The following is a 57,671-nucleotide window of genomic DNA, read 5'->3' as shown; positions in this document are numbered from 1 at the left end:
GGCGATCTCTCCGGGCGTGACGGCCAGGATGTCGTCGCCGATGGGCATGCAGAGCGAGTCGATCCACGCCTGGGAGACGCCACGCTTCGCCAGGACGCCCTTGGCGAAGGCGGACTTGCGGGCGCTGCCCAGGCAGCCGGTGTAGACGGGCTCCGCCGGGGCGATGCGCTCCAGGACGTCTATGTCCGCAGCGTGGCCATGGGTCGCTACCACCACGTAGTCGCGCCGGCTCACCTGGACCTGCTCGCCCAGGGAGCGGAAGTCACCGCAGAGCACGCGCTCCGCCGCGGGGAAGCGCTCCGCCACTGCGAGCTCGGGACGGTCGTCATACACCACGACCCTGAAGCCCACGCTCGCGAGCACGGGCACCAGCGCGTGCGAGACGTGGCCCGCACCAAAGACGTAGGCGACGGGGTCGGAGCCCAGGGGCTCGGCGTAGCTCTTGCTCGCCTCGTCCCAGAGGGGCGCCTCGAGGGTCGCTCGGGAGTCGTCGGAGGCGAGCTCGTCGAGGGAGAGGACCTCCGTGTGATGCGCGCCGCCCTCCCAGCTCTCGCAGTACACGCCAGGCTGGCTCTGGGCATTGAGCCTCTGGGCGTCTCTCAGGGCGTCCAGGTCGACCCTTCCCAGCAGGTCGCAGGCAATGAGCGCGTCCCCGCCGCAGGCCATGCCCGTGGTCTCCATGGTGAGCCACTCGAGGAAGGGTTCGCCCGTGCCTGCCGCCAGGGCGAGGGCACGGTCCAGCGCCATCTGCTCGACCCTGCCTCCGCCCACGGTGCCCATGAAGTCCCCGTCAGCGAAGGCCGCCATGCGAGCGCCCGCACCGCGTGGCATGGATCCGCGCGTGGCGAGCACGGTGCAGAGCGCGACGGGACGCCCCGCCTCGAGCTCCTCGATGAGCCTGAGGACGAAGTCATGGTCGCGCATGGAGTCGCGGGAGTCGTTCATGGGGTTCCTTTCTCGTGCGGAGCCCGCTCGTAGCGGGCGGCGAGGTCGGTCGAACGGGCGGAGGGGTGGCTGCTCTCCCCCGGCCGTCAGGCAAGTGCCTGGGAGCTGAAGTGGAGAATCGCCTCGAGGACGCCGCCGCCGATGGCGCGCGCCTTGTCGGAGACGGTCAGGCAGTGCTCTGGGTTGCCGCGCGGGTCGATGTCACCGGACTTCATGCCACGGGTGACGGGCACGCCCTCCTGCAGGAGGCCACGCAGCACGCCGTCGATGGTACAGGGCATGGGCTCGCCCGCGACGTATGCCGCGACCTCGCCGGCCTTGACCACGTCACCGATCTTGAGCACGGGCTCGAAGGCGCCGTCAGCAGGTGCGCGCAGCACGCGGTCCGCGCCGTGGCCCGCGATGATGCCGGGAATGCCGGTGTTGGCGATGGGGGTGCCCTCGTAGTAGACGCGCCCGAGCTCGTGGCCGCGCTTGGTCTCGACCGCGGCATGGCAGTCGATGGGGGCCGTGAAGCCGGGACCCACGCCTATGACCACGGGTGCCATGCCCTTGTTCGTGCCCAGGTTGCGCTTGGCCAGGATGGCGTCCACCACCACGTCGTGATGGAGCTCCTCGATAACCCTGCCCTCGGGGTCGACCAGAACCGCCACCTCGCCCGAGCGTGCGATGCGCAGGGCCTCCGCGGCGTCCGCGGCCCGCCGAGCGGGCTGGTCCTCGACCCTTGCCTGCCCCAGGCGGATGGCCTCAGAGAAGGCGACGGTGCGCCGCACGGCCGTGGGGACGGCGATGTCGCACATGACGACCTCCATGCCCGCGCGACGCAGGCGCAGGGCGATGCCCGAGGCGAGGTCCCCGGCGCCCCTCATCACGACCAGCATGCGACCACTCCCCACTCGCCCTGCGGCAGGCCCCCTCGCCCGGCATCACAGGAGCTGTTCCGTCGTCCCGCCGCAGCGGCCCCTCCGCCAGGCGTCGCTGTTTCTGGGCGCCTATAACGACGCGCAGAAAAAAGGCCCCCGAGGGCGAGAAGACCGGCTGCTACGATGTTGCCAGCAGGCCACGGAAGGCCCGCCGGTCCGTGTTCGCCCCAGTATATTACTAAGGATTAGGTAGTCTAATGCTTATTGGCGATTTTCTGCGAGTGGCACCCGGAATCACCTGCGTGGTGGGTAGCGGCGGCAAGACAACCCTGCTCAGGACCCTCTCGGAGGAACTTTCGGGCAGCGAGGAAGGCCTTGTGACCGCGGCCACCGGTGGCATGTCATCGGCCCCCTCTGGGGACAAGTGCTTAGGACTTGCGGTGATCCTGACGACCACCACGCACTTCCTCCCCTTCGAGGGAATCGAGACCCTCGTGGACCCCAGCCGCGAGGACCTCGCACGGGCGGGCGCCACACGAGGGGTGGTGTGCGTGGGCGGCCTGGGCAAGGGCGGCAAGCTCGGCGCTCCCGCGACCCTCTCGCCCGCGGAGCTCGCACAGACCTCGCCCTACGTGCTGGTCGAGGCGGATGGCTCCCGGCAGCTGCCGCTCAAGGCGCACGAGACCTGGGAGCCCGTGATTCCCGAGGGAAGCGCCAGGACCATATTGGTGATGGGGGCGTCGGGCTTCGGGCGCCCCGTCCGCGAGGTGGTGCATCGCCCCGAGCTCTACTGCGAGCGCACGGGAGCCTCGATGGACGACCCAGTGCGCCCCGAGGACCTGGCGCGCCTCCTGGACGCGGAGTTCGGGCTGGGACTGCTCGACTTCGACGTCGTCCTCGTCAACCAGGCGGAGGACGAGTCGACGCTCGAGGACGCGCGCAGGCTCGCCTCCCACCTGAGGCTGGAGGCCCCCGTACTTGCCGGGAGCCTCCAGAAGAAGGAGCTCGTTCAGCTGCGCTAGCGGCGTGCCGGTACCGGAAGCCCTGGTCCGAGCGGGACCCCTACTCCTCCGCCTCGGAGTCGTCCTCGGGAACGATGACGTTCAGCAGGAACGAGACGACGAAGCCGGTGATGATGGGCGAGCCGGTGATGACGCTGGCGACCTCGGCGGGCAGGAAGCCCAGGACGGCAGGCACGTTGGTGAGGCCCACGGCCACTGCCAGCGAGACGCCCACGATCATGCGGTTGCGGTAGTTGAGGGGCTGCTCGGTGATGAGCTGGATGCCCGACATGGTGATCGCCGCGAAGACCGAGAGCGTGGCGCCGCCCAGCACGGAGTTGGGGATGGAGGTCATGAGGCCTCCAAACTTCGGGATGAGGCCGGCCACGATGAGCATGGTGCCCACGATGACGAAGACGCGCTTGGCGACGACCTTCGTGGTGACGATGATGCCCACGTTCTGGCTGAAGGGATCGGAGGGGAAGCCTCCGAGCAGCGCGCCCAGCATGCCACAGACGCCCGTGCCCTTGACGGCACCACCCAGCTCCTTGTCGGTCGCCTGGCGGTTGAAGCCGCCGGCCGTGGTGGACGAGACGTCGCCGATGGTCTGGACGGCCTGTACCACGTACATGAGGATCATGGCGACGATCGCGCTGGGCTCGAAGGTCAGGCCGAAGTGCAGGGGCTGCGGAAGCGCGACCCAGGCGGCGCTGGCGATGCCCGAGGTGTCGACGCCGATGAAGATGGCCCAGACCACGTAGCCCACGAGCAGCCCGAAGAGAATGCCCAGGGTCTTGAGGATGCCCCTGCCGAAGAAGTTGAACGCCAGGGTGACCACCAGGACGAGGGCCGCGACGCCCACGTAGGCCGGTGCCCCGAAGTTGGGGTTGGACGCGCCACCGCCGATGTAGTTCATGGCCGTGCCATAGAGCGAGAGGCCGATGCAGAGCACCACGGTGCCGCTGACGACGGGCGGGAAGAGCGGGCGGATCTTCTCCATGGCCATGCCGATGAAGATGGAGAGGAACGCCGCGACCAGCTGGGCGCCAAGGATGCCCGAGACGCCATAGGCCTTGCCGATGGTGAGCAGGATGGGCAGGTACGCGAAGGCGACGCCCATGGCGTTGGGAAGGCCCATGCCCACGCCGAAGGGAGAGAGCAGCTGCACGAGCGTGGTGATGCCCGCGATGAGCATGCATGCCTGGATCAGGATGACCTTGTCCGAGTCGGGAAGCCCCAGGGTCGAGGCGATGATGATGGGCGGCGTGATGTTGCCCACGATCATGGCCAGCACGTGCTGCAGCGCGTGCGGGACACTGGCCCCCCAGCTGGGCTTTCCGTCGAACTTCCTCAACTCTTTCAGATCGTCTGCTGCCATGAGTACGTCCCCCCTAAAGACTTTTTGTATGACAACAAGACGAAAAGTCTAATGGCCAATCCCTCACAAAAGCTTCAAAAGTGAGAGATTGGCCATTGCGTGCCGCTTAGGTTAGAAAACGTACCGCTCACAACGTGAAGAGTATCTGGCGGGGACGTCAGATCCTTCCGAGCTCCCTCAGGACCTTCTCCGGCGTCATGGGCCAGCTGCGCATCCAGACGCCGCAGGCGTCGTGGATGGCGTTGCCGATGGCAGGGGCCGCGCCGTTGCAGGCGATCTCGGAGATGGACTTCGCACCGAAGGGGCCGTCGGCGTCGTTGACATCCACCATGACCGCCTTGAAGTCGTCTGGCTGCTCGAAGATCATGGGCACGCCGTAGTCCGTGAGCGTGGTGCGCAGGGGACGGCCCTTCTCGTCGATGGTCATGTCCTCGTAGAGGGTGTGGCCGATGGACTTGAGCGCGGCGCCGTACATCTGGCACTGTGCGAGCTCGGGATTGATGGGCGTGCCGGCGTCCTGGAGCGCGTAGTACTTCTGCACCTTGACCTGGCCCGTGCGGACGTTGACCGCCACCTGCGCGAAGTGGGCGCCATAGGGGATGGCGTTGGCCGTGGTGATGAAGCTGCCGTGCGCCACCACCTGGCCGCGGCCGTCGCCGGCGCAGCAGGCGTGTGAGAGGTCTCCGTAGCTCAGGGTCGCGTCGGTCCTGGTGGAGTGCACCTCTCCCGGATACCGAAGCTCCAGGTCCGCCTCGTCCTCCCCCATCTGCAGGGCGGCCTCGGCAATGATGCCGCGGGCGAGCTTGCGGGCGGCGTCCACGGAGGCGTTGCCGCTGAAGAAGGTACCCGACGAGGCGTAGGAACCCGTGTCGAAGGCGGCGGAGTCGGTGTCGCCAGAGATGACGCTGACCAGCTCGAGGGGAAGGTGGAGTATCTCCGCCGCCACCTTGGTCGAGATGGTGTCAAGGCCGGTGCCGATGTCCGCCCCGCCGCTGTTCAGGATCACGGTGCCGTCGGTCTCGAGCTTGCAGATCGCCTCCGCGTGGTCCAGGCCGGGCAGGCCGCTGCCCTGCATGATCATCGCGAAGCCCTTGCCGATCTTCCAGTCGGGGTCGTCGGACTCCTCGCGCTTGCCCCACTCGATCATCTCGCAGCCGCGCCTGATGCACTCGTCCAGGCCGCAGGAGCCGACGGGAACCACGTTGCCCTCGCGGCCCTCGCCGAGGCCCTTCAGGATCTCGAGGCGGTAGCCCGTCTCGACGTGGTTCTTGACCGCCATGTCCTTGAAGTCGATGCCGAGCCTCTCGGCCAGCTGGGCCATGGCCATCATGATGCCGTAACTGCCCTTGGGCGTGCCGTAGCCCTGGTAGGCACCGGGCTGGAGCTTGTTCGAGTAGTAGGTGATGAGGTCGTAGGCCATGTTGTCGACCTTGAAGAGCGGGAGCACCTTGGAGCAGGAGTTCATGGGAACCGTGAGGCAGTGGTTGCCGTAGGCGCCGGTGTTGGCGCGCACCTCCATGAAGATCGCCGTGATGCTGCCATCCTTCTTGGCGCCCATCTTCACGCGCACGCGCATGGGGTGGCGCGCGGAGGCGGCCACGAGCTCCTCGGCGCGGGTGTGGCGGTAGTAGACCGGACGATGCGTGGCGTAGGCCGCGTAGGCGCAGACGTCCTCGACGAGGATGTCCTGCTTGGAGCCATAGCCGCCGCCGACCCTGGTCTTGACCACGTGGATCTTGTTCTGGGGGAGCCCGCAGACCCACGAGACGATGCGGCGCACGTGGTAGGGAACCTGCGTGGAGGCATAGACCTGGAGGCGCCCGCCCTCCATCTTGGCGTAGCAGAGGTGCGGCTCGAGGGGGGCCTGCTGCACGTTGGTGGTGCGGTAGGTCTCGTCCACGATGGCGTCCGCCTCGGCGAAGCCACGCTCGACGTCGCCGATGCCGCCCTTGTTGGAGGCGGCGATGTTCCTGTGGATGTCGGCCCTCAGCGGGAAGGGATAGAAAACCTTGCCCTCGCGCTCATCGCCGGCGTCCTTGTTGTACTCGTCCAGGTCCTCGGGGGCGCCGACGCCGTACTCCACGATGCCGTCGTGCACGCGCGGCGCACCCTCGGCCATGGCCTCCTCGACGGAGAAGACCGGGTCCAGGACCTGGTAGTCGACGCTGATGAGACCGCAGGCCTCCCGGGCGATCTCCTTCGTCTCGGCTATGACGGCGGCGACGCGGTCGCCCACGAAGCGCACCTTGTGGTTGAAGAGCCTGGTGTCGTGCGGGGAGGGCTCGGGGTTGCCCTGCCCGGCCTGCATGTAGGTGATGTCGGGACAGTTGAAGCAGGTGATGACCGCCACGACTCCCGGCAGCGCCTCGGCGGCGCTCGCATCGATGGAGTTGATGTAGGCGGAGGCGTAGGGCGAACGGAGCATGACCAGGTGGCAGGCGTCGGGATCGACGAAGTCCTCCACGAAGGCGCGCTCGCCCCTCACGAGCTGGGGGCCGTCCACCTTGGAGCCGGGCTTGCCCACGTAGCTGAGCTCGGGACGGTAGTCGGGGGCGATCTTCGACTCGTAGCCGCCCTTGTCGCGGAGCTCGCAGGCGAGCTTGACCGCCAGGTAGTAGTTCTCGTAGCTTGCGTCACGGATGTAGATGCCGGACAGCGCGTCCTTCACCTGCTCGCGCGTGGGGTTGGGTTCGTTCTCGAGGAGCCAGGTCAGGAGGAGGGCGGTTGCGGGAGAGTTGTAGGCGCTCTGCACCACGCCGGCGTCGATGAGGGCCTGCTGGACGTAGCTCAGCTTGCCCGGCTCGCCCAGGCCGGCGGGGGTGCGCACCTCTCGCCCGTCGACCTCGCCCGCGAGCATGAGGTTTGCGTACACGGGGGTGCCGTCCACGAGCACGGTGTCAGAGCCGCAGAAGCCCTCGCCGTCGTCGCTGTCTCGCACGCAGAGGTTTCCGTTCCTTACCAGCAGCTCGCGCAGGGACAGCGTCGGATCAAGCTCGAAGCCGCGCTCGCGCCCGTCTATCTTGCACTCGATCCTCATCGCGCATCATCCCTTCCGGCGTCCTCGAGCATGCGAGCGAGGGTGACGCCCGCGAGGTAGCGCTTGTATCTCTCGCTTCCGTACATGTCGCTGGGAATCGTCGCGTCCAGCCCGTAGGCGAGCTCGACCAGCTCGTCCTCGCCGGCACCGCGCGACGCGGCGTCAGAGAGCTCGGGCGAGACGAACGCGCCCACGCCCTTGACCGTGAGCGCCACCCGTGCCGCCCCATCGTGCAGGCAGAGCGAGACGACGAGGTAGGAGAGGCTCTCCATGGTGTTGGCGTAACGCTTCGAGGTGACCCAGCCGGGGTCGGCGGGAACGATGACGCGGCGGACGAGCCTGTGCTCCGGCTGCGTCTGCGCCCACTCGGCGACGCTCAGCCTCCTCGTCGCGCCGGACTCGTTCATGAGCTCGATGCTCGCACCCACGGCGAGCAGCGTCGCGGCGAGATACGAGTCGTCGCGCCAGGCGGCGACGTTGCCTCCCACGGTGGCCATGTTGCGCTTGGTGCGCGAGCCCATGAAGAGCAGGGCCTCCTTGAGGTAGGCGGGGACCAGCTCGCTTTGCAGGGCCTCCTGGAAGCTCGTGGTAGCGCCGATCAGGACCTCTCCGTCCCCAGCCTCGACCCCCCTCAGCTCGGCGACGCGGCTGATGGATACCAGCCTCTGGTAGTGCAGGGGCGAGCCGAGCCTGTTGAGCTCGGTCCCTCCGGCGAGGTAGCCCGCCCCGGAAGCAGCCAGCTTGGCCGCCTCCTGCGCAGAGGCCGCAATGACAAGTCTCTCGTCCATGTGATGCTCCGATGAACAGGCGCGTGCGAACGTCGCGGCACGCGCTACCTCCCAGCAAACATCGGTTCGGCACGGTCAGGGAGGACTATTCCATGCACCCTCATCGTGCGCCTAAAGCAAGGCAAAAGATAGTCGAAACCAGGCGAACGACCCAAAGAACTAGGCCTGTGACCTGCGGATACGTAATATTTTTAGAAACATAACGCCTGCCTGCGAAACCGGCGGCACGTACGTCGGTCGGCGTCTGCCTGGCCACCGCGCTCGTCTCGTCCCTCGACACGAGGGAGCCCTGGGCGACTCTCCGCCCAGGGCTCCCAAGGCTGCCACACGAGGCGACTGCGCGCCTCTCCGCTAGACCCTGGCTACGGCCTTGATCTCGACCTTGGCGCCCTTGGGCAGGGCCACGACCTGGAAGGCGGCGCGCGCGGGGTACGGTGCCTCGAAGAACTCGGCGTAGACCTCGTTCATAGGGCCAAACTCGGCGATGTCGGTGAGGAGAACCGTAGTCTCGACGACGTCGGCCATGCTGGCGCCGGCGGCCTCGAGGATGTTCTTGATGTTGGTCAGGCTCTGGCGGGTCTGGCTCTGGATGTCGTCGCCGGCGAACTCCCCGGTGGCAGGGTCGACGGGCAGCTGGCCCGAGACGTTAATCGAGACGCCCTCGGCCTGGATCGCGGCAGAGTAGGGTCCGACTGCTGCGGGAGCCTTGTCGGTGACGATGGCCTTCTTGTTCATTCCAAACTTCCTTTCTTCTCTCGTCGCGCGCACCCGAGCGCACGGCGCTGGAACCGATCTTCCGGGCGAGAGGGACACGTCATCCCCCGCCCTGGCAGGCGCTACCTGCTGACGTAGCTGCCGGGCTTCTCGCCCGTGGGCTCCCCGTCGCGCGCGACGAGGACGCCGTTGACGAAGACGTACTTTGCGCGTCCCTGGGCCTCGAAGCCCTCGTAGGGCGTGTAGTCGACGTTCTGGTGCTGCGTCGCCGCCTGGATGGTCCAGCGGCAGCTGGGGTCCCAGACGCAGACGTCCGCGTCGGAGCCCTCGGCGAGCACGCCCTTGCGGGGATACATCCCAAAGACCCTGGCGGGGTTCTCGCTCATGAGGCGGCAGAAGTCCTGGGGGCCGAGGTCGTCGGCAAAGCTGGTCATGATCAGCGCGGGACGATGCTCCACGCCGGGACCGCCGTTGGGAATCCTGGTGAAGTCGCCGACGCCGCGGTCCTTCTGGCCCTTGAGGTTGAAGGCGCAGTGGTCGGTGGCGAGGGTGTCGATCTCTCCGTCGCAGACCGCCTGCCGCAGCACGGCCACGTCATGAGGCTTGCGCAGCGGGGGGCTCATGACGTACTTGGCGCCCTCGAAGCCGGGCTCGAGGTAGCGGGTGTCATCGAGCAGGAGGTACTGGGGGCAGCTCTCGACTGCGACGTCGACGCCGCGCGCCTTCGCGTCGCGGATGGCCTCGAGTCCCAGCGCGGTGGAGAGGTGCACGATGTTGATGCGAGCACCCGAGAGCTCCGCGAGGTAGCACAGGCGCGAGATGGCCTCCGCCTCGCAGACGTCCGGACGGCTCATGGGATGTCCCTCGGGACCAGTGATGCCGCGGGCGAGCATGCGGCGCTGGAGCTCGTTCACGAGGGTCCCGTTCTCGCAGTGGACGCAGAGGATGCCGTCGCGGTCCTTGATCGACTCCAGGACCTCGAGGGTCTGCGCGTCGTCCAGGCGCAGGTGGTCGTAGGCGAAGTAGGTCTTGAACGACACGATGCCCGCGTCGAACATGTCGTCGACCTCTGCCCTGGTGCGCTCGTTCCAGTCCGCCATGGCCATGTGGAAGGCGTAGTTGGAGGTGCAGGTGCCGTCCGCGCGGGAGTGCCACTCCTCGAGGGCCTCCGCCAGCGTCATCCCCTTGTCCTGGGTGGCGTAGTCCACGATGGTCGTGGTGCCGCCGCAGGCGGCGGCGCGGGTGCCCGTCTCGAAGCTGTCCGCCGTCCAGTCCATGCCCGTCCAGCACTGCATGTGCGTGTGGGCGTCGATGAAGCCCGGGAAGACCCAGCAGCCGCTGGCGTCCACGACCTCGTCGGCGTCCGTGGCCTCAATGCCGGCGGCGATGCGCGCGACCTTGGCGCCGTCCAGCGCCACGTCGCCACGTACCAAGCCGTCGGGCAGTACGAGCATGCCACCCTTGATCAGCTTCATGCGAACCATCTCCTTACTCGCTGCGGGCGCCCGCAGGCGTCCACGCCAATCCGCAAACGAAGGCGCTACTCCCCCCTGACCAGGCGCTCGAGACGGGCGAGCTCGTCGGGCGTGTCCACGTCCTCGAGCTCCTCCGGGCGCTCGGCCTCCACCAGGCGGATCCGTCGGGCCAGCTCGGAATCCTTCTTCAGGAGCCCCGTCCCGCCCACGTCGCCCTCGAGGCCCCTCAGTCCCTCGAAGCAGGATGCCGGGAAGAGGACGGGGCCGCCGGCCTTGCCCTGCCAGGCCAGGCGCACGACGCGCGTGGGGTCCTCGCGGAAGGCCCTCACCAGGGAGCGGACGCTCCTCTCGCCCAGGAGGGGCTGGTCGCCCGTGACGAACATGCAGCCGTCCCAGCCGGCGTCGAGCGAGAGTCCCATGCGGACCGTGTCGCTCTGGAGCGGCAGCTCGTGTCTGATCGAGCGCGCGCCGAGGCGGTCGCAGAGGTCCTGGACCTCCCGCCAGCGCGTGACGACCACGGGGTCGACCAGGTCGAGGGGCAGCGAGCGCAGCGTGCGCTCGAGGACGGGGGTGCCCGCCAGCGGGGCGACGAGCTTGTTCGAGCCGAAGCGGCTGGCCAGGCCCGAGGCCATGACCACGACGCCTATGCGGCCGCGGGAGGCGTCGTCCGAAACGTCCTTCGCGGCAGCGCCTGCCCCGAAGCCGTCGAAGCACTCGTCAAAGGAGCGCGTGCCGAAGCCGCGGCAGGCGGCGCTCCAGCGCTCGTAGCGCTCTAGCAGGTCGAGCGCCTCGGGGGTCAGACGAGAGCCGCCGCCTCCGGAGCCACCGATCGTGCGGCTCGTGAGCTTGACCCCCATCGACCTTTCCGCCACCTTGAGCATGCGGATCGCCTTGGTGTAGGCCATGCCCATGGATATGGCAGCGGAACGCAGGCTCCCCGTGGTCTGGACGGCCTGCAGCAGCCTGCAGGGCCCCGGGCCGAAGCACCGCGTTCCATTGTCATCCAGGACGAACATGGCCTGTGAGGGTCTCATAGCCGCTCCTCCCGAGCTTGGGGGCGGGGCGACGGCACCGCAGCGCGGACCGTCGCCCCAAACCGTCGGGACCGCGACCCGGCTGGCCGCGGTCCCCGTTATGCGGATTCTACGCCTCGTACCAGCGGGCCTCGCCGCGCTCCTCGAGCGCCCTCAGCGTGGCGACGGGATCCTTGGCCTTCTGGAGGAAGATCATGGACGCCACGGCGTAGGGCTTGTAGCTGGCCTCCTTGTACAGGCCGTCGCGGTGGTAGTCGAAGACCTCGTTGGCGACCTCGCCGTGCTCGCAGGACACGCCGTTGATGTCGGCCGGCAGCGGGTGCATGTAGATGGTGTCCTTGCCGTTGGCCGTCTTCTCCATGAGCTCGGGCGTGCAGCACCAGCCCATGTGGGTGGCGTTCTGGGCGAGGAGCTCCTGCTCGAGCTTGTCGATGCCCGCGGAGTCGCCTGCGGCGTAGAGCTTGGTGCGCTCCTCCATGGCGGCGTAGGGAGCCCAGCTCTTGGGGATGACGATGTCAGCGCCCTCGAAGGCCTCGGCCATGCTGTTGGTCTTCCTGAAGCTGCAGCCGCTCTCCTCGGCGTACTTGCCGGCCTGCTCGACCAGGTCGGGCATGAGGTCGTAGCCCTCGGGGTGGGCCAGGGTGACGTCCATGCCGAAGCGGGTCAGCAGCATGATGAGGGACTGGGGGCAGCTGAGGGGCTTGCCGTAGGAGGGCGAGTAGGCCCAGGTGACGGCGACCTTCTTGCCACGGAGCTTGTCGAGGCCGCCGAACTCGTTGATGAGGTACAGCATGTCGGCGGAGGACTGCGTGGGGTGGTCGGAGTCGGACTGCAGCGAGACCAGGGTCGGACGGTGGTCCAGGATGCCGTCACGCCAGGACTGCTCGACGGACTCGGAGACCTCCTTCATGTAGGCGTCGCCCTCGCCGATGAACTTGTCGTCGCGGATGCCGATGACATCGGCCATGAAGCTGATCATCGTGGCGGTCTCGCGCACCGTCTCGCCGTGCGCCACCTGCGACTTGCTCTCGTCCAGGTCCTGCTGCTGGAGTCCGAGCAGGTTGGTGCCGGAGGCGAAGGAGAAGCGGGTGCGGGTGGAGTTGTCGCGGAAGTTCGAGACGGCCAGACCGGACTCGAAGATGCGGGTCGAGATGTTGCGCTCGCGGAGGTTGCGCAGGGCGTCTGCCACGATGTACATGGCCTTCAGCTCGTCGGTGGTCTTGTCCCAGGTGTGCAGGAAGTCGTTGTTGTACATCTTGGAGTAGTCGAGCTTGCCGAGCTCCTCCAGGTAGGCGTTGAACTTGCTGTCCATCGGTGCCCCTTCCTTGTCAGGCGTTTCCTTGCTGCGTGCAAGGCGTCCGCCACCTCTCTCGGGGAATGGCGGACGCCGGCTTGCGCGTGTGCTACTTGATGTCGTTGTTGGTGAGGCCGGCGCGGAACTCAGTCACGTCACCGGTGGCGGCGGAGCCGTCGTAGAGGTTCAGCGCGGCGGTGTAGAGGGCGGCGCAGGTCACGAGGTCCTGCTTGTAGGTGATCTCGTTGGGGGCGTGGGCCTGGGACTCGGCGCCGGGGCCGAAGCCGACGCAGGGGATGCCGTAGCGCCCCTGGATGGAGACGCAGTTGGTCGAGAAGGTCCACTTGTCGACCAGGGGACGGTGACGCTTGTCCATCGAGGGCTCGCAGCCGATGCGCTCGTCGCCGAAGAGGGCCTTGTGGGCGTCGACGAGGGCCTTGACGTGGGGAGCGGACTCCTTGTTGATCCAGGTCGGGAAGTAGCACTCGGTCTCGTAGACCTCGCCGGTCCAGGAGGGACGGTCGTACATGTACATGGAGACCTTGACGTCGTCGCCGTACTTCTTGACGGCGGGCAGGTTGCGGACCTCGTTGAGGCAGGACTCCCAGGTCTCGCCCGCGGTCATGCGACGGTCGATGGAGATGGCGCAGGAGTCGGCGACAGCGCAGCGGCTGGGGCTGGTGAAGAAGATCTGCGACACGGTGCAGGTGCCGCGGCCCAGGAAGCGGGCGTCCTCGAAGTGGTCGGGGTTGTACTTGGGGTCGAGCATCTTGACGAGGCCCTTGATGGCGGTGGACTCGTCGGCGCCGTTGTTGTTGAGGGAGCGGACGTCGGCGATGATGTCGGCCATCTTGTAGATGGCGTTGTCGCCGCGGTCGGGGGCGGAGCCGTGGCAGGAGACGCCGTGGACGTCGACCCTGATCTCCATGCGGCCGCGGTGCCCGCGGTAGATGCCGCCGTCGGTGGGCTCGGTGGAGATGACGAACTCGGGCTTGATGCCGTCCTTGTTGTAGATGTACTGCCAGCACATGCCGTCGCAGTCCTCTTCCTGGACGGTGCCGACGACCATGATCTTGTAGCCCTCGGGGATGAGGTCCATGTCCTTCATCATCTTGGCGGCATAGACGGCGGAGCAGACGCCACCCTCCTGGTCGGAACCACCGCGGCCGTAGATGAGGTCCTCAGTCTCGTAGCCCTCGTAGGGGTCGGCCTCCCAGTTGTCGCGGTTGCCGATGCCCACGGTGTCGATGTGGCCGTCCATGCAGAGGATCTTGTCGCCCTCGCCCATGAAGCCCATGACGTTGCCAAGGCCGTCGACCCTGACCTCGTCGAAGCCCAGGCGCTCCATCTCCTCCTTGATGCAGGCCACGACCTCCTTCTCCTCGCAGCTCTCGCTGGGATGAGAGATCATCGCGCGCAGGAAGCGGGTCATGTCCTCCCTATGGGACTCCGCGACTTCCTTGATCTTGTCGTAGTCGAGCTCCTTCATTCCTTACCTCCCAAGTCAAAGCCTTCAGTGCCGATATCCGTCGCGAGCCGCCTCTTCTTGGCCCCCTCCCCTGGCCCGCAGGGAGGAGAGGACCCTCGGAACCCTACTCGGTGGCGTACGCGCCGCCCCAGACGACCTCGCGGTAGCGGACAGGGTCGGTGTCGCCCTCGGTCGAGAAGAGTAGGACCTTGGAGTCGCGCCCGAGCTCCAGGACGTCGCGCAGCTCGGCGTAGTCGGGGTCGCTCATGATGGTCGAGATGACGCCCATGCCCACGGCCCCGGACTCGCCGGAGGTGACGGAGGGGTCTCCCTTCGTGGGGGCGGCCAGCATGCGCATGCCCTTCGCCGCAACCCAGTCGGGGCAGGAGAGGAAGGCGTCCGCGTGGTTGCGCAGGATGTCCCAGCCGATGGTGTTGGGCTCGCCGCAGGCGAGGCCTGCCATGATGGTCTGGAGGTCGCCGCCCACGATGCGGGGGTCGCCGTCGCCGGCGAGGGCGCCCTGGTACAGACAGTCGGCCGCACCTGCCTCCATGATCACGAACTTGGGCGGGCAGCTGGGGAAGAGGTTGGCGAAGTAGCCCACCATGGCGCTGGCAAGGGAGCCGACGCCGGCCTGGACGAATACGTGGGTGGGACGGTTGACCTCGAGCTGGCGGAGCTGCTCGGCAGCCTCGGCGGCCATGGTGCCATAGCCCTGCATGATCCAGGACGGGATCTTCTCGTAGCCCTCCCAGGCGGTGTCCTGCACGATGACGCCGTGCTCGGTCTCGGCCGCCTCCTTGGCCGCCAGGCGCACGCAGTCGTCGTAGTTGAGCTCCTCGATGGTAACCTTGGCGCCCTCCTTGGCGATGTTGTCGAAGCGCGTCTTGGTCGAGCCCTTGGGCATGTGCACGACGGACCTCTGGCCCAGCTTGTTGGCGGCCCAGGCGACGCCGCGGCCGTGGTTGCCGTCGGTGGCGGTGAAGAAGGTGGCCTGGCCGAAGTCCTTCTGGAGCTGATCGGAGGTGAGGTAGTCGAAGGTCATCTCGGACACGTCGCGACCGGTCTCGTCGGCGATGTAGCGGGCCATCGCGAAGGAGCCGCCCAGGACCTTGAACGCGTTGAGGCCGAAGCGGTAGCTCTCGTCCTTGACGAAGAGGCCACCCAGGCCAAGGCGCTCGGCCATGCCCGCGAGGTTGGCAAGGGGGGTCACCGAGTACTGGGGGAAGCTCCCGTGGAAGGCGCGGGCCTTGGCGACGTTGTCGAGCGACATGACCGGCAGGTTCACGTCCTCGCTCTTGGGCATCCCGTTGGCAACCCACTTGATCTTTGGCTCCATGCTGCGTCCCCTCCTGGACTTCCGTGACCCCGATACTTACATACTGTGCGCTTACCAAACTTTTTGTTTGGTACCAATAAATATAGGCTCTTTTCCGCGCTTGGCAAGGGGCTTCGCAAGGAGTACGTCGCAGGCGGCAGGCCGTTCGACGAACGGCCCCTCTGGGGCTTTGAACGTCGTTGTTCTCTTTGTCATATAACGCTTCCCAAGAGCAGCGCATGGGACGGGCCCGCCGGACATGCCTCGCATGCCTGGCGGGCCCCTCGTGTTCCCGTCTCCCTTCCATGGGGCGGCAGGGTGACCCCGCCTCCTACCTCACGCGCCAGCCCTGGGCGCGTCGGCGGTCTTCCCAGAAGCTGCGGTAGCGACCTTCCTGGGAGAGGAGCTCCCCATGCGTCCCCAGCTGGGTGACGCGGCCGTCCTCCAGCATGGCTATCTGGTCCGCCCCGGCTATGGTCGAGAGCCGGTGGGCGATCGCGATGACCGTCCTGTCGCGCGCGAGCTCGTGCATCGCCTCGACGATGGCCGCCTCGTTCTCGGCGTCGAGTGCCGCCGTCGCCTCGTCGAAGAGGACTATGGGCGCATCCTTCAGGAGGGCCCTGGCTATGGAGACGCGCTGTCGCTCGCCGCCGGAGAGCCTTCCGCCCCCCTCGCCCACGCGCGTCTCCCAGCCGTCCTCGAGGCGCTCGGCGACCTGATCGGGGCGGGCGACGCGCACGGCATGGCGCACCTGCTCGTCCGTGGCGTCGGGCTGCCCGAAGCGCACGTTCTCCTCGATGGTCCCGTCGAAGAGGTACACGTCCTGGAAGACGAGGGAGACCATCCCCAGGAGCTCCTCCACCGCCATGTCGCGCACGTCCACGCCGCCGATCCGCACGGCGCCCCCGTCCACGTCCCAGAAGCGCGCGATGAGGCGCGTGAGGGTGGTCTTGCCCGATCCCGAGGGCCCCACGAGCGCAGTCAGGCGTCCCTCGGGACAGACCAGCGACACGTCGTCTATGACGGGACGGGCCTTGTCGTACGAGAAGCTCACGTGGTCGAACTCTATGCCAGCCCCCTTGGGGTGCTGCGGGGCGTCCGTCTCGGGCAGGGGCTCCGCCGCGAGGATCCTCTCGGAGGTGTCGATGGCGTTCTGGCAGACGCTCATGGACATGCTCTGGCTTCCCGCCTTCAGGAGGGCGTCCACGGAGCGCAGGGCGAGCACGACGACGAAGAGGTATTCGACGGCACCCAGCTGCCCCAGGGCCAGCAGGGCCGTTGCGCAGAGGAGGGTGAGGCCGAAGACCAGGTAAACGAGCAGGGTGTAGACGGTGATGGGCCTCTGCGTCATGTCGAGGNCGCCGTCGCCTCGTCCAACACCAGCACCGGGGCGTCCTGCAGGATGGCGCGGGCGATGGCCACGCGCTGCGCCTCGCCGCCCGAGAGCTCGCAGTCCGCAGAGCCGAAGACCGAGTCGTACCCCTGGGGGAACTCCATGATCCTCTCGTGGATCCGCGCAGCCTTCGCCGCCTCCACGACCTCCTCGTCAGTCGCGTCTGGTCGGGCGAGCCGGATGTTGTCGCACAGGCTGACCGAGAGCAGCATGCTCTCCTGGAAGACGATCGCCACCTTGGAGAGGAGCGTCTGGGAGGAGAGCTCGCGCAGGTCGACGCCACCCAGGCTCACGTCGCCCGACGTGGGATCCCAGAAGCGCGGGACGAGACGGGCGAAGGTGGTCTTGCCGCTGCCGGAGTCCCCCACCAGCGCGCAGACGCTGCCAGGCTCGATGCGCGCGCTCACGCGGTCGAGCGCGAGGGGAGCGTCGGGCGCGTACCTGAAGCAGACCTCGTCGAAGCGCAGGCCCATCGGGTCCGAGGGAAGCTCGCGGGGCTCGGCGGCCTCGGCAAGCCGCTCCACCGAGAAGACCGCGTCCAGGTGCTCGAGGTGCTGCTCTGCCGTCCGCAGGAAGCTCATGCTCGACGTCACGGTCAGCATGGCGACCGGAATGGACGGGCCAAGCACCAGGAAGGGCACGCAACCCGCGAAGTCGAGCCAGCCCCAGCTCACGAACAGGCTGCTCGCGAGGCCCAGGAAGGCGAGCATCATGCCCGGCGAGATGAAGCCCCCCAACAGGCTGAAGGGCCCCGCCGTGAGCTTCGTCCACTCGAAGGTGACGTCGCACAGGCGCTCCACGGCGTCGCGATAGCGCGAGCCCACCCGCCTTGCGCTTCCGAAGGTCTTCACGACCTCGATCCCCTCGGCGATCTCGACCACGGCCGAGGAGAGCTCCACGTTCGCCTCGTTGTACTGCACGGCAAGCGCCTCGAAGTCGCGCATCATGAAGGCCATTGACACCACGACGAAGACGGCGACGTACGCCAGAAGAGCGAGGGCCATCCGCCAGTCTGCGGCAAAGAGGACCACGAGCGGCACCAGGGGCGAGAGCAGCGCCCGGACGACCTCCGTCGGGGCATGGCCGATGGTCTGGTGCAGGCCCAGCACGTCGTCGGAGACCGCCTGCTTGACCTCGCTGGAACTGCGCTCGCCGAACCAGCCGAGGGGCAGCCGGGAGAAGTGGTCGAGCAGGAGGTGACGCGCGTTCACGCGAAACCCCGCATCCGCCCTGTGGCATACGCCCGTCCCGCCACCAAAGAGGATGCGGTCCAGCGTGGCGCAGACGATGGCGGCGGCGACCATGAGGGCGAGCGTGGAGGGGTCGGGAAGCCTGCCCCGCAGCGCCGCCTGGGCGATGGCGATCGCGACGAGGTACGGGACGACCCCCGCCACGACCGAGAGCGCCGACATGACCATCCCGATGACGATGGTGCGATGGACGGGCCTAGTCAGCCGCAGGTAGAGCGCCCACAGGCGCGCGTTCTTCTGCCTCCTCCCCGCCCTCTCCTTCCCGGGGGCCGGCTCGCCGCGCCCCCTGGTCTCCATGCCCTTCGTCCCTCGCTCGCGCATGGTGGCTCCTTCCGTCGGTCGTAGCTGGTAGGCATGGGTGCAGCAGCTCTGCATGAACTCGTTGTCGTGCGTGACCACCACGACGCAGAGCCCCTCGTCGCAGGCGAGCTGGAGCGCGCGGGAGACCTCCCGCATGCTGATGGCGTCGAGCCCGCTCGTCGGCTCGTCCAGCACGAGCACGGGCCTCTCGCTCATGAGTCCGCAGGCTATGGAGAGTCGCTGCCTCTGCCCGCCCGAGAGCGTCATCGGATGCCGCTCGCGCAGCTCCCAGAGGCCCAGCTCGCGCAAGAGGCACCGAGCGCGCTCCCTGTGCGGCCCGTCATGCGCGACCAGGAGCATGACCTCCTCCTGGACGCTCGGCGTGAAGAACTCGGCCTTGACGTCGTTGGGGCTGTACCACACCAGCCGACGCAGCTCGCGTCGCCCACGGGGACGCCCGCCCACCAGCACCGACCCGTGGCTCGGCCTCGCGAGCCCGGCCAGGACGCGGGCGAGGCTGGTCTTCCCGGCACCGTTCGCGCCCGTCACGGCCAGGATCTGCCCGGCGGACGCAACGAGCGAGACACCGTGGAAGACCCGCCTGTCGCCGAAGGAGACGCCCAGGTCGCGCAGCTCGAGGACGGCACCTCGTCCCGGACTCGCACTTGGAGCCGGAAGCTGTGGCCTCATGGTCTTCCGGACGTCCCTGAGCCCCCAGGAGAGGCGCGTCTCGCCGGGGAGGGCCAACATCTCCTCCCTCGTGACCTCCCGCTCGACCTTTCCCCCGCGCACCAGCAGGAAGCGGTCCGCGACGCCCATGAGGTAGGCAAGGCGGTGCTCGGCGATCAGGATCGCCATGCCCCGCTCCTTTAGCTGCCGCAGGGTGCGCCCCAGGGAGTCGGCCGCTGCCACGTCCAGGTTGGACGAGGGCTCGTCCATGGCCATGAGCGCCGGGTGCGGGCCCAAGGCGGAGGCTATTGCCACCTTCTGCTTCTGCCCGCTGGAAAGGCTGTCGTTGGGTATCCCCCTCAGGGGGCCCAGCGACAGCTCGTCGATCGCCCCGTCCGTGAGCTCGACCACGCGGTCGTGGTCGTAGCCCAGGTTTTCGCAGGTGAAGGCTATCTCCCCCGCAAGCTGGCTCGAGAAGAACTGGGTCGAGGGGTCCTGGAACACGCTGCCCACGAGCTCCGCGCGCTCCCAGAGGGCAAGCCCGTCGGCGGGATGCCCCGACAGCGTGACCTCGCCCGTACCGCTGCCGGGATAGTACCCTCCGGCCAGGCCGTTCACGAGTCGGATGATGGTGGTCTTGCCGCCGCCCGATGGACCGCAGAGCACCACGCACTCGCCGGCGGCGACGTCCAGGCTCACTCCGTCGACGGTCCTGGACGCCCCCCTGTACGCGAACGAGACGCCCCTCAGGGAGAGGACCTCCTGCCTCGGCCCGCTCATGCCATCATCCCGTTTGCCATGACGGCCCCCGCGCAGGCAGCGAAGGCGAGGGTCACGCAGGCGAGGTCAAGCGCCCCCGCCGGACGCTGGTAGTAGCTGCTGCGCGCCATGGGAGCCTCCGCCGCGCGAGTCACGGCGGAGGACGAGAGCTGGTCCGCGCTGTCCACGAGCGACATCAGGGCAGGGACCATCACGTACTCGTAGCTGTCCAGTGGGTTCGACAGCATCTGGCGCCATGCCGTGAGGCCACGCTTCCTCAGGGCGTCCCTCAGGAGGCGCCAGCTGACGGCAAAGGTCGGAAAGAAGCGCAGGAACACCAGGGCCCCCAGGATGACCTTCCTGGGGCAGCGCGCCCGCGCGAGCGCGGCGCTGATCATGCCCGGAGGCGTCATGAAGAGCACGCAGGCGGCCGCCGTCACGGGGAAGAGGTGCCACATCTGGAAGACGTGTATGGGAGAAATGACGATGGGAGCGACGCCCCAGTAGGTGTACGCGACGTACACCGGCCCGAGCACCGCGAGGAAGGCCAGCATGCCCAGGGCGATGCGCCGCTCCCTGGCAGCCAGCAGGTAGGCGATCGACGACAGGCTGAGCGCGAGCATGGGATACGGTCCCAGGTTCGTCGAACAAGCCAGCATGGCCAGGAGAAGCACGGTCGCCTTCGTGGCGACCGTGAGCCCCGCTCCCCTGGCGTCCCCCTCGCCCACCCTACAGGGCACCGGCACGCTCGAAGTGCCTCTTCATGAGCGTCCTCCCGACGAGGCAGCCCAGGAAGCCCACGACCATGGTGGCGATCATGATGGCGACGACCCACACGGGGTTGCCGTAGTACTTGAAGAAGGCGTCGGCGTAGGACTGGTCCAGGCCGCGCTCCAGCATGGTCTGCGACACGTACGCGTCCATGTTGCCCAGGTAGGGGATCAGCGTGGAGAGCAGGTACAGGCCGCTGAACGCGGTCCATGACGCGGTGGCCCACCAGGGGTTCTGGCGCTGCCGCTGCGTCCGCAGGCAGACGAGGTCGAGGAGCAGCCCGCCCAGCACGTAGAAGGGCAGCATGAAGAGCATGTTGCCCATGGTGCAGAAGAGCAGCGCCGCGACGGTGGTGAAGACGGTGGTCACGCCGAGGCGGTTGACGCGACGCACCATGAGCATGTACACGGGCGCCGCGAGGAACACGGCCGCCCCGCCCGAGGCGACCATCGCGAAGTCGTAGGAGAACATGGTGAGCATCGACCCCACGAACATGATGACCACCGTGAGCGCGCTCAGCAGGGCCGCGGTCACGACCTCGCGGACCCCCCACCCACGATTGGGCTCGGTGGCCTTCCCCTTCTCGTCTTCCTTCTCACCTGACATTCGAACGCTCCCTAAAAGTTAGTTACTGTTAACTCATGAATCGTAGCATAGGTTGGATGAGAGTTGCCTGAGCCGATCCGAGCCTCCCACGCCCACGCGAGACGCACGCCTCGCGAGCAAGGGAACGGGAGCCCCCATCGGGTATCTTTATTTGACCGAGCCAAGCGCCCCTTGGGGGCGAGGAAGAGAGGTGCGACATGCTCGAGGCAGACGAGGCCAGAAGGATCGCCGGCGAGGCGCAGCCGGGACGCGAGCGCGCCGAGGCGGACACGCTGTCGGGCAACGCGCTCAAGTGGGCCATGAAGAATGCCATCGGCCAGACCGACACGCGCATACGTATGTACGCGACCTACGGCCGCAGGTCCCTGACGGTGAAGTTCGCACCGGGCGAGGGAGACGGCAGGGGCAGCGGCAACTCGTTCTACAACGACCTTCTGGCGAACAGCAACATGATCGTCGCGGACGCAATGAGCGACATCATCTACGGGCGGGAGCAGACGCTCATCAGCCCCATCCAGCAGGCGCGCCTTCTGAACGAGTACAACGCGCAGCTGGTGCACTTCATCCGCACGCTGCGCCGGCTGGGCTACGACGTGAAGACCGGCACCGAGGCATCAGACGACGCCGAGGGAGGAAACGCCCACCGCGACGACAGCACGATCATCGTCAGCTGGTAGACCCACCAGGACTGGCTCCGGACGTCCAAGGAGAGAGGGGCGCCGCACGGCTTCGGTTCCGTGCGGCGCCCCTCCCATTTGCGGCCAAGACGAGGGAGGCCCGCGCCAGGGGAGCTGACACGGGCCTCTTGGTGCTTGCGTGGCCTAGCCTTGCGGCATGTCCTTAGGGGGGACTAGTCCTCGACCACGAGGGACTCGAACTGGAAGGTGTCGGTGTTCACCAGGCCGCGGTTGGTGAGACGCAGGCTGGGGATGCACGCGAGCGAGAGCAGGCCCATGGTCATGAAGGGCGAGGGCATGGTGCAGCCCATGCTCTTCCAGGCCTCCTCGACCTTCTCGACGTCCGCCGCCACGTCCTCGACGTGACGGGGGCTCATGAGACCGCAGATGGGAAGCGCGACCTGGCCCAGGATCTTGCCGTCCTCGACCGCGCACTCGCCACCGCCGCACTCGACCAGGGTCTTGGCCGCCAGGGCCATGTCGGCGTCGTTGTCGCCGACGACCAGCAGGTTGTGGGCGTCATGGGCGACGGTCTGCGCCAGGGCGCCGTGGATGCCGAAGCCCTTGACGAAGCCGTAGGCGAAGCTGCCGGTGTTGTTGTGGCGCTCGAATACGAAGGCCTTGAGCAGGTCGTTCTCGGAGTCGGCGACGAGCTGGCCGTCCTTGATCGGAGCCTGGACGAGGATGCCCTCGGTGATGGTGGAGCCAGGGGCGACGACCATGGTGCGAACGGTCGCGGAATCACCGGAGAGGGCGTTGCCCTTGGAGTCCACTGCGGGGATCCGGAAGGTGGACTCGTCGATGTCGACCGCGACGTGCATGGTGTCGGTCATGAACTCGGGGTACTGGTAGGAGCCCACCTCGAAGAGGGCCTTGCCGTCCTCGGCCACGATCTCGCCGTCGATGATGGTGCGGGTGACGCGGAAGTCCTTCAGGTCCTCGAGGAAGACGATGTCGGCGCACTTGCCTGGGGTGACGGAGCCCATGTCGGTGCCCATCTGGAAATAGGTGGCGGCGTTGATCGTCACCATCTGGATCGCGGTGATGGGGTCGATGCCCTCGCGGACGGCCATGCGCAGGATGCGGTCGAGGTGGCCGTCGGAGACGAGCGTGTTGGGGTGGTTGTCGTCGGACACCAGGTTGCAGAGGCGCGTGTCGACCTTGCCGCCGGCGACGGCGGGGGCAAGGTCGTGCAGGTTCTGCCAGGCAGATCCCTCGCGGATCTGGGCGTACATGCCCAGGCGCAGCTTGGCGAGCACGTCCTCGGCGCGGATGGACTCGTGGCAGGACGAGACGCCCGACGCGATGTAGGCGTTGAGGCCGCGGTCGGTCTCGCAGACGCTGTAGTGGCCCGTGACGGTGGCGCCGGCCTTGAGGGTGGCGTTGACCTCCTCGATGGCGTTGTCGGCGCAGGAGAGGATGCCCGGGTAGTTCATCATCTCGCCGAGGGCGACGACGGAGTCCCAGCCCATGGTCTCCTCGACGCCGGCGGCGTCGACGGAGGCGCCGGTGTCCTCGAAGCCGGGGACGGCGGGCACGCAGGACGGGGTGGTGATCATGGCCTTCAGGGGCACGCTCTTGGCGACCTTGGCTACCTCGGCCACGCCCTCGAGCCCGGTGACGTTGCAGAGCTCGTGGGGATCCCAGTAGATGCCGGTGGTGCCGTGGGGCACGACCGCGCGGGCGTACTCGTCGACGCCGACCATGGAACTCTCCACGTGGATGTGGCCGTCCATGAAGCCGGGGGCGACGTACTGTCCCTGGGCGTCGATGACCTTGGTGTTCTCGCCGATGCAGTGCTCGGCGGTGTACGGGGCGATGCCCACGTAGGCCACACGGCCCGCCGCGATGGCGATGTCGGTGTCCTCGAGGATCTCGTGCGTGGTGACGCTGACGAGCTTGGCGTGACGAATCACGAGGTCAGCGGGCTCCTGGCCCTGTGCCACCTTGATGAGGGTGCGGTTGCACTCCCAGAGGGGCATCTTGCAGAACTTGTTGAGCATGGTGCGATCCCTTCTCTTTGACCGGCTGTTGCGAGGTCGCAGCTGCGACCAGACCTACACGAAGAAGTACTTGGCCACGAACAGGAGCGCTATTACATACATTGCCACACTGACCTTCTTCTGGCGCTCCTTTCCGCCGAGCGTGTTGATAACGACGTACGAGATGAAGCCCAGGGCCATGCCCTCGACGATGCTGTAGGTGAAGGGAATGGTGAAGAGGCAGATGAAGGCAGGCATGGCCTCGGACATGTCGGAGAAGTCGATGTTGAGCAGCGACGAGATCATGAGGAAGCCGACGATGACCAGGGCAGGAGCCGTGGCGAACGAGGGGATGGCCAGGAAGATGGGCGAGAGGAGCAGGGAAATCAGGAACATGATGCCGGTGACCAGCGAGGTGAGGCCGGTCTTGCCGCCGGCGGCGATGCCGGCCGCGCACTCGACGACGGAGGTGGTGGCGGAGGTGCCGGTGACGGCTGCGGTCAGGACGCCCACGGACTGGGCGACGAGGGCGTTCTTGAAGCGCGGAAACTTGCCGTCTTCCTGGAGTACGCCGGCCTTGGAGGCGGACCCCACGAGGGCGCCGAAGGTCTCGGAGATGTTGGTGAAGAGGTAGGCGATGACCACGGTGGCGAAGCCGACGCTAAAGACCTGCGAGAAGTCCATCTTCATGAAGGTGGGAGCCATGGAAGGGACGGAGAGGCCGCGGGAGAAGTCGGGGATCAGGCTGCCGTAGCCGGCCGCGGGGTCGGGGACGTAGACGCCCGCCAGCTGGCAGACGAGGCCGAGCGCCCAGGTGATGAGGATGCCGAGAAGGATGTTGCCCTTGACGTTGTGGATCATGAGGAGCGCGGTGATGACGATGCCCACGAGGCCCAGGAGCGCGGAGATGCCGCCGGTGGCGAAGCTGCCGTCCTGCATGCTGCTGTGGAAGGGGAAGATGGTGATGAGCGTGGAGGGACTGTCCACCACGATGCCGGCGTTCTTGAGACCGATGAGGGTGATGAAGAGGCCGATGCCCGCCGTGATGGCGAACTTGAGGCTCAACGGGATGGCGTCCAGGACGACCTCACGGATGTTGGTGAGGGCGATGACCAGGAAGATGAGGCCCTCGACGAAGAACGCCGCGAGCGCGACCTCCCAGGTGTAGCCCATGCTCAGCACGACCGTGTAGATCATGAAGGCGTTGAGTCCCATTCCCGGGGCGAGGATGAAGGGATAGTTGGTGGAGAGGGCCATGAGGCAGGTGCCGAAGGCGGCGGTGACTGCCGTGGCGGTGAAGACCGCGCCGGGGTCCATCCCGCCGTCACCCAGGATGGAGGGGTTGACGACGAGGATGTAGGCGATGGTGACGAAGGTGGTGATGCCTGCGATTATCTCCGTCTGGATGTTGGTTCCGTGCTCTTCCAGGTGGAAGAACGACTGAATCTTGTCCTTCATGAGCGAGCGATCCTTTCTTGGCGAGTTTGCAAGAGTGTCCCTAGAGGGCGGCCAAAGTCGCCTCCTCTCAGCCCTGACGTGGCGCGGAGCCATAACTTCTATGAGTGGAACCAGACCACGCCCTGGCGTGGTCCAAACATGGGGGGCCGTCGTGACTCTTGGTCCCCTACCTGTTTTTGCGAGGGATGGTGCCTGACTGGCGGTGCGGCGGGGCGGCCGCCGCACCGCGCTGGTCGACTAGGCGGTGGTCGTCTCGTCTGCCCCCACGCGCTCGTGGCAGAACTCGACGGCCTTCTCCACCGCGTTCATGACGTCCTGGTAGCCCGTGCAGCGGCAGAGGTGGCCCGAGAGCTGCTTGCGCAGCTCGTCCCTGGTGTAGGTCTTGCCGGAGTTTGCTATCTCGACCGTGCTCATGATGAGCCCGGGAATGCAGAAGCCGCACTGGACGGCGAACTCGTCCACGAAGGCCTGCTGGACGGGGTGGAGCGTGCCGTCTGCCGCCTGGAGGCCCTCGACGGTCAGGATCTCCTTGCCCTGCGCCCAGTCGGTGAGGTAGAGGCAGGTGTCGGTGGCGACACCGTCGATTAGGACGGTGCAGGCGCCACACTCGCCGACCTCGCAGCCACGCTTGACGCTGGTGAGGTGCAGGCGGTTGCGCAGGGTGTCGAGCAGAGACTCGCGGGGGTCATAGCCCACCTGGACTTCCTTGCCGTTGACCTTGCACTTCAGGATTCTCATGTCCATTAGATATCTGCCCCTCCCTTGCGCGCGGCCTCTGCGAGGGAGCGCTTCGCCATCTCCTTGATGAGCTGGAGCCTGAACTCCTTGGAGGCGCGCCAGCTGTCGCGGGGGTTGGTGTCTGCCTGAGCCAGCTCGCCGATCTTCTCGACGGCCTCGGCGACGGGAAGCCCGCGCACGCCGTCCTCGGCTCCCCTCGCCCTCATGGGCGTGGGCCCCGCCACCCCGAAGGCGAGGCGGATGTCGTCGACGGTCCTCTTGTCGGCCGAGAGCTTGACCAGGCAGCAGCAGCCCATGGTCGCGATCTCGAGCGCGCGGCGCTTGCCGTACTTGAAGTAGTGGCCGGTGAAGCCCTCGTAGTGGTCCTTGGGGATGCGGATCTTGACGAGGACCTCGTCGCGCTCCTTGGTGGAGCGGCCGGGACCCGCATACCACTCCTCGATGGGGATGGTGCGCTCGCCCTTGGGACCCCTCACGTCGAGCAGGGCGCCGTAGGCATAGAGGGTCGACGCGGAGTCCGCGGAGGTGGCGGCGTTGCAGACGTTGCCACCGATGGTGCCGGACACGCGCAGCTGGGGGCCGCCGGGGGTGTCGCAGGCGTCGCCCAGCGTGGGGACGGTCGCCTGGATCACGGGACTCGTGGTCACATGGTGGAACCAGGTGATGGGCCCTATCTCCACGGTGCCGTCCTCGGCGAGGGTGACGCCATCGAGCTCGTCGTGGAGCTCGTGGATCGAGACGAGGTGGGCGCCCGAGAACTTGCCCTCGCGCACCTTCACGAGGACGTCGGTGCCACCGGCGACCACGATGGCCTGGGGGTCGTTCGCGAGGGCCTGGACGGCGTCGTCCACGCTGGTCGCGCAATGGAGCGATTCGATGTCATACATTAGATGAGACCCTCCTTCTTGAATCCCTCGAAGAGGCGCTGAGGGGTCATCGGCTCCTGGTAGAACTTGACGCCGGTTGCATCCAGGATGGCGTCGCGGATCGCAGCCGCAGGCGAGATGACGGGCGTCTCTCCCACTGCCTTGTTGCCGTAGGGGCCGGTGGGGTCGTCGGTCTCGACGAACTGCGCCTCGAGGTCGGGCACGTCCATCGTGGTCGGAATCTTGTAGTCGAGCAGCGTGGGGTTGAGCACGCGGGCGGTCTTGGGGTCTATGAGGAGCTCCTCGTAGAGGGCGAACCCGATGGACTGGGCCATGCCGCCGTGCACCTGCTGCTCGACGAGCTTGGGGTTGATGAGGCGACCGGAGTCCTGGACGTTGATGATCTTGTTGACCGTGACCTTGCCCAGCGGCATGTCGACCGTGACGTCGGCGAAGCTGCAGCCCACGGCAATCGTGTTGGTGTGCACGTTGGCGGTGGAGCGGGCGTAGAGCTGGTCGTTGTGGTTGGTGTTGTAGTAGGCCTCGAGCGCGAGCTCCGCAAGGTCGATGACCTTGTTGCCCACGCAGTCCCAGATGGCGTGGTCGTGCAGGTCGAACTCGCCCTGGGCGCCCGGGAAGAGGTAGTGGGCGTACTCGATGATCTGCTTGTGCAGCTTCTCGCCCGCCTGCTTGACCGCGGTGCCCGAGACGTAGGTCTGGCGGGAGGCGTAGGCGCCTGCGTCATAGGGCGTTACGTCGGTGTCCTGGAACGAGACGATGTGGACGTCCTCGGTGTCGACGCCGAGGGCCTCGGCCGCCATCTGCGAGAAGACGGTGTCGGCACCCTGGCCAATCTCGGTGGCGCCCATCTGGAGCTGGAAGCTGCCGTCCTGGTTCAGCGTGATCGCGGCCGTCGCGGTCTCGAGCGCGAAGGGGGCGACGGCGGTCTTGTACACGAAGAAGGAGACGCCCACGCCGTGGCGGATGGGACCGGTCTCGTTGGCGTACTCGGCCTTCTTCTTGTCCCACTCGATGTACGCCTTGCCCTTCTCGGCGCACTCGGGCAGGCCGCAGGTGTGGGCGGCGATGTAGTTGCCGGGGCTGAACTCGTCGTAGTAGCCCTCGTAGATGGCGTTCTTCAGGCGGAACTCGACGCCGTCCCAGCCCATGTCGTGGGCGATGTCGCTCATGAGGCACTCGGCGGCCCAGTTACCCTCGGGCACGCCGTACGCGCGCATGGCACCGGTGTGCGGTCCGTTGGTGTGGATGGTCCAGGCCTCGCAGCGAACCGCGTCCTCCTGCTTGTGGTACAGCCAGCGGAAGGTGTTGACCGAGTTCAGGACCAGGGCGTGCCCGTGATGGATGTAGCCGCCGGTGTTGGACCAACCCTTGATGGAGCGGGCGCGGAGGTTCATGTCGTCGTCGACGGCGGCCTCGACGTCGAAGCTCTTGGGCTGGCGTCCGCTGGTGGCGTAGAAGAGCTCCTCGCGGCTGAGCTCGAGGCGGACGGGACGCCCGCCGACCTGCCTGCAGAGCCAGGCGTTCAGGGGCTCGTAGTGGATGTCCTGCTTGGTTCCGAAGCCACCGCCGATATAGGGCTTGATGACGCGGACGTCACCCCAGGGGATGCCCAGGGCCTGGCCGATGACGCGGCGGCAGATGTGCGGGATCTGGGTGGAGGACACGCAGACGATCTTGCCGTTCTCCTCGTAGCAGTAGGAGGTGCAGGTCTCGATGTGGACCTGGGACTGCTCGCCCGTCTCCATGTGAATCTTGTAGTGGTGGTACCTGGGGTCGTTGACCGCGTCCTCGACGGAGGAGTAGCCCAGCCTGGCGAGCTTCTCGTCGTCCGTCTTGGCCAGGGTGTGCGCCACGATGTTGTCGGGCTTGCCCTCCTGGACGGGGTGCTCGGTGCCCTTCATCGACTCGATGGGGTCGTAGACGACGGGGTACTCCTCGTACTCGACCTTGATCTTGGCCAGGGCGCGGTCGCAGGCCACGGTATCCTCGGCCACGACGGCGGCGATGTTGTCGCCGTAGATGCGCACGCGCGCGTCGAGGAGCTTGCGGTCGGGAAGGTCGCGCTTCTCCTTCTTGGACTCGGCGTACCAGGGGTGCCCTGCCACGGGGTACGGGTGGTCGGGCACGTCGAAGCAGGTGAAGACCCCCACCACGCCAGGGACCTTCTGCGCCTCGCTGATGTCGATGGACTTGACAACGCCGTTGCCGATGGTCGAATGCAGGATTCGAGCCTCCAGGCAGGGCTTCGGGCAGAGGTCGTCCGTGTACATGGCACGTCCGGTGACCTTGTCGTACGCGTCGACGCGCACCAGAGGCCTGCCGACCTCCCTCAACTTCTCCATGGCTCACCCCTTCGCTTGGTTACCCCACGCCACCAGGCATTCCCTCTTTGCCCGGCGTCCCTCTCTCCGCGCTCCCCATGGTGCGAGGGGCGTAACTTCCTATGCTACAAAAGTCAGGTCCCGGCGATGCCGCGCTCCCGACCCGCAATGCCGAAGTACGCGCTGGGATGTCGTGGGCGCAATCCCCTGCGCGCCCGCTCCCCCTGCCTCCGAGGCGAGAAATGCTGGCTCGAAACCAGCCATTGTTTAGCCCTCCCCCACCTCGTTAGCAACTTCCATGCTATCAGTGCCTGCGCCTTACGCTTTTTCTCGGCTGCCGCATACGGTACGAAAGGCGCGGCAAATGGCAAAAAGTTTGTTTGCCTACCTATTTTTTCGTTATGTTTTTTTATATATAACGCATCGCTTGCGTGACCATGTCCTTTGCAATTGTTTAGATGGATAAGAGAGAAGCTTAGAAAGGGGCAGTGGCACCCCGCAAGGTACCACCACCTCGGCAGCGCGGATCGCGAACGGCCGAAGGGCTAGAGCGTGGACCTCACGGCCTCGATCTCGGCCTCGGTGAGGAAGCTTCCCCCGGAGATGAGCTTGACGTAGTCCCCGATCTTGTCCTGGACGTCGGCGGGAACCTTGTCGGAGAACTTGCCCAGCGAGATGCCCCCGTTTGACATGTCTGCGGAGATGGTCCTGCCGGAGCCGAACTCGCCCTTCTCTATCTCGTCCATGGCCTGGTCGATCTTCCAGTCGATGACCGTTGAGGTGACGACCGTCGCCTGCCCCTCCCCCGCGATGTCGATGGGCTGGGCGATGTCGAAGTGGGTGTCGGCACCGGCAGACTCGAGGGCCTGGCGCGAGCCGTTGTCGACCGCCGAGGCGTCGCCCCACATGACGTCGACGTCGTTGGCAGCGATCCAGTTCTCGGTCAGGCGCGCGCCCAGGGAGGCGTCGGTGAAGCCGGCCTCGAAGTTGTAGTGGCCCTCGACGCCAGGGGTGACCTTCTGGGCAGCCGCGAGGTAGGCCGCGTACTTGGTGAGGGTCATGGGCAGCTTGGCGCCGCCGATGAAGCCGATGCTCTTCGTCTTGGTCATGAGGCCTGCCACCACGCCGGCAAGCGCCCCCGACTGGCTGAGGTCGGTGAGCACCGTCTCGAGGTTGTCGAGGGTCTGGTAGTCGGCCAGGTCGACGGCTGGGTCGGTGTTGGTGATGAGGAAGTGGACCTTGGGGTGCGACTCCGTCGCCTCCGCCACGACCTCGGCCCAGACCGATGCGAACTCGTTGCCGGCGCCCACGATGAGGTCGACGTCCTGGTCGACGTAGCTCTGCGCGGCATCCGCCGCATCGGCGTCCGCCACGCTTTCCTTGGGCTCGAGCATCTCCCACTTGGGGTGGGACTCGATGGCGCGCTTCAGGGACTCGTAGTGGCCCTAGCCCCAGCCGCCGTCGTTCTTTGGGCTGCTGATGACCATCACCACGCGCTTGGGCTGGCCATCTTCGCCCGTTCCGGGATCGGCGCTGCCGCCGGAGCCGCATCCCGCGAGCAGCCCTGCGGCGAGGGCCGCGGACCCAGCCCCAAGGGCCAGGGCCTCGCGCCTGCTCGGCATTGCCTTGCGAAGTCCAAGAATGCCACTCATTGACTAGCTTCCCTTCTCCTCAAAGACCAACCGGTTCTTGCATTCGTCTCTCGTCCGACGCCTGGCGAGAGCCACCGCCGACCTCAGTCCCAGTAACCCCGGTGGACGTCCGCGGCCTCCTGTTCGAGCTCCTCGAAGGGTCCGACGACCTCGATGTCCTTCTGACCCGCCGCAAACACCTGCCGGCAGGGTAGGTCGAAGGTGGGATTCTGCTCGTTCGCACCCGTGAGGCGCAGCAGCGACCGCTCGGTCATCGCGTAGACGACCCTGCCCACGCCCGCCCAGTAGATGGCGCCGGAGCACATGGCGCAGGGCTCTGCCGAGGTGTAGAGCGAGCAGTCCGCGAGATAGGGCTTGTCGAACATCTGCGAGGCGCGGTCGACCAACTGGGTCTCGGCGTGCCCGGTGCAGCGGTGCGTGTCGATCTCGATGTTCTCCTGCTCGAGCAGCACCGCCCCGTCCGGGGAGACCAGGATCGCCCCGAAGGGGGTGTTGCCGTGCTCGCGCGACCGGCGCGAGACTTCGATGCACCTCCTCAGCAGTGCGACGTCCTCCTCGTGGGTGAAGTCCTTCCTTGCCATGCGACCTCCCGTCCGCGCGACGGGCATCCCCGTCGCCTGAAAAGTGCGGCGCCGGGGTGCCCGCTGGACATCCCGGCGCCGCTCTGGGGCGTCTTGGCGCCTGTGCGCCTTGGCCTAGAGGGTGGAGGCGATGGCCTCGACCTCTGCGTCGGTCACGAAGGAGTCGCTCTTGATCTGCTCGGCGAGCTCCTTGATCTTGGCCTGGACGTCCTCGGGGACCTTGTCCGAGAACTTGCCCAGCGAGATGCCACCGTTGGACATGTCGGCGGTGATGACCTTGCCGTCGCCGAACTCGCCCTTCTCGATCTCGTCCATGGCCTGGTCGATCTTCCAGTCGGTGACGGTGGAGGTCACGACGGTGGGCTGGTCGGCACCGGCGATGTCGATGGGCTGGGCGATGTCGAAGTGGGTGTCGGCACCGGCAGACTCGAGGGCCTGGCGCGAGCCGTTGTCGACTGCGGAAGCGTCGCCCCACATGACGTCGACGTTGTTGGTGCTGATCCAGTTCTCGGTCAGCTTGGTGCCCAGGGAGGCGTCGGTGAAGCCGGCCTCGAAGTTGTACTGGCCCTTGATCTCGGGGTTGATCTTCTGGGCGGCGGCCAGGTAGGCGGCGTACTTGGCCTCGGTGGAGGGGAGCTTCATGCCGCCGATGAAGCCGATGCTGTTGGTCTTGGTCATGAGGCCGGCGACGACGCCCGCGAGGGCGCCGGTCTGCTTGAAGTTGGGCAGCACCGTCTCCACCTTGGCGAGGGACTTGTAGTCGGCCATCTCGGAGGTGGGGTTGGTGTTGGTGATGAGGAAGTGGACCTTGTCGTTGCCCTCCGCGTCGGCGACGACCTCGGCCCAGTCGGAGGCGAACTGGTTTCCGTTGCCGATGATGAGGTCGACGCCCTGGTCGACGTAGCTCTGGGCGGCGGTGGCGGCATCGGCGTCGGGCGTGTTCTCCTTGGGCTCGAGCATCTCCCACTTGGGGTGGGACTCGATGGCGCGCTTCAGGGACTCGTAGTGGCCCTGGTCCCAGCCGCCGTCGGTGATGGTGCCGGACATGATCATGGCGACCTTGTAACTGCCCTCGGAGGAATCCCCGCCCGCTGCCTTGTCGTCGCTGCCGCTTCCGCCGCTGCAGCCGGCGAGGGCGACCGTGGCCGCGGATCCGAGGCCCAGCGCGATGGCCTGACGCCTGTTAAGCATGAAGTTGAACTTGGACTCGCTCATGGTAGTTCCCTTTCTAAGAAGACATTCCTGCCACTGACACATGCGAAGAACTTCCAACCTCGTGTCTCTGTGCTGTGCCCACTCCCTTCGACTCGATGGCCAAAAGGCCCAGAGTTTATATCCCATTCTTGCACGCTGAACGGTGCTTTTGTAAATCGCGCTGCCCAGCGGGCGTTGCCCGGGCGGCAGCGGACTAACGCGACTCGCGGTAGTAGGGCTGGCCGTTCGCCTTGGGCCCGGCGTGCCTGGAACCGAAGAAGATCAGGGCGATGATCGTGAAGATGTACGGGATCATCTTGAAGAACATGACGGGCGCGGCGTTGAACTGGGCCTGCAGGGCGACGTTGAGCCCGTCGAAGAAGCCGAAGAGCAGGCTCGCGGCCATGATGCCCACGGCGCTCCAACGACCAAAGATGACCGTCGCCAGCGCGATGAAGCCGCGGCCCATGACGATGCCGTCGATGTAGATCGGGGTCATGCAGACCGAGAGGAACGCCCCGCCCATGCCAGCCAGCGCGCCGCAGGCGACGCAGGCCACGAACTTGATGCGGATGACGTTGATGCCCAGGGTCTCTGCAGCCTGGGGGTTCTCGCCCACCGAGCGGAACGAGAGGCCGCCACGGAAGCTCTTGAAGAAGTAGGTCACGAGGGGCACCAGGATGAAGGCGAGATAGGCAAGGAGCTGCTGACCGAAGACCGGCCCACCTATGTAGGGTATCGCGCTCAGCCCCGGGATCTGGATCCTCTCCATGATGACGCCGGTGGCGTTGGCGGAGTTGGATCCGACGAACATGTTGTAGCCGAAGAGCGCCAGGGCGGGCGCAAGGATGTTGATGGCCATGCCCACGACCACCTGGTCGACGCAGAGCGTGACGGTGCAGAAGGCGTAGATCATGTTGATGGCGATGCCGGCGACGATGGCGGCGCAGACGCCGAGCCAGAGGTTGCCCGTCATCTTGCCCACGGCGAAGGCGACGAAGGCGCCCACGGCCATGATGCCCTCGAGGCCGATGTTGACCAAGCCGGCGCGCTCGGAGAAGAGCTCGCCCAGGGCGGCCAGGAGGATGGGCACGGCACTCAGGGTCGTGGCGTTGAGGATCGTGGGCAGTGAGGTCATGAAGAAGTCCATTACGCCGTCACCTCCGCTTTCTTGTCGGTGGCGACCTCAGGCTCGTTCGCGCCCTGCTTGGGTCCACGGGAGCTGAAGAACGCAATGATCTTGGGGAGCTTGACGATGGCCATGCCGGCGACGGCGAAGATGATTATCAGGCCGCGGATGATGTCGACGATGGCGGTGGGGACGCCGATGACGCTCTGCATCATGGTGCCGCCCGTGTTGAGGATGCCGAAGAGGATGGCGACCAGCATGGCAGCTATGGGGTTGAGCTGCGAGATGAGGGCGATGGCCACGCCGTCGAAGCCGAAGCCCGCACCGAAGCCCGCCGCCAGGCGGTAGGGGGTCTTGCCCAGGAGCTCGACGGCGCCGCCCATTCCGGCGATGGCGCCCGAGATGACGAAGGCGAGAAGGACGAGCCTGTTCACCGGGAAGCCGCTCACGCGCGAGGCGATGGGGTTCATGCCCACGGCGCGGATCTTGAAGCCGAAGGAGGTGCGGAAGATCAGGTACCACAGGAAGAGGCCCAGGAGGACGGCAAGGATGACGCCCACGTGCATGCCGCCGATGCCGGGCAGGCGCGCGGCGTTGGGCATGGCGAGGGTCTTGGGAAGGCCGTTATCCGAGAGGAGGTTCTTGAAGACGTACTCCATGAAGTACATGGCGACGTAGTTGAGCATGATCGTGGTGATCATCTCGTTGAGGCCGCGCGTGATCTTCATGATGCCGGGAAGCAGGCCCCAGAGGCCGCCCACGACGATGCCGGCGGTGAGGCCGCAGAGCATGCCGACGGGGCCGTCGAGGCCAAGGCCCAGGACGACGGTGGCGGCGGCGCAGCCACCCATGATGAACTGGCCCTCTCCGCCGAGGTTGAAGACGCCGCACTTGTAGGCGAACACGGCGCAGAGGCCGGTGAAGATCAGCGGGCAGGAGCGCTCCAGGGTCTTGGCGACCTTGGAGAGGGAGCCCAGGGAGCCCTGGAGCATGGCGGCGTAACCCTGAACGGGGCTCTTGCCGAGGCACGCGATGATGATGGCCCCCACGATGAGCGCGAGGAGGACCGAGACGACGGGGGTGAGCGTCGTCAGCAGCTTCTCGCGGCTGTTGTCAGAGCTAGAGCTCTTTGCCATTGTTCCTCCCTCCTACTTTCCTGCCATGGCGAGCGAGATCTCCTTGATGGGGGGATTCGCGCCGGGGTACGTTCCCATGATCTGGCCCTCGAAGAGGACGACGATGCGGTCCGAGAGCTTCAGGACCTCGTCGAAGTCAGCCGAGATGAGCAGCACCGAGCAGCCGGCGTCGCGCTGCGCCACGATCTGGTCGTGGACGAAGCCGGTGGCGCCGATGTCCAGGCCGCGCGTGGGATAGACGGCCACGAGGAGCTTGGGGTGGCTGTCGAGCTCGCGCGCGAGGATGACCTTCTGCTGGTTGCCGCCCGAGAGGCTGCGGGCCGTCTGGCTGACGGAGGTGCAGCGGATGTCGTTCTCCTCGCGCAGCTGCTCGGCGAACTCCTGGATGGCATCCATCTTGAGCCAGGCGCCGTGCCCTGCGGAGAAGCGCTCGGTGTTGGTCTGCTTGAGGACCAGGTTCTCGGCGATCGTCATGTCGCCGACGAGGCCCATCTTGTTGCGGTCCTCGGGGATGTTGCCGAAGCCGGCGTCGATGAAGGCCTGGGGCGAGAAGAGCGCGATGCTCGAGCCGTCGGGGCCGACGACCTCGCCGGACTCGGGGGCGATGAGGCCGGTCACGACCTCGGCGAGGGCACCCTGCCCGTTGCCGTCGATGCCCGCGACGCCCAGGATCTCTCCCTTGTGGAGGGTGAGGGTGACGTCCTTCAGTCCGCCGTGCTTGACCTCGGGATGGTAGGACACGTTGGTGAGCGTGAGCATGGGCTGGTCGGTCGCGTCCACCTTCTGGTAGGTGCTCTCGGTGAACTTCTGGCCGATCATGAGGTCGGCGAGTTCCTGCTCGGTGGTCTTGGAGACCTCGACCGTGTCGATGCACTCGCCGCGGCGCAGGACCGTAACGCGGTCGGAGATGTGCATGACCTCGCGCATCTTGTGCGAGATGAAGATGATCGACTTACCCTCGTCGGTCAGGGAGTTCATAATGTCGAAGAGGCCCTGGACCTCGAGGTCGGTGAGGACGGCGGTGGGCTCGTCGAGGATGAGCAGGTCGGCTCCGCGGAAGAGGACCTTCAGGATCTCGACGCGCTGCTGCATGCCGATGGACATGTCGCCCACGCGCTGGTCGAGGTCGACCTCCAGGCCGTAGCGCTGCATGAGCCCCTCGATGGTCTTGCGGTCGTCGGCCTTCTGGAGCAGGGGCGTGTTGTGGCGCTTGTCGCCCAGGATGATGTTCTCGAGGCCGCTCATGTCCTCCACCAGCATGAAGTGCTGGTGCACCATGCCGATGCCGTGCGCGACGGCATCGCGCGGGGAGTCGATGTGGACCTCCTCGCCCCTCATGTAGATCTTGCCCGCAGACGGCGTGTACAGGCCTATCAGGCAGTTCATGAGCGTCGACTTGCCCGCTCCGTTCTCGCCCAACAGGGTGTGCACCTCGCCCTCTTGTATGGAGAGGGTGACGTTGCGGTTCGCGTAGAACGAGCCGAAGCGCTTGTCGACGCCCTCCATCCTCAAGAGCTCTCCCATGTCACGACCACCTCTTTCGCAGCTCTTCCGGTCTCACGTTTCGGGGTGTTGCATTGCCCAGGAGCCCCCGGCACGGCGGCAGGAGGCCCCTGAATATCCTAGGGATCGGCCTACCCGCGCGGCCTCCTCTCGTAGGGCGTGTCGACGAGCGGCAGCTTGGTCTGGAGCCTGCCGCTGACGCGGCGATACGCGTTCTGCACCGCAGGCGCGGTGGGGATGGTCGCGATCTCCCCGATGCCCTTGCCGCCGTAGGCCACGGGCAGGAGCTCGTCCTTCTCCACGTAGATGGCGTGGATGTCGGGAATCTGGCTGGCACGCAGGAGGCCAAGGGTCCCGTAGCGCGCGGTGGGCACGCAGTCCTTGAGCGGGAAGTCCTCGGTGAGGGCATAGCCCATGCCCATGAGCACGCCACCCTCGATCTGGCCCTGGATGGCGATGGGGTTGACAACCTTGCCTGAGTCGTGCGCGGCGTAGATCTGGGAGACCTTGCCCTTCTTGTCCAGGATCACCAGGTGCGTGGCGAAGCCGTAGCACACGTGGCTCTTGGGGTTGGACTTGTCCGCCCCCAGCTTGTCGGTGGGCTCGAAGTAGACGTAGCTGAACTCGCAGCCCTCGAGCGCCGCTAGCGCGGAAGCGGGATCATTGGCGTGGCGTCCGCCGCCGGCCTTGAGCTCGCAGGCATGGACGTCGTAGCTCCTGCCGCCCTCGTACTCGACCTTGACGCCGTCACCCCTGGCGCGAACGGGTTCCTGGGGCACGCCCTCCCCCGCCTCGTACGCGAGCATCGCGTCGCGGAGCAGGAAGGCGGCACCGCGCACGGACTCGCCGGTGATGACGGTCTGGCGCGAGCCGGAGGTGGTGCCGGAGTCGGGCGCCGCCTCGGTGGAGCACTCGCCGTTGCGGATGAGGGCGCGCGGAAGGCCACTGGCCTCCGCCACGTCTTGGAGGAAGACGGTGTTGCAGCCCTGGCCGATGTCGGAGGTCGCGGAATAGACCATCGCCTTGCCGCCCTCGACCACGATCTTGCAGCGCCCGGCGTCAGGCAGGCCCACGCCCACGCCCGCGTTCTTCATGGCGCAGGCGAGGCCGCAGTGGTCGGCGTTGGCGTCATAGGCGTCCTTCACCGCCAGGAGGGTCTCCTTGAGCGCGGTGGAGCAGTCGGCGATCTGGCCGTTGGGCAGGACCTCGCCGGGCTCGATCGCGTTCTTGTAGCGCATCTCCCAAGGAGAGATGCCCACCTCGTCGGCAAGCACGTCGATGAGGCACTCGAGGGCGAACTGGCTCTGGCACACGCCGAAGCCGCGGAAGGCGCCCGCGGGCGGGTTGTTGGTGTAGTAGCCGTACCCACGTATGTCGGTGTTCTGGTACTTGTAGGGACCGACCGAATGGGTGCAGGCGCGCTCGAGGACGGGGCCGCAGAGGCTCGCGTAGGCACCGGTGTCGAAGTTGATCTCGCAGTCCAGAGCGGTGAGGTTGCCCTCCTCGTCGCAGCCCAGGGTGAAGGTGCCCTGCATGGCGTGGCGCTTGGGATGGAAGTCGATGGACTCCTTGCGCGTGAAGCGGCACTTCACCGTGCGTCCGAAGTGCAGGGCGGCGAGGGCGGCGAGGTGCTGGGCGCTCACGTCCTCCTTGCCGCCGAAGCCGCCGCCGACCAGCATGGTCTGGACGACGACGCGCTCGGGCGTCTCGTCCCAGCCAAACATGTGGGCGACTTCCTTGCGCGTGTCGTAGGCGCCCTGGTCGGTGCTCTGGACCTTGACGCCGTCCTTGTAGGGGAAGGCCACGGCGCACTCGGGCTCCAGGAAGGCATGCTCGGTGAAGGGCGTCTCGAAGGTCTTGGTCACCACGTGGGCGGACTTGGCGAGCGCCTCCTTGGCGTTGCCGCGGGTCACGTGGCGGCTCTGGCAGACGTTGTCGTGGAGCTCGACGACGTTGCCGAAGGCAAGGAAGCTGTCGTGGATGATGGGGGCACCCTCGGCCTTCGCCTCCTCGATGTTGCGGACGGGCTCGAGCTCCTCGTAGGTCACCTTGACGAGCCTCTTGGCCTTTGCCAGGGTCTTCTCGTCCTCGGCAACCACCAGGCAGATGGCATCTCCCACGAAGCGGGTGACGTCGCCCTCGGCGATCATCACGTCCCAGTCCTGGATGAGGTGGCCCACCTGGTTGACGGGCACGTCCTTGGCGGTGAGCACGCCCAGGACGCCAGGCAGGGCCTCGGCCTTGGAGCTGTCTATGGAGAGCACGCGGGCACGCGGGTACTTCGAGCGCACCGCCGAGGCGTAGGCCATGTCGGGGTAGTCGGTCTCGTTGAGGTCGTCGGGATACACGCCGTAGCCCAGGACCTTGCGGCGCACGTCCACGCGGAAGGCGCGCTTGCCCACGCCGTAGTCGTCGCCTCTCTCGAGCTCGGGGTCGATCTGCCTCTCTCCCCTGAGGATCTGGGCGGCGAGCAGGATGCCCTCGATGATCTTCTTGTAGCCGGTGCAGCGGCAGACGTTGCCCTTTATCGCGACCTTGACGTCGTCCTCGGTGGGATTGGGGTTGGCCCTCAGGAGGGCTGCCCCGCTCATCACCATGCCGGGGATGCAGAAGCCGCACTGCACGGCCCCCACGGCGCCGAAGGCATAGACGAAGGCCTCCTTCTCCTCCTCGCCAAGGCCCTCCACGGTGAGGATCTGCTTGCCCTGGGCAAGCTTGGTGGTGATGACACAGCCCTTGGTGGCAATCCCGTCGATGACGACGGTGCAGGTGCCGCAGGCGCCCTCGGAGCAGCCGTCCTTCACGGAGGTGAGGTGGAGCTCGTCGCGCAGGAAGCGCAGGAGCGATACGTTCTCGTCCGTCGAGATCTCTTCGCCGTTGACGGAGAAGCTGTACTTTCCCATGTCCCCTCCCCTCTAGAAGCCCTTGGCCAGGATGCCGTTGGCGTCACGGATGACGCCGCGCGGGCACTTGGTCGCGCACATGCCACAGGCGATGCAGAGCTCGACGTCCGTCACCGCCAGGTTGTCCGTCACGTGGATGGCATCCGCCGGGCAGGCTCGCTCGCAGGCGCCGCAGGCGATGCAGCTCGAGTCGCAGAGCTTGCGTGCGACCGAGCCCGGGTCCGGATTGGAGCAGAGCGGCAGGATTGTCGCCTCGCGGGGGACTATCTCGATGATCCCCTGCGGACAGGCCCTCGCACAGAGGCCGCAGCCTATGCAGGCCTCGCGCCTCACCTGCGCGGTGTTGTTCTCGTTGAGGCCGATCGCGTCGACCTTGCAGGCGGCGACGCACGCGCCGCAGCCGACGCAGCCGTAGTTGCAGTACCTGCTGGCTCCCCCCCAGCAATGTACGACGGCTACCTTGTCCCTTCTCTTGGCCATATTGAGCCTATCCCCCCGGAATGAGCGCCGGGAGGTGGCACGCCGAAGCGCGCCACCTCCGGCCCTCGGTTTGTGTTTGAGGCTGTGGCACAGCGCCTCGCGAGGCTAGCCGATCATGAGGTAGGCATAGTCGCTTTGCACGGCAGCGATGGTGGCGCGCACCGACTCGGACAGTCCGCAGTCCTTGTCATTCACATCGTATACCTTGGTGCCTCCGTCAAGCCTGACGAGCATGCCGCCGTCGATGGGAAGGAAGCCCTCGTTGGTGCTGTTGTCGAAGTCCTCCTTGCTCCAGAAGAGGGTGAGCTTGTCCTTGTAGGGACGGCCACCCTGGTAGGGGCAGAAGACGGCGCAGTTGCCGCACTCGTTGCACATGCCGTCGACGTGCACGATCTGGCGCTGGCGCATGCCGGGCACGCGAATCGCGACGTTGGCGCGGTTGGGGCAGACCTCGACGCAGGTCTCGCAGACGGTGGCGCAGCCCAGGCAGCGGGTCCTGTCGCAGCCCTTGACGTCCAGACAGAGGTCGCCGCGCTTGGCGAGCGGGGCGTCGTAGTCGGCCTTGACGTTGGACTCGACCTTGCCGTTGAAGTCCGCGCCCGAGATGGCGACGGTCACCATGGCGGCGTCCGCAATGCCCTCGACCACGGTGGCAGGCCCGCGGCGGGCGTCACCGATGGCATAGACGTGGGGCAGGTTGGTCTTGTAGCTGGCGTCGACCACGGGGCGTCCCTTGCGGTCGACCTCGATGCCGGAGGCCTCGAAGAGCGTGCCCTCGACGTTCTCGCCCACCGCGGCGATGACGGTGGTGGCGGGAATGGTCGTGGTCTTGCCGGTGGAGACGGGCGAGCGGCGGCCAGACTCGTCGGGAGCGCCAAGCTCCATGACCTCGCAGGTCAGGACGCCGTCGGCAAGCGTGTCGGGCGAGAGGAGCTCCATGAACTCGACCCCGTCCTCGAGCGCGAGCGCGAGCTCCTCCTCGTCGGCGGGCATGTAGCGGCGGGTGCGGCGGTAGACCAGGCGGACGTTCTCGACGCCCTTGATGCGCTTGGCGGCACGTGCCACGTCCATGGCGGTGTTGCCGGCACCGATGACCACGACGTCGCTGCCGAGCTCGAGGGAGTCGGGGTCACCCTTGGCGGCCACGAGGAAGTCGATGGCGTCCATCTCGGCGCCGGACTTGAGGGTGGCGCGACCAGGCGCCCAGGCGCCGATGGCGATGACGACGTCGGTGTAGCCCTGCTTCAGGAGCTCGTCGACCGACTTGACCTCGACGCCGCACTCGAATTTGGCGCCGTAGGCGCTGCAGAGCTCGATGTCGCGGTCGATGGCCTCGCCCGAGATGCGGAACTCGGGGATGGCATGACGAACGATGCCGCCCAGCTTCTGGGTGCGCTCGATCACGGTCACGTCGACGCCGGCGCGGGAGAGGAAGGACGCGGCGGAGAGGCCGGCAGGGCCTCCGCCGATGACGGCGACCTTCTTGCCCTTGACCTCGGCCCTGCGGGCGAGCGTGGGCAGGACCTTCTCGCTTGCCGCCTCGGCGGCCTTGAGCTTTGCCTCACGGATGTGGACGTGCTCCTCGTAGTAGTTGCGCATGCAGCCGTCGCCGCAGTGGTGCGGGCAGATGGTGCCGGTCACGAAGGGCAGGGCGTTGCGCTCGAGGATGACGTTGAGGGCGTCCTCGTAGCGGCCCTCGTCCACGGCCATGAGGTAGCCGGGGATGTCCTGGTGGATGGGGCAGTCGTGGCGGCAGGGCGCCGTGAAGCAGTCCATGAGGGGAAGCTTCGCCGCGACGTGGCGCTCGGGCAGGGGCTTGATGGGCTTGCGGTAGGCGTCACCCCTCACGGCCTCGCCCACCATGCCGCGGACGGCCTTGGCGTCAACGCCGTCGAAGGCCTTGGCCTCGACGGACTCGAGGACGCGCACGATCTGGCCGAAGCGCTGGTAGCCACCGGGCTTGAGGATGGTGGTCGCCACGGTGACGGGCCAGATGCCGGCCGAGACGAGCCCGGCCACGTTGTTGGCGTCGGCACCGCCGGAGTACGAGATGCGCAGCTTGCCGTCGAACTGCTCGGACAGCCGGGCGGCCAGGGTGAGGGAGAGCGGGTACAGCGAGCGGCCCGACATGTACATCTCCTCGCTAGGCAGCTCGTTGCGGGTCACGTCGACGGGGAAGGTGTTGGTCAGCTTGACGCCGAACTCCAGGCCCCTCTCCTTGCCCAGCGCGATGAGGCGCTCGAGCATGGGGACGGCGTCCTCCCACTGGAGGTCCTCCAGGAAGTGGTGGTCGTCGAAGGCGATGTAGTCGAAGCCCAGGGAGTCCAGGGTGGTGCGGGCGTACTCGTAGCCCAGGAGCGTGGGGTTGCACTTTACGAAGGTGTTGAGGCCCTTCTCGCACATGAGGTAGGTGGCGATGCGCTCGATCTCTGCGGGAGGGCAGCCGTGCAGCGTGGACTCGGTGATGGAGCGCGAGACCTGCGGGGTGATGGAGTCGACGAAGGCCTCGTCCACGTGCTCGAAGCGGTCGAGGTTCGCCTTCGCCCAGGCGATGGCCTCGGTGAAGGCCGGCGTGGCGGAGGCGTCCTTCATGTCGTTGATGTACTTGTCGACCTTGGGGCTCTTGATGCCCTCGAGGTCGTAGCCCACTGACATGTTGAACACGAAGCCGTCGGCAGATCCCAGGTCAAGCTCGCGGGAGAGCAGCTTGCAGGCGACCCACGCCTTGACGTACTCGTCGAAGGCCTGGGGGACGGTCAGCTCGGTGGACCACTCGCAGTTGTAGCCCTCGTCACCTGCCAGGATGCAGGGCTTGTTGACGCAGGCCGAGAGTTCCTCGCCGTCCATGACCTGGACGGTCTTGAGCTCGAAGAAACGGGCACCGGTCACGTAGCTCGCGACGATGTTCTGGGCGAGCTGGGAGTTGGGGCCAGCCGCAGGGCCGACGGGCGTCTCGATGCTCTCGCCGAAGATGCGGCGGGTGCCCTTCCCGTCACCCTTGGCGAAGCGGGTGATGCCGAAGATGCTGCCCTGCGTGTGGTACTCGTCCAGGATCCAGCCCATGAGGGCGTCGAACGGAATGGGGCGCATGATGTCGCTCATATTGGTCCTCTCCTAAAAACCAAAGGCGGATTATGTCCCCCGCATTTATTGCGTCCGCGGGCGACGCAAGTGCATGCGACTTAGTACTCGCGGCCGTTGAGCTCCCCCCAGAGCTGCTTGGAGGCGGCGAGGATGCGGGCGTTGATGGCCTCCTCGTCCAGGTCGACGAACTCGCGGTCCTTGTAGAGGACGCGACCGTTGATGATGGTCGTGCGGCAGGCCTTGCCCTCGAAGCCGAAGAGGATGTGGCCGTCGATGTTCTCGTCCGAGAAGGGCGTGAAGGGCTTGTAGTCGAAGATCGCGATATCGGCCGCGGCGCCGGGGGCCAGGATGCCGAGGGGCTTGCCCTGGGGCTTGACCGAGAAGTACTTCTCGGCGATGGTGCGGTTGTTCTTGAACAGCATGGCCATGTCCTCGCCCCAGGCGACGTTGGGCATGCAGCTGTTGTGGCGCTGGATCATGATGAAGGTCTTCAGGCTCTCCAGCACGTCATGGGTGTAGGCGTCGGTGCCCATACCCACGGTGATGCCGCGCTTGAAGAACTCGAGCACGGGGGCGCAGCCCACGGCGTTGTTCATGTTGGAGCCGGGGTTGTTCACGATCATGGTCTTGGTCTCGGCGATCACGTCCATGTCGGCGGGCGTGATGTGGATGCAGTGGCCCAGCATGGTCTTCTCGCCCAGGAGGCCGTGGTCGAGGAGGCGGTGCACGGCGGTGCAGCCGTGGTTGCCCAGGCTGTCATAGACGTCGTTCATTCCCTCGCAGACGTGGATGTGGAAGCCGGTGAGGCCGTCGTTGGCCTCGACCATCTTGTCGAGGGTCTTGTCCGAGAGCGTGAACAGGGCATGCCCGCCGAACATGGCGGCGATCATGTCGGAGTCCTGCCCGGCGGCCCAGCGCGCGAACTCGGCGTTCTCGGCGATGGCCTGGTCGCACTTCTCCTCGCCGTCGCGGTCGGAGGTCTCGTAGCAGAGGCAGGCGCGCATGCCTGTCTCCTCCGCAACGTCCTTGATCGCGAAAAGCGACCCGGGAATCTCGAGGAAGCTGGCGTGGTGGTCGAAGATGGTGGTCACGCCGTCGCGGATGCAGTCCAGGATGGTCGCGTACGCGGAGGCGCGGGTGCCCTCCATGTTGAGGTTGCGATCGATCTTCCACCACTGCTGCTCGAGGTTCTCGAGGAAGTTGGTTGGGTTGCAGCCCTTGATGGCCAGGCCGCGGGCGAGGCCGGAATAGATGTGGGTGTGGGCGTTGATGAGTCCCGGCATGATCACCGCGCCACGCGCGTCGAGGAACTCTGCGTCGGGGTACTTGCCCTCGAGCGCGGACCTGTCGCCGACCTCCACGATCTTGGTGCCGTCGACGACGACCGCGCCGTCCTCGAAGTACGGATGCGCCTCGTCACGAGTGATGACCCTACCATTTGCTACGAGCAGCATGAGACCCCTCCCCCTGCTGAGCGCCGCAGATCAGCTACGGCCGGATACTTGTGAGGCGTGGTCCTCTCTTACCACGTCTATATCTGAAAAAATGATAGGTGGAAAAAAGAAAAGTAAGAATCAGTGATGTCGTAGGCGGTCGATATACCACCATCGGCGCGTTGTATTTTTAAATAAATAACGTTTTGCACATGCGAGAGTGACGTCGCACGACGCGATGTGGCCCCATGCAGGCAGGGACCTCCTCGCCCCGGCTGGGACCCCTCCCCGAAAATCCCTAACAATTTGTAAGCTTCATCTATTGAGCACGGCGCGATTCGATATACCATTCGGCTGCCAGACCCGCTCGCGACGCAGGTCGCCAAAGGTCGGCTCTCATAACTCTTTGATAGGCATCCCTGCGACCTCGCAGGGTCGGCGCCCAGCTCGCGGGCGACATCAACGGGAGGTTCCCATGCGTGCACAGGACATCGAGTTCTGCCGCTCCCTCGCACATGGCATCGCGACCCAGTTCGGACCGGGCTGCGAGGTGGTCATCCACGACCTCTCGGCCGACAACCCCTCGAGCACCATCGTCGCCATCGAGAACGGCCATGTGTCGGGCCGTGCGGTGGGAGACGGCCCCTCGCATGTCGTGCTCGAGGCACTGCACGACCGCCGCAACCCCGTCGAGGACCGGCTCGCCTACCTCACCAAGACCGAGGACGGCAAGATCCTGAAGTCGTCCACCATCTTCCTGCGCGGCGAGGACGGCGAGGTGGACGGCATCTTTGCCATCAACTACGACATCACCATGCTCCTTGCCGCACGTCACGAGCTGGAGTCGCTCACCGCCGTCGCCGCGCAGGGTGCGGCAGACCCCGAGCCCATCCCCCAGAGCGTGACCGAACTCCTGGACGAGCTCATCGAGCAGAGCGTGCGGGTCGTGGGCAAGCCCGTCACCCTCATGACCAAGGAGGACAAGGTCAAGGCAATCGGCTTCCTCAACGACTCCGGCGCCTTCCTGGTCACCAAGTCGGGCCAGAAGGTCTGCAACTACTTCGGCATCTCGAAGTACACCCTGTACAGCTACATGGACGAGGCCAAGGCCCAGGCGCAGGGGTAGCCCGGGCTCGAGGCGATCGCCTTCCGGGAGGTGGGCCGCATGGCTCGGGACGTCATGGTTGGAGAAGACAAGGGAGACTTGCTGGCGCAGGTCGCCGGCGCTGGCGCTTATGCGGATGCCAACGCCAGCGCGGACAAGGGCACGGACCGCAGCACGAACGACGTGGTCGGGCTCACCCAGGCGCTCGTGAGGATCGACAGCAGCGACCCTGGCGCCTTCGAGGGCGAAGTCGAGGGCTTCGTACGCGGCTGGCTCGAAAGTCGCATCGGACGGGCGCGCGAGCTTGCCGGCAAGGGCGGGCGCGAGGTACTGGGCCACGTCTTCCTCGAAGAGCTCGAGGCGCTTCCCGGCCGGCCCTGCCTGAGGGCCGTGATTCCCGCCGCGGGTGAGCATGATGCCACGGGCACGGAGGTGACGGGGCTCTCGCCTGACGACGAGGCCACGACCGAAGGCCTGCCGGGGCTCGTCTACTGCTGTCACCAGGACACCGTCGTCCTGGGGGATGGCTGGGACGACGAGACCCCCGCCCTGGGGGCGAGGGTACTTGACGGGCGGCTCTATGGCCGCGGCTCCTGTGACATGAAGGGCGGCCTTGCCTGCGCGATGCTTGCCTTTGGGAGCGCCCTCGACGAGGTCGCGCTGAGGGGACGCCTCCCCCGCCGCCGCATGACGCTGCTCTGCACGGTTGATGAGGAGGACTTCATGCGCGGCATCGAGGCCGCGATCGCCACCGGATGGGTGGGCGGTACCGACTGGGTGCTGGACACGGAGCCAACGGGCGGCAAGGCGCGCATGGCACACAAGGGCCGCAGCTGGTTCGAGCTCGAGCTGCGCGGTGTCACCGCACACGCGAGCACGCCCTGGCGCGGGGCGGACGCCGTCGCCGCTGCCGCCGAGGCGGTCGTGCGCATACGCTCGGCCGTGGCGGCACTGGAGAGGCATCCCGACCTCGGCGCTTCCACCGTGACCTTCGGACAGATAGAGGGTGGCTACCGGCCCTACGTGGTACCCGACGACTGCCATGTGTGGATTGACATGCGGCTCGTGCCTCCTGCGGGCACCGACTCTGCCAGTGGCATCGTGACGGACGCCCTTCGTGCGGCCGAGAGGGCCGTGCCAGGCTGTGTCGGCAGCTACGAGGTGACCGGGGACCGCCCTCCCATCGAGGCAAACCCCCAGTCCGGACTGCTCGCGCTCCTGCAGGAGGCTTCCGCCGAGGTCACGGGGGCCAAGGCGGGCATCGACGTGTTCACCGGCTACACCGATGGCGCCGTCGTGGCGGGAACCTGCGGGAACCGCGACTGCGTCTCTTACGGGCCGGGCGAGCTCGAGATGGCGCACAAGCCCAACGAGTACGTACCGTTGGCGGACCTCGAGCGCGTGCGCGCGGTGCTCTGCGAGCTTGCCAGGCGGGCGCTCTGGTAGCTGCGCGCCTGCGTCGACGAATCCCGCCGCCGCAGGCGCGAAGTGGGTGGCCGTGGTGCCGTCACGTGATCGAAGTGGGTGGCCGTGGTGCCGTCACGTGATCGAAGTGGGTGGCTGAGTTGCCACCGCAGGCCCGAAGTGGGTGCTTCTCTCGCCTGAGAGCCGCATGCAACCACCCACTTCGACCCTCTCGCGCGCCGACGCCGATGTGGGTGGGCGATATGCCGCCGCAAGCCCGAAGTGGGTGGTTCTCTCGCCTTTTCCCGCGTTCCAACCACCCACTTCGAATGTCTTGCGCACCGGGGACGATGTGGGTCCCGTTGCCTTGCAAAACGACGCTAGAAGTGCCTCCTGCGCACGTCGGCGAGAAGCGCGTGCAATTCGCGCTGACGAGCCCTCGTCGAGTCCCCGCACGGCCTATGCCGAAGCCCCAACTGCGTCTCGAGGCCCCACACCAAATCGTCGAAGCGTGCGAGCGAGGCAACCTGGCCGTAGGTTATCGAGTTGACACGCAGTCCCATGGAACGCAGCGCGTTGGCTCGTGCCTGCGTGTTGTCATACTCCTCCCTGCCCCCGTGGTGCTCGAAGCTATCGAACTCCAGGCACAACCCCTGATGCTCGAAGAGCAGGTCGACGTAGACGCGTGAGCGCTGCGCCAGCCCGCGCAGGTGCTCGTCTGGCAGCTCGATGCGTCGATTGACGACAAACGGTGGGAAGCCCCTCCCGCCCAGGCGCTTGGGCATTCCCAGCTCCATGGCAAGGAGCGTCTCCATGGGCGACGCCGACCCGTCCATCACCCAGCGCAGCGCCGAGCGAGCCTTCGCGACGCCCCGCACCCCAGCGCAACGGTCAAGATAGCCGGCGATGCGAGCGACGCTCGTCAGGGGAGGCCGGCTTCCCGCGAGCGTCCTGCCGTCGGGCCCAAAGGCGTAGGTGCCACAGAGTTCGAACCCAAGCTCGACCACTTCCCCTAGAACGTCAAGCGACTCCGCCATCTGTAGAAAGCAAAGCTCCGGCGAGGCGACGAGGACGTCCGGAGAAAGTGCCGCGAACGACCCCTCCGGCAGACTTCTTTTGCAGAGGTGCATGCGCACGTCCGCACAGGGGTGACGCCCGTTGGACGAAGGCACGAGAATGTCGAGCTTTTGCCCGAGCGCGGCATGAAGTGGGTTGCGACCCCTGAGTGCCACTATTGCCCGTCTCACCTCGCGCGCCGACGCAGTCGCGTCTGCCAGGCTCACGTCACAGGCGATGGGCAGACCACCCCCGTCGTGGCGCCTCGTGAGCCAATACGCCCGGGAGCTGTTATGAGAAATGAACGTAAACATGTCGCGAAGGGTACCGTTCGAAACTCGCGCCAAACCCACTCTTGGCTGGCAGGCAGCTGCCGGAGAGTTCGTGCAGCTGCAAGACCCGCAGGTACATGAGGGTGAGAAGGGCGCAAGATCAGCGTTGCGGCCACCCGACGAGCCAAAGTGGCCTCAATAATCCACAAGGCGTCCTCAATTCGGCCGTTAACTTGCACGAAGCTGCCAAATCGGATTCAAAACAGGCAGTCTGCGCCCCGTGCAATCCGAAGGCGGTGCGCTCGATTCACCCGCCACTTATCACGAGCCGCGAGAGGAGTGATGTGGGTGGCTGGGTTGCCACCGCAGGCCCGAAGTGGGTGGTTCTCTCGCCCCGAAGGCTCCCGCAACCACCCACTTCGACCCTCTCGCGCGCCGACGCCGATGTGGGTGGCTGAGTTGCCGCCTCGGGTCCGAAGTGAGTGGTTCTCTCACCTTTTCCCGCGTTCCAACCACCCATTTCGACCCTCTCGCGCGCCAAGCGCATGCCATTGGACACCGGACGGGCAACACGCCACCCGCTTCGTGCAACTTGGCTGCACCAACCATCCACCTCGCCGTCCATCCCATATGCTCGAGATGCGGCAAGGCTAGGACGACACGGAGGGGCGATGAACGTCAGACACATCGAGCGAGAGGGGCAGGACGAAATCGACGTTCTGGTGACGAGCGCACCAGGAGACCAGGACGCCGCCCAGCTGGTAGGCAGGCTCCAATCATTCGGACAGATGGTCGTGGGGTTCGAACCGGGTTCGATTGTTCGCAGGCCGATTCCGCTCGACGAGCTGTTGCTCATCGAGGTACGAGCCAACCTGGTCCTCGTTCGCACCACCGACGGCTCCGAGCTCGAAAGCCCCCTCAGGCTTTACGAGCTGGAGGAGGCCTTGCGGGGAAGCCCCGTCATCCGCGCGTCCAAGCAGGTGCTGGTCAACTTCGACAAGGTCGTCTCGATCAGGCCCGAGCTCAACCGCCGTCTCCTGCTTCGCCTGGAGGGTGGTACGGACGTCCTGGTGACGCGCACCTATGTACCGAACATAAAGAGGCTCCTAGGAAGCAATCCGCGTCGCAGCTAGCGAAGGGTCCAAAGAAAGGCAGGGGAACAATGGGCGAGAAGACACGTCACCATCACAAAGATGTCGGAATCTATGACGAGGAGTCCAAGCGGGGAATCTGGCACATGGCTCTCAGGGGGCTGGCGGCGGGCAGCATGGTGTCCGTGCTGATGCTGCTTGCGGCGTGCGGGACCGAAGCCATCGCGGGGCGTTGGAACCAAGGGTTGAGCTGGTGCGCCTCTGCCATCGCCGCAGGCTTGGCCGGCGGCATCCTGCAACAGCTGTGGTTTGGCTACTCCGTGCTCACCAAGCCCAGCTATCCCGTGCGCGTCGCGGGCTTCGGGCTCAGCTATTACCTCGTGCTGGCGGCGTGCTCCTTCCTTGGCGGGTGGTTCCCGACAGAGAACGCCGGCGCATGGGCGAGCTTCACGTTCCTCTACCTGGTCCTGCTCACGGCCATCACCGCAGGCTTCACGATCGCCTTCCGCGTCCAAGGGGCGTCATACACCCAACGTCTCGAGGCATACCGCAAGCGCAACTCCCGGGAGTAGACACTGCGACCTGTCACGAGAAGCGCGAAGTGGGTGGCTGGATTACCGTCGCGAATGCGAAGTGGGTGACTTGACTGCCACCGCAGGTGCGATGTGGGTGGTCCTCTCACCTGAGAGCCGCGCGCAACCACCCACTTCGGCCCTCTCGCGCGCCGAGGTCGACATGTGTGGTTGGAACGCCGCCGCAGAGCAAGATCCAAGCGAGAACAGCGTGCCGGCACAAGCCCGAGGAGGGGCCGAGCTACCGCTGCGACAAGTGCGGCTGGGTGCCAGAGGACCAGCCCAAGCCGCCCAAGTTCTGCCCTGAGTGCGGCGACGTGTTTGACGAGAACGACAAGGGGCAGGCGCTCCCCGCGCAGGCCTTGGTCCGGGGCCCGGGCCTGCGCGGGCCAACGGTCAGACGGTCTAGCCGGAAAAGACCGCATTTCTCGCAGAATGCTGTCTTTCCACCCTGCCAACAGGCCATTTGCCAAAAATGCCCGCATTCCGTGAGAAATGCGGGCAAGGGGGTGACGGGGGTGTGCGGACCAAATGTTGGACCGACGCTGGACGGCCCAACTCGGGAGGTTCGCATGCACGACAGGAAAACGGTCGCCCTCGCCCTCGAGGCAGTCTCGCCGGGGTTCGGCCTGAGCCAGGCCGCGGAGCTCTCCGGCGCGCGGCCGAGCGCCCGTCGCCTCTACACATCTAGATGCGCTGCCTGGCAGTGGGCAGGGGCGAGCGTGCGGCGGCCACGGACGGGAACGCGACGGCAGCGGGCGTGCCCACACGCCGACCGGACTTCTACCACGAGCTAGACGAGAGGGTCATCGTCCTCAAGCTGACCCCCGAGCTCAGGCCCAGCATCTTCGACCTGCTGCGACGGGACTACGACGCCGTGGTACTGGAGACCTTTGGCATCGGCGGGATACCCGAGTACGACGGGAACGCCTACCAGCGGGCCATCTATGGCTGGGTCGCATCGGGCCGGACGCTGGTCATCACCACCCAGGTGCCCGAGGAGGGGCTCGACCTGGGGGTATACGAGGTCGGTCGAGCATACGCAGACCACCCGGGCATCCTGCGAGCAGATGACATGACCACCGAGGCCCTGGTGGCGAAGACCATGTGGGCCCTCGGCCAGACGCGCGACCAGGACGAGGTGGCGCGCCTCTTCTACGCGCCCGTGAACCACGACCGTACGCTGGGATAGGCGGGCGGACACACGACGGACACCCTGGCGGGCGACGCGAGGGCGATTGGGAGGCAGGACGGGAACCGTCCAGAGGGCTGCTGCACGAAAAGTGCGCACGATTCCTGGTATGCCCTTCGCGTAACTGGGCTTTTGTCGTTTCTCTCCACAATTCGGAGCTTCCATGCGCAGTTTTGCACCACAGCGCGCAATTCCTCAAGTTTACTTGTGTAAACTCAGATGAGACACGACGCAACAGCTGGAGGAACCATGGCCAGGCGCTTCCCGAAGACCAACCACACCCACCCACGTCACCTGAGGGCCGCCGCGTTCTCGGCCGTCGCCGGCCTCTCGCTCGTGGCTGCGCTCGCGATGCCCGCAGCCGCCCTCGCGANCCCAGGCGTGCGATGCGGTCGCGCTGGTAGTCCTCGAAGTTGCCCTCGAACCAGGTCCAGGCGCCGGGGTTCTCGTCCGTGCCCTCCCAGGCCAGGATGTGCGTGGCGATGCGGTCCATGAACCAGCGGTCGTGGCTGGTGATCACCGCGCAGCCCGGGAACTCGAGCAGCGCCTCCTCCAGCGACTCCAGGGTCTCGGTGTCGAGGTCGTTGGTGGGCTCGTCAAGCAGGAGCAGGTTGCCGCCCTGGCGCAGCGTAAGGGCCAGGTTGAGGCGGTTCCTCTCACCGCCAGATAGCACTCCCGAGGGCTTCTGCTGGTCGGTGCCCTTGAAGCCGAAGGCGCTCACGTACGCGCGGCTGGGCACCTCAGTCGTGCCCACCTGGATGAAGTCGTTCCCACCCGAGACGACCTCCCAGACGTTCTTGTCGGGGTCGAGCCCCTCGCGCCCCTGGTCGACGTACGAGAGCTGGACGGTCTCGCCCAGCTCGAGGGTGCCGGAGCTGGGCCGCTCCTGACCCACGATCATCTTGAAGAGCGTGGACTTGCCCACGCCGTTGGGGCCAATGACGCCCACGATGCCGTTGCGGGACAGGCTGAAGCTGAGGTCGTCGATGAGCACTCGGTCGCCGAAGGCCTTGTGCAGATGCTCGACCTCCAGGACCTTGGAGCCCAGGCGCGGGCCCACGGGGATGTGGATGTCGGTGAAGTCGACCTTGGTGGCGCGGCGCGCCTCGGCCTCCATCTGCTCGTAGGCGGCGAGACGGGCCTTGCTCTTCGCCTGGCGGGCCTTCTGGGAGCTGCGCACCCACTCGAGCTCCGACTTCATCTTCTTGGCGCGGCGGGCGTTCTGCTTGGACTCCATCTCGAGGCGGGCGGCCTTGGTCTCGAGGTAGGTGGAGTAGTTGCCCTTGTAGGGATACAGCGTGCCGCGGTCCACCTCGCAGATCCACTCGGCCACGTTGTCAAGGAAGTAGCGGTCGTGGGTGATGGCCAGGACGGCGCCAGGGTAGCCCTTGAGGAACTGCTCGAGCCAGAGGACCGACTCGGCGTCGAGGTGGTTGGTGGGCTCGTCGAGGAGCAGCAGGTCGGGCGCCTCGAGGAGGAGCCTGCAGAGCGCGACGCGCCTGCGCTCGCCGCCCGAGAGGTGGCTCACGTCCTCGTCGGGGTCGGGGCACTGCAGGGCGTCCATGGCCTGGCTGAGCTGGCTGTCGAGGTCCCAGCCGTTGGCGGCGTCGATCTGGTTCTGGAGCTCTCCCATCTCGGCCATGAGGGCGTCGAAGTCCGCGTCGGGGTCGGCCATCTCGTTACCGATCTGGTTGAAGCGGTCGACCTTGGCGATGATGTCGCCGAAGGCCTCGCGAATGTTCTCCCCCACGGTCTTGGACTCGTCCAGCGGCGGCTCCTGCTGCAGGATGCCCACGCTGAAGCCAGGCGCCAGGCGTGCCTCTCCGTTGGAGATCTCTTCCATGCCGGCCATGATCTTGAGCAGCGTGGACTTGCCCATGCCATTGGGGCCCACGACGCCGATCTTCGCGCCGGGATAGAAGCCCATCGTGACGTCATCGAGGATGACCTTCTCGCCAAACGCCTTGCGGACCTTGTACATCTGGTAGACGAACTCTGCCATGGGGACTCCTTGGGTTGGGGGTGGGGACGCGGCCTGCCGGCGCGTGCGCGCGGGACGGCGCATGTCTTTCTTGCGCGACCGCCTGCGGTCGACCGGTCGGTTGCTCGTTCACCATTCTATGTGAGGTCGGCCATCCGGGCGAGAGGGGCGCGGCGCACGGGGGCGCGAGGCCGGCACTGGACGGGCACTGGAAACGGGCTACGGACGAGATCGCGCGCCGCTCTCGCCTGCGGCCACTCGGACCTGCGGAAGCCGCTCGCCTCAACCGCTGCGGTAGTCGAGGTAGCCGAGGAAGCGCTTCGCCGCCAGGGGCAGGCGGTCGAGGTCGCGATAAACCACGTTGATCGAGCGGTGCGCGACCGGGTCGAGCTGCCGCACCGCGACGTGGTAGGGGTTGCGGCGCAGGATGAGCGCGGGAAGGACGGCCAGGCCCAGGCCGCTCTCGACCATGGACATGATCGCGTAGTCGTCGAAGGTGGTGAAGCGGACGCGCGGCGTGAGGCCTGCGCGCGCGAAGACGGAGCGCACCTCCTCGTCGCCCGACTGCTCCAACATGATGAAGGGCTCCTCGCAGAGGCGGGCGAGCGGCACGGGGGCGGAGGTCGTCGCGAGCTCGTGGCCCTCGGGAAGGACGGCTAAGAGCTCGTCATCCTCGAGCCAGCGCGCGCCCAGCGACGCGGGGGCGGGCGCATAGGGCAGGAAGCCCAGGTCGACGCGGCCCTCCTCGCACCAGCGCTCGATTTCGGGGAAGTCGCCCAGGAGCATCTCGTACTCGATGTCGGGGAAGTCCCGCTGGAAGCGCTTGATGATGCGCGGCAGCCAGTGTGTGGCCACGCTCGAGAAGGTGCCGATGCGAACGGTGCCCGTCTCGAGGCCATTGATATCGTCCACCTGCATGCTCAGGCGGCGCGCGCCCTCGCAGACCTCCTCCACGAAGGGCAGGAGTCGCTCGCCTTCGGCGGTGAGGCGCACGCCACCATGGCCTCGCTCGAGCAGGCTCACGCCCCAGGCCCGCTCGAGGTCGGCGACCATGCGACTGACGCCCGACTGCGAGTAGTCGAGCGACCTGGCGGCCCGGGTGATGCTGCCCAGGCGGACGGTCTGGAGAAAGGCCTGGTACTTCTGGATGTTTGACTCCACGGCGACCCCGCTTCCGGCACTCGTCCATGCATCACAAACCTGCATGCCAAACATGATAAACATTCGCTTTTAATATGTTTCGACGCGTGCGAAAGTTTGATGGCTGATTTGTTCGCACGAGCTCGGAGGACCCTTCCACCATGTCGCGAGATTTTGGGAAGTACCTGGCATCGCTTCTGCTCTTTGGGTCCAACGGGATCATAGCCAGCCAGATAGACCTGCCCAGCGGACAGGTCGTCCTCCTGCGCACGCTGCTCGGCTCGCTCGCCCTGTGCGCGGCACTCGGCGCGAGCCTGTGGCGGCGGCGCTCCGGTGCAGATGGTGCCGCGAGCCAGGCCGTGGCACCTCTCGCCTGCCTGGAGCATCCCCGGCAGGCGGCGGCGCTCGCGCTCTCCGGGGCCGCGCTGGGAGTGGGCTGGATCTTCCTCTTTGCGGCGTATCGCCTGGTGGGCGTGGGGGTGGCGTCGCTCGCGTACTACTGCGGGCCGGTCATCGTGATGCTGTTCTCCCCCCTCCTCTTTGGCGAGAGGCTCACTGGTCCCAAGCTCGCGGGCTTTGGCTGCGTGGTCTTGGGGGCCTTTCTCGTGGTCGCGCAGTGCGGCGGCAGCGCGCCCGACCCGCGCGGCCTCGCTCTGGGCGGGGCCTCCGCCCTCATGTACGCGGTGATGGTCGTGTTCTCGAAGCGGGCGCCCGAGGTGGGCGGCATGGAGGCGGCCTGCGTGCAGATGCTGGCGAGCTTCGCCGCGGTCGCCGCCTGGTCGATCCCGACGGGCGGACTCGTGACACCCGGCCAGGTCGCAGGTGCCAACCTGCCGGCCGTGCTCGTGCTGGGACTGGTCAACACCGGGCTGGGCTGCTACCTGTACTTCTCCTCGCTGGGCAGGCTGCCGGTCCAGCGCGTCGCCGTATGCGGATACCTCGAGCCCCTGAGCGCGGTGGCGCTGGGAGCGCTGCTCCTGAGAGAGTCCCTGACCCCCGGCCGCATGCTCGGGGCCGCACTCGTGGTGGGCGGTGCCGCGGCGAGCGAGCTCGTGGGCGGCGCGGCGTTGGGCGGCGCCATCGATGCGATGCGCGACGCAGCTCGTCTGGCGGCGACGCGTGGCAGGCACGCACTCGTCCGCAGGAGGGCGGTGCTCGCGCGGTAGGCCCGTCGCTGGCAGGCGCCAACGACAGCGACGGCGCGTCCCTCTCGCCTTCCGCTACCATGACCCCGTCGGCTTGGCCCAAGACGGGAGCATGCGCGCCATGAAGAGGATCCTGATCGTCGCCACGGGAGGCACCATCGCCTCGCTGCCCCAGGGCGGCGGGCTCTCGCCCGCGCTCAGCGGAGAGGAGCTCGCGGCCTTCGTCCCGCAGCTCGACGACCTCTGCGAGCTCAGCATCGTCCAGCCGATGAACATCGACAGCACCAACATGCGGCCCATGGACTGGCTGCGCATCGCCTCCATGATCGAGGGCGCCTACGACGACTTCGACGGCTTCGTCGTCCTGCACGGCACGGACACCATGGCCTACACCTCTGCGGCGCTGAGCTACCTCGTGCGCGGAAGCAGGAAGCCCATCGTGCTCACGGGATCCCAGCAGCCCATGTCGAACCCCTTCACCGACGCCAAGCTCAACCTGTACCAATCCGTCCTGTATGCCTGCGACGACGGGTCGCGGGACGTGAGCGTGGCGTTCAACGGCAGCGTCATAGCCGGAACGCGGGCGCACAAGCAGCGGACGCTGAGCTTCAACGCCTTCACCAGCGTGAACTACCCTCCCCTGGCCGTCATCAGGTCGGAGCGGATCATACGGCAGGGCGGTGGAGCGAGCGATTGCGCGGCAGTGGGCGGGGACAGGCGTGCGGCAGGCAACTGCCTGGCAGTGGGCAGGGGCGAGCGTGCGGCGGCCACGGACGGGAACGCGACGGCAGCGGGCGTGCCCACACGCCGACCGGACTTCTACCACGAGCTAGACGAGAGGGTCATCGTCCTCAAGCTGACCCCCGAGCTCAGGCCCAGCATCTTCGACCTGCTGCGACGGGACTACGACGCCGTGGTACTGGAGACCTTTGGCATCGGCGGGATACCCGAGTACGACGGGAACGCCTACCAGCGGGCCATCTATGGCTGGGTCGCATCGGGCCGGACGCTGGTCATCACCACCCAGGTGCCCGAGGAGGGGCTCGACCTGGGGGTATACGAGGTCGGTCGAGCATACGCAGACCACCCGGGCATCCTGCGAGCAGATGACATGACCACCGAGGCCCTGGTGGCGAAGACCATGTGGGCCCTCGGCCAGACGCGCGACCAGGACGAGGTGGCGCGCCTCTTCTACGCGCCCGTGAACCACGACCGTACGCTGGGATAGGCGGGCGGGCACACGACGGACACCCTGGCGGGCGACGCGAGGGCGATTGGGAGGCAGGACGGGAACCGTCCAGAGGGCTGCTGCACGAAAAGTGCGCACGATTCCTGGTATGCCCTTCGCGTAACTGGGCTTTTGTCGTTTCTCTCCACAATTCGGAGCTTCCATGCGCAGTTTTGCACCACAGCGCGCAATTCCTCAAGTTTACTTGTGTAAACTCAGATGAGACACGACGCAACAGCTGGAGGAACCATGGCCAGGCGCTTCCCGAAGACCAACCACACCCACCCACGTCACCTGAGGGCCGCCGCGTTCTCGGCCGTCGCCGGCCTCTCGCTCGTGGCTGCGCTCGCGATGCCCGCAGCCGCCCTCGCGACAGGGGGTGCCGGCATCGACAAGAGCGAGACGGTCTACGTCTCTGCGGACAGCAACGGAAACGTACGCGAGACCACGGTGAGGGAGACCCTCAGCAACGACGGGAAGGCGGCAACCCTCCCCGACCGCAGCGACCTGAGCGACATCAAGCCCTCCGACGACAAACAGGGCTTCAGCACCAATGCGGACGGGAGCCTGAGCTGGACGGCAAACGGAAAGAAGGTCTCGTACAGCGGTCGCAGCGACAAGCCGCTGCCGCTGGCCATCAGCGTGAGCTACACGCTGGACGGCAGGCCCATCGAAGCCAGCGAGCTCGCCGGCAAGAGCGGCCACCTCGTCATGCGCTTCGACTACAAGAACGAGTCCTCGGCAACTCGCTCCGTGCAGGGCAGCCAGCGGGAGCTCTTCACGCCCTTCGCTGCCATCACCACCGTCGACCTCGACGAGGACGTGTTCCACGACGTGAAACTCACCAATGGGCGACTGGTTTCGGGCGACACGCCCATGGCGGTAGGCTACGCGCTGCCGGGACTCCAGAGGAGCCTCGACCTAAGCCGAGACCAGATCGAGCTCCCCGAGTACTTCGAGCTCGAGGCTGACGTGACGAACTTCAGCCTGGGCTCCGTGACCACCATCGTCACCCCCAGCCTGCTCTCGGACCTCGACACCAGCAAGATTGACGCGGAAGACAACGGCGAGACCGTCGACCTGCTACGGAGCTCCATGAGCCAGCTGATGAGCGGCTCGGACGAGCTTGCCAGCGCCCTGCAGAAGATCTCGGACGGCAACACCGCGCTCTCGAGAGGCGTCGACGTCTTCCGCGCCGAGGCGGGGCTCCTGCCGCAGGCGACGGGACAGCTCGCCGACGGCGCCAGCAGCCTTGCGCAGGGCG

General features: G+C 66.6%; 42 protein-coding genes and 2 pseudogenes (1 of these 44 running past the window's edge). 10 read left to right on the top strand and 34 right to left on the bottom strand.

Annotated features, from left to right (window positions below; all coding sequences use genetic code 11):
* Together BQ7388_RS03540 and yqeB are read right to left on the bottom strand one after the other, a co-directional pair.
* Positions 1-945, bottom strand: partial view of an XdhC family protein gene (locus tag BQ7388_RS03540; RefSeq protein ID WP_072499797.1) — the 5' portion only. It extends 69 nt beyond the left edge of the window; the window shows 945 of its 1,014 coding nt (coding positions 1-945); it begins with the start codon at positions 943-945; its stop codon lies off the left edge, out of view.
* Between the two features lie 86 nt (positions 946-1,031).
* On the bottom strand, positions 1,032-1,826 hold the full coding sequence (yqeB, locus tag BQ7388_RS03535) for a selenium-dependent molybdenum cofactor biosynthesis protein YqeB (protein ID WP_072499796.1): 795 nt from the start codon (positions 1,824-1,826) through the stop codon (positions 1,032-1,034).
* Positions 1,827-2,089: 263 nt separating this feature from the next.
* Between yqeB and yqeC the strand changes: the two genes are divergently transcribed.
* Entirely contained in the window at positions 2,090-2,830 is a 741-nt protein-coding gene (yqeC, locus tag BQ7388_RS03530) for a selenium cofactor biosynthesis protein YqeC (protein WP_198003128.1), read from the top strand.
* A gap of 40 nt (positions 2,831-2,870) precedes the next feature.
* Here the strand turns inward: yqeC and BQ7388_RS03525 are convergent, their stop codons facing one another.
* From BQ7388_RS03525 to BQ7388_RS03450, 13 genes are all read right to left on the bottom strand, one after another.
* Positions 2,871-4,187 (bottom strand): uracil-xanthine permease family protein, encoded by a 1,317-nt coding sequence (locus BQ7388_RS03525; RefSeq protein ID WP_009277970.1) that lies wholly within the window; start codon positions 4,185-4,187, stop codon positions 2,871-2,873.
* 157 nt (positions 4,188-4,344) lie between these two features.
* Positions 4,345-7,224 (bottom strand): molybdopterin-dependent oxidoreductase Mo/Fe-S-binding subunit, encoded by a 2,880-nt coding sequence (locus tag BQ7388_RS03520; protein WP_072499795.1) that lies wholly within the window; start codon positions 7,222-7,224, stop codon positions 4,345-4,347.
* Positions 7,221-8,012: an FAD binding domain-containing protein gene (locus BQ7388_RS03515; RefSeq protein WP_072499794.1), complete on the bottom strand. Its 792-nt coding sequence runs from the start codon at positions 8,010-8,012 to the stop codon at positions 7,221-7,223. The genes BQ7388_RS03520 and BQ7388_RS03515 overlap by 4 nt, the downstream gene beginning before the upstream one ends.
* A 351-nt stretch (positions 8,013-8,363) precedes the next feature.
* A complete protein-coding gene (locus tag BQ7388_RS03510; protein ID WP_072499793.1) occupies positions 8,364-8,747 on the bottom strand; it encodes a Rid family detoxifying hydrolase in 384 nt (127 codons plus the stop codon).
* 101 nt (positions 8,748-8,848) lie between these two features.
* The gene (gene hydA / locus BQ7388_RS03505) at positions 8,849-10,201 is read right to left on the bottom strand and encodes a dihydropyrimidinase (protein ID WP_072499792.1); all 1,353 of its coding nucleotides are present in this window, start codon (positions 10,199-10,201) and stop codon (positions 8,849-8,851) included.
* A gap of 65 nt (positions 10,202-10,266) precedes the next feature.
* Positions 10,267-11,235: an NTP transferase domain-containing protein gene (locus tag BQ7388_RS11460; RefSeq protein WP_083558242.1), complete on the bottom strand. Its 969-nt coding sequence runs from the start codon at positions 11,233-11,235 to the stop codon at positions 10,267-10,269.
* A gap of 109 nt (positions 11,236-11,344) precedes the next feature.
* Entirely contained in the window at positions 11,345-12,547 is a 1,203-nt protein-coding gene (gene ygeW / locus BQ7388_RS03490; protein ID WP_072499791.1) for a knotted carbamoyltransferase YgeW, read from the bottom strand.
* A gap of 91 nt (positions 12,548-12,638) precedes the next feature.
* Positions 12,639-14,018 carry a YgeY family selenium metabolism-linked hydrolase gene (locus BQ7388_RS03485; protein ID WP_072499790.1) on the bottom strand — a complete coding sequence of 460 codons (1,380 nt, stop codon included), beginning with the start codon at positions 14,016-14,018 and terminating at the stop codon, positions 12,639-12,641.
* Between the two features lie 103 nt (positions 14,019-14,121).
* Positions 14,122-15,336 (bottom strand): diaminopropionate ammonia-lyase, encoded by a 1,215-nt coding sequence (gene dpaL / locus BQ7388_RS03480; protein ID WP_062529520.1) that lies wholly within the window; start codon positions 15,334-15,336, stop codon positions 14,122-14,124.
* Between the two features lie 310 nt (positions 15,337-15,646).
* The gene (locus BQ7388_RS03475) at positions 15,647-16,666 is read right to left on the bottom strand and encodes an ABC transporter ATP-binding protein (protein ID WP_234946811.1); all 1,020 of its coding nucleotides are present in this window, start codon (positions 16,664-16,666) and stop codon (positions 15,647-15,649) included.
* Complete coding sequence (locus BQ7388_RS12595) at positions 16,663-19,707, bottom strand: ATP-binding cassette domain-containing protein (protein WP_200781422.1); 3,045 nt, start codon at positions 19,705-19,707, stop codon at positions 16,663-16,665. The genes BQ7388_RS03475 and BQ7388_RS12595 overlap by 4 nt, the downstream gene beginning before the upstream one ends.
* Positions 19,704-20,426 (bottom strand): energy-coupling factor transporter transmembrane component T family protein, encoded by a 723-nt coding sequence (locus BQ7388_RS03455; RefSeq protein ID WP_234946810.1) that lies wholly within the window; start codon positions 20,424-20,426, stop codon positions 19,704-19,706. The genes BQ7388_RS12595 and BQ7388_RS03455 overlap by 4 nt, the downstream gene beginning before the upstream one ends.
* Entirely contained in the window at positions 20,416-21,063 is a 648-nt protein-coding gene (locus BQ7388_RS03450; protein ID WP_072499788.1) for an MptD family putative ECF transporter S component, read from the bottom strand. The genes BQ7388_RS03455 and BQ7388_RS03450 overlap by 11 nt, the downstream gene beginning before the upstream one ends.
* A 197-nt stretch (positions 21,064-21,260) precedes the next feature.
* Between BQ7388_RS03450 and BQ7388_RS03445 the strand changes: the two genes are divergently transcribed.
* Positions 21,261-21,740 (top strand): hypothetical protein, encoded by a 480-nt coding sequence (locus BQ7388_RS03445; protein WP_072499787.1) that lies wholly within the window; start codon positions 21,261-21,263, stop codon positions 21,738-21,740.
* Between the two features lie 173 nt (positions 21,741-21,913).
* Here BQ7388_RS03445 and ade read toward each other — a convergent pair whose 3' ends face one another.
* From ade to ssnA, 16 genes are all read right to left on the bottom strand, one after another.
* Positions 21,914-23,743 (bottom strand): adenine deaminase, encoded by a 1,830-nt coding sequence (gene ade, locus BQ7388_RS03440; protein ID WP_072499786.1) that lies wholly within the window; start codon positions 23,741-23,743, stop codon positions 21,914-21,916.
* Positions 23,744-23,797: 54 nt separating this feature from the next.
* Positions 23,798-25,180 carry an NCS2 family permease gene (locus BQ7388_RS03435; protein ID WP_009277985.1) on the bottom strand — a complete coding sequence of 461 codons (1,383 nt, stop codon included), beginning with the start codon at positions 25,178-25,180 and terminating at the stop codon, positions 23,798-23,800.
* Positions 25,181-25,417: 237 nt separating this feature from the next.
* Positions 25,418-25,924, bottom strand: coding sequence for a xanthine dehydrogenase subunit XdhC (gene xdhC / locus BQ7388_RS03430; RefSeq protein ID WP_009277986.1), 507 nt, complete (start codon positions 25,922-25,924; stop codon positions 25,418-25,420).
* Positions 25,924-26,805, bottom strand: coding sequence for a xanthine dehydrogenase subunit XdhB (gene xdhB / locus BQ7388_RS03425; RefSeq protein ID WP_062529514.1), 882 nt, complete (start codon positions 26,803-26,805; stop codon positions 25,924-25,926). The genes xdhC and xdhB overlap by 1 nt, the downstream gene beginning before the upstream one ends.
* Positions 26,805-29,147: a xanthine dehydrogenase subunit XdhA gene (gene xdhA, locus BQ7388_RS03420; protein ID WP_062529512.1), complete on the bottom strand. Its 2,343-nt coding sequence runs from the start codon at positions 29,145-29,147 to the stop codon at positions 26,805-26,807. Before xdhA ends, xdhB begins: the two co-directional genes overlap by 1 nt.
* A 524-nt stretch (positions 29,148-29,671) precedes the next feature.
* Positions 29,672-30,556: a BMP family lipoprotein gene (locus BQ7388_RS03415; protein ID WP_268794040.1), complete on the bottom strand. Its 885-nt coding sequence runs from the start codon at positions 30,554-30,556 to the stop codon at positions 29,672-29,674.
* A gap of 15 nt (positions 30,557-30,571) precedes the next feature.
* Positions 30,572-30,778 (bottom strand): hypothetical protein, encoded by a 207-nt coding sequence (locus BQ7388_RS12875; RefSeq protein WP_062529507.1) that lies wholly within the window; start codon positions 30,776-30,778, stop codon positions 30,572-30,574.
* Between the two features lie 83 nt (positions 30,779-30,861).
* Positions 30,862-31,359: a nucleoside deaminase gene (locus tag BQ7388_RS03410; RefSeq protein ID WP_062529505.1), complete on the bottom strand. Its 498-nt coding sequence runs from the start codon at positions 31,357-31,359 to the stop codon at positions 30,862-30,864.
* 114 nt (positions 31,360-31,473) lie between these two features.
* On the bottom strand, positions 31,474-32,574 hold the full coding sequence (locus BQ7388_RS03405; protein WP_072499785.1) for a BMP family lipoprotein: 1,101 nt from the start codon (positions 32,572-32,574) through the stop codon (positions 31,474-31,476).
* A gap of 193 nt (positions 32,575-32,767) precedes the next feature.
* On the bottom strand, positions 32,768-33,703 hold the full coding sequence (locus BQ7388_RS03400; protein ID WP_009277992.1) for an ABC transporter permease: 936 nt from the start codon (positions 33,701-33,703) through the stop codon (positions 32,768-32,770).
* Positions 33,703-34,818, bottom strand: a complete 1,116-nt coding sequence (locus BQ7388_RS03395; RefSeq protein ID WP_072499784.1) for an ABC transporter permease — start codon at positions 34,816-34,818, stop codon at positions 33,703-33,705. Before BQ7388_RS03395 ends, BQ7388_RS03400 begins: the two co-directional genes overlap by 1 nt.
* Positions 34,819-34,830: 12 nt before the next feature.
* Positions 34,831-36,342 (bottom strand): ABC transporter ATP-binding protein, encoded by a 1,512-nt coding sequence (locus tag BQ7388_RS03390; protein ID WP_072499783.1) that lies wholly within the window; start codon positions 36,340-36,342, stop codon positions 34,831-34,833.
* Positions 36,343-36,452: 110 nt separating this feature from the next.
* Positions 36,453-39,224 carry a selenium-dependent xanthine dehydrogenase gene (gene xdh, locus BQ7388_RS03385; RefSeq protein WP_072499782.1) on the bottom strand — a complete coding sequence of 924 codons (2,772 nt, stop codon included), beginning with the start codon at positions 39,222-39,224 and terminating at the stop codon, positions 36,453-36,455.
* A 12-nt stretch (positions 39,225-39,236) separates the two neighbouring features.
* Positions 39,237-39,704 carry a 4Fe-4S binding protein gene (locus tag BQ7388_RS03380; protein ID WP_072499781.1) on the bottom strand — a complete coding sequence of 156 codons (468 nt, stop codon included), beginning with the start codon at positions 39,702-39,704 and terminating at the stop codon, positions 39,237-39,239.
* Positions 39,705-39,809: 105 nt separating this feature from the next.
* Positions 39,810-42,806 carry a putative selenate reductase subunit YgfK gene (ygfK, locus tag BQ7388_RS03375; RefSeq protein WP_072499780.1) on the bottom strand — a complete coding sequence of 999 codons (2,997 nt, stop codon included), beginning with the start codon at positions 42,804-42,806 and terminating at the stop codon, positions 39,810-39,812.
* An 80-nt stretch (positions 42,807-42,886) separates the two neighbouring features.
* Positions 42,887-44,242 (bottom strand): putative aminohydrolase SsnA, encoded by a 1,356-nt coding sequence (ssnA, locus tag BQ7388_RS03370; protein WP_062529492.1) that lies wholly within the window; start codon positions 44,240-44,242, stop codon positions 42,887-42,889.
* A gap of 454 nt (positions 44,243-44,696) precedes the next feature.
* Between ssnA and BQ7388_RS03365 the strand changes: the two genes are divergently transcribed.
* A complete protein-coding gene (locus BQ7388_RS03365) occupies positions 44,697-45,347 on the top strand; it encodes a helix-turn-helix transcriptional regulator (RefSeq protein ID WP_062529490.1) in 651 nt (216 codons plus the stop codon).
* 39 nt (positions 45,348-45,386) lie between these two features.
* Positions 45,387-46,772 (top strand): M20 family metallopeptidase, encoded by a 1,386-nt coding sequence (locus BQ7388_RS03360; RefSeq protein WP_082719454.1) that lies wholly within the window; start codon positions 45,387-45,389, stop codon positions 46,770-46,772.
* 338 nt (positions 46,773-47,110) lie between these two features.
* Here BQ7388_RS03360 and BQ7388_RS03355 read toward each other — a convergent pair whose 3' ends face one another.
* Entirely contained in the window at positions 47,111-48,100 is a 990-nt protein-coding gene (locus BQ7388_RS03355) for a hypothetical protein (RefSeq protein WP_129583144.1), read from the bottom strand.
* A 629-nt stretch (positions 48,101-48,729) separates the two neighbouring features.
* Here BQ7388_RS03355 and BQ7388_RS11850 point away from each other — a divergent pair.
* The 3 genes and pseudogenes from BQ7388_RS11850 to BQ7388_RS03335 all read left to right on the top strand — a co-directional run.
* On the top strand, positions 48,730-49,191 hold the full coding sequence (locus BQ7388_RS11850; RefSeq protein ID WP_072499779.1) for a LytTR family DNA-binding domain-containing protein: 462 nt from the start codon (positions 48,730-48,732) through the stop codon (positions 49,189-49,191).
* A 29-nt stretch (positions 49,192-49,220) separates the two neighbouring features.
* Positions 49,221-49,721 carry a hypothetical protein gene (locus BQ7388_RS03345; RefSeq protein WP_072499778.1) on the top strand — a complete coding sequence of 167 codons (501 nt, stop codon included), beginning with the start codon at positions 49,221-49,223 and terminating at the stop codon, positions 49,719-49,721.
* Positions 49,722-50,496: 775 nt separating this feature from the next.
* Positions 50,497-50,913, top strand: a pseudogene (locus BQ7388_RS03335) (asparaginase); the annotation flags it as partial.
* Positions 50,914-51,220: 307 nt separating this feature from the next.
* Here the strand turns inward: BQ7388_RS03335 and ettA are convergent.
* Positions 51,221-52,915 (bottom strand): annotated as a pseudogene (ettA, locus tag BQ7388_RS11845) (energy-dependent translational throttle protein EttA); the annotation flags it as partial.
* Between the two features lie 261 nt (positions 52,916-53,176).
* Positions 53,177-54,118, bottom strand: coding sequence for a LysR family transcriptional regulator (locus BQ7388_RS03325; protein WP_200781421.1), 942 nt, complete (start codon positions 54,116-54,118; stop codon positions 53,177-53,179).
* 77 nt (positions 54,119-54,195) lie between these two features.
* Here BQ7388_RS03325 and BQ7388_RS03320 point away from each other — a divergent pair, with 77 nt between their 5' ends.
* From BQ7388_RS03320 to BQ7388_RS03310, 3 genes are all read left to right on the top strand, one after another.
* On the top strand, positions 54,196-55,200 hold the full coding sequence (locus tag BQ7388_RS03320; protein ID WP_072499775.1) for a DMT family transporter: 1,005 nt from the start codon (positions 54,196-54,198) through the stop codon (positions 55,198-55,200).
* Between the two features lie 100 nt (positions 55,201-55,300).
* On the top strand, positions 55,301-56,407 hold the full coding sequence (locus BQ7388_RS03315) for an asparaginase (protein WP_072499774.1): 1,107 nt from the start codon (positions 55,301-55,303) through the stop codon (positions 56,405-56,407).
* 249 nt (positions 56,408-56,656) lie between these two features.
* Positions 56,657-57,671 (top strand): hypothetical protein (locus BQ7388_RS03310; protein WP_200781420.1); only part of this gene is annotated, 1,015 nt, incomplete at its 3' end.

It is taken from the genome of Olsenella phocaeensis (assembly GCF_900120385.1).
In the GTDB taxonomy this organism is placed as follows: Bacteria; Actinomycetota; Coriobacteriia; order Coriobacteriales; family Atopobiaceae; genus Olsenella_I; species Olsenella_I phocaeensis.
The sequence above is the reverse complement of the archived record's forward strand: the minus strand, read 5'-3'. Positions and strand labels throughout refer to the sequence as shown.

Bases quoted from the DNA above. Each gene is read 5' to 3' on its own strand.
- BQ7388_RS03435 (WP_009277985.1), bottom strand. From the start codon at position 25,180: ATGAAGGACAAGATTCAGTCGTTCTTCCACCTGGAAGAGCACGGAACC.
- BQ7388_RS11850 (WP_072499779.1), top strand. From the start codon at position 48,730: ATGAACGTCAGACACATCGAGCGAGAGGGGCAGGACGAAATCGACGTT.
- BQ7388_RS03475 (WP_234946811.1), bottom strand. From the start codon at position 16,666: ATGACGCAGAGGCCCATCACCGTCTACACCCTGCTCGTTTACCTGGTC.
- hydA (WP_072499792.1), bottom strand. From the start codon at position 10,201: ATGAAGCTGATCAAGGGTGGCATGCTCGTACTGCCCGACGGCTTGGTA.
- BQ7388_RS03315 (WP_072499774.1), top strand. From the start codon at position 55,301: ATGAAGAGGATCCTGATCGTCGCCACGGGAGGCACCATCGCCTCGCTG.
- BQ7388_RS03410 (WP_062529505.1), bottom strand. From the start codon at position 31,359: ATGGCAAGGAAGGACTTCACCCACGAGGAGGACGTCGCACTGCTGAGG.
- xdhC (WP_009277986.1), bottom strand. From the start codon at position 25,924: ATGGACATGAGAATCCTGAAGTGCAAGGTCAACGGCAAGGAAGTCCAG.
- ssnA (WP_062529492.1), bottom strand. From the start codon at position 44,242: ATGCTGCTCGTAGCAAATGGTAGGGTCATCACTCGTGACGAGGCGCAT.
- BQ7388_RS03400 (WP_009277992.1), bottom strand. From the start codon at position 33,703: ATGGACTTCTTCATGACCTCACTGCCCACGATCCTCAACGCCACGACC.
- BQ7388_RS03520 (WP_072499795.1), bottom strand. From the start codon at position 7,224: ATGAGGATCGAGTGCAAGATAGACGGGCGCGAGCGCGGCTTCGAGCTT.
- ygeW (WP_072499791.1), bottom strand. From the start codon at position 12,547: ATGGACAGCAAGTTCAACGCCTACCTGGAGGAGCTCGGCAAGCTCGAC.
- BQ7388_RS03390 (WP_072499783.1), bottom strand. From the start codon at position 36,342: ATGGGAGAGCTCTTGAGGATGGAGGGCGTCGACAAGCGCTTCGGCTCG.
- BQ7388_RS03450 (WP_072499788.1), bottom strand. From the start codon at position 21,063: ATGTCAGGTGAGAAGGAAGACGAGAAGGGGAAGGCCACCGAGCCCAAT.
- yqeB (WP_072499796.1), bottom strand. From the start codon at position 1,826: ATGCTGGTCGTGATGAGGGGCGCCGGGGACCTCGCCTCGGGCATCGCC.
- xdhB (WP_062529514.1), bottom strand. From the start codon at position 26,805: ATGTATGACATCGAATCGCTCCATTGCGCGACCAGCGTGGACGACGCC.
- BQ7388_RS03345 (WP_072499778.1), top strand. From the start codon at position 49,221: ATGGGCGAGAAGACACGTCACCATCACAAAGATGTCGGAATCTATGAC.
- BQ7388_RS03395 (WP_072499784.1), bottom strand. From the start codon at position 34,818: ATGGCAAAGAGCTCTAGCTCTGACAACAGCCGCGAGAAGCTGCTGACG.
- BQ7388_RS12875 (WP_062529507.1), bottom strand. From the start codon at position 30,778: ATGAGTGGCATTCTTGGACTTCGCAAGGCAATGCCGAGCAGGCGCGAG.
- BQ7388_RS03380 (WP_072499781.1), bottom strand. From the start codon at position 39,704: ATGGCCAAGAGAAGGGACAAGGTAGCCGTCGTACATTGCTGGGGGGGA.
- BQ7388_RS03355 (WP_129583144.1), bottom strand. From the start codon at position 48,100: ATGTTTACGTTCATTTCTCATAACAGCTCCCGGGCGTATTGGCTCACG.
- BQ7388_RS03360 (WP_082719454.1), top strand. From the start codon at position 45,387: ATGGCTCGGGACGTCATGGTTGGAGAAGACAAGGGAGACTTGCTGGCG.
- xdh (WP_072499782.1), bottom strand. From the start codon at position 39,224: ATGGGAAAGTACAGCTTCTCCGTCAACGGCGAAGAGATCTCGACGGAC.
- ade (WP_072499786.1), bottom strand. From the start codon at position 23,743: ATGCTCAACAAGTTCTGCAAGATGCCCCTCTGGGAGTGCAACCGCACC.
- BQ7388_RS03320 (WP_072499775.1), top strand. From the start codon at position 54,196: ATGTCGCGAGATTTTGGGAAGTACCTGGCATCGCTTCTGCTCTTTGGG.
- BQ7388_RS11460 (WP_083558242.1), bottom strand. From the start codon at position 11,235: ATGAGACCCTCACAGGCCATGTTCGTCCTGGATGACAATGGAACGCGG.
- BQ7388_RS03525 (WP_009277970.1), bottom strand. From the start codon at position 4,187: ATGGCAGCAGACGATCTGAAAGAGTTGAGGAAGTTCGACGGAAAGCCC.
- BQ7388_RS03485 (WP_072499790.1), bottom strand. From the start codon at position 14,018: ATGAAGGAGCTCGACTACGACAAGATCAAGGAAGTCGCGGAGTCCCAT.
- BQ7388_RS03510 (WP_072499793.1), bottom strand. From the start codon at position 8,747: ATGAACAAGAAGGCCATCGTCACCGACAAGGCTCCCGCAGCAGTCGGA.
- BQ7388_RS03445 (WP_072499787.1), top strand. From the start codon at position 21,261: ATGCTCGAGGCAGACGAGGCCAGAAGGATCGCCGGCGAGGCGCAGCCG.
- BQ7388_RS03405 (WP_072499785.1), bottom strand. From the start codon at position 32,574: ATGAGCGAGTCCAAGTTCAACTTCATGCTTAACAGGCGTCAGGCCATC.
- BQ7388_RS03365 (WP_062529490.1), top strand. From the start codon at position 44,697: ATGCGTGCACAGGACATCGAGTTCTGCCGCTCCCTCGCACATGGCATC.
- xdhA (WP_062529512.1), bottom strand. From the start codon at position 29,147: ATGGAGAAGTTGAGGGAGGTCGGCAGGCCTCTGGTGCGCGTCGACGCG.
- ygfK (WP_072499780.1), bottom strand. From the start codon at position 42,806: ATGAGCGACATCATGCGCCCCATTCCGTTCGACGCCCTCATGGGCTGG.
- dpaL (WP_062529520.1), bottom strand. From the start codon at position 15,336: ATGGAGCCAAAGATCAAGTGGGTTGCCAACGGGATGCCCAAGAGCGAG.
- BQ7388_RS03325 (WP_200781421.1), bottom strand. From the start codon at position 54,118: ATGTTTATCATGTTTGGCATGCAGGTTTGTGATGCATGGACGAGTGCC.
- BQ7388_RS03515 (WP_072499794.1), bottom strand. From the start codon at position 8,012: ATGGACGAGAGACTTGTCATTGCGGCCTCTGCGCAGGAGGCGGCCAAG.